Source organism: Candidatus Nitrosopumilus sp., assembly GCF_040878665.1.
Classification (GTDB): Archaea; Thermoproteota; Nitrososphaeria; order Nitrososphaerales; family Nitrosopumilaceae; genus Nitrosopumilus.
This window is the reverse complement of sequence record NZ_JBBDLU010000009.1, coordinates 171,983-214,269: the sequence shown is the minus strand read 5'-3', so window position 1 is coordinate 214,269 and position 42,287 is coordinate 171,983. Positions and strand designations below refer to the sequence as shown.

48 protein-coding genes and 1 rRNA gene are annotated in these 42,287 nt (G+C 33.2%); 29 read left to right on the top strand and 20 right to left on the bottom strand.

From position 1 onward, the window contains the following. A 23S ribosomal RNA gene (locus tag WDZ98_RS10850) occupies nt 1-1,091 on the top strand; the annotation flags it as partial. 260 nt (nt 1,092-1,351) lie between these two features. On the opposite strand, the gene WDZ98_RS10845 is transcribed toward WDZ98_RS10850, so the two are convergent. Both WDZ98_RS10845 and WDZ98_RS10840 read right to left on the bottom strand, forming a co-directional pair. Then, nucleotides 1,352-2,542, bottom strand: coding sequence for a hypothetical protein (locus WDZ98_RS10845; protein ID WP_368057484.1), 1,191 nt, complete (start codon nt 2,540-2,542; stop codon nt 1,352-1,354). Nucleotides 2,543-2,770: 228 nt separating this feature from the next. Then, nucleotides 2,771-3,244: an RDD family protein gene (locus WDZ98_RS10840; protein WP_368057486.1), complete on the bottom strand. Its 474-nt coding sequence runs from the start codon at nt 3,242-3,244 to the stop codon at nt 2,771-2,773. A 261-nt stretch (nt 3,245-3,505) separates the two neighbouring features. Here WDZ98_RS10840 and WDZ98_RS10835 point away from each other — a divergent pair, with 261 nt between their 5' ends. Genes WDZ98_RS10835 through msrA form a run of 4 tightly spaced genes read left to right on the top strand, consistent with a single transcriptional unit; the run spans nt 3,506 to nt 6,361 of the window. Next, nucleotides 3,506-4,339 (top strand): class I SAM-dependent methyltransferase, encoded by an 834-nt coding sequence (locus WDZ98_RS10835; protein ID WP_368057488.1) that lies wholly within the window; start codon nt 3,506-3,508, stop codon nt 4,337-4,339. A 55-nt stretch (nt 4,340-4,394) separates the two neighbouring features. Beyond that, complete coding sequence (locus WDZ98_RS10830; protein ID WP_368057490.1) at nt 4,395-4,778, top strand: DUF6659 family protein; 384 nt, start codon at nt 4,395-4,397, stop codon at nt 4,776-4,778. 57 nt (nt 4,779-4,835) lie between these two features. Then, nucleotides 4,836-5,867 (top strand): hypothetical protein, encoded by a 1,032-nt coding sequence (locus WDZ98_RS10825; RefSeq protein ID WP_368057492.1) that lies wholly within the window; start codon nt 4,836-4,838, stop codon nt 5,865-5,867. Nucleotides 5,868-5,905: 38 nt separating this feature from the next. Then, nucleotides 5,906-6,361 carry a peptide-methionine (S)-S-oxide reductase MsrA gene (gene msrA, locus WDZ98_RS10820; RefSeq protein WP_368057494.1) on the top strand — a complete coding sequence of 152 codons (456 nt, stop codon included), beginning with the start codon at nt 5,906-5,908 and terminating at the stop codon, nt 6,359-6,361. Between the two features lies 1 nt (nt 6,362). Here the strand turns inward: msrA and WDZ98_RS10815 are convergent, their stop codons facing one another. After that, nucleotides 6,363-6,794, bottom strand: coding sequence for a universal stress protein (locus WDZ98_RS10815; protein ID WP_368057496.1), 432 nt, complete (start codon nt 6,792-6,794; stop codon nt 6,363-6,365). A gap of 112 nt (nt 6,795-6,906) precedes the next feature. On the opposite strand from WDZ98_RS10815, the gene WDZ98_RS10810 reads away from it, so the two are divergent. The 3 genes from WDZ98_RS10810 to WDZ98_RS10800 are packed head-to-tail and all read left to right on the top strand — an operon-like array spanning nt 6,907 to nt 8,606. Next, the gene (locus WDZ98_RS10810) at nt 6,907-7,719 is read left to right on the top strand and encodes an alpha/beta fold hydrolase (protein WP_368058408.1); all 813 of its coding nucleotides are present in this window, start codon (nt 6,907-6,909) and stop codon (nt 7,717-7,719) included. A gap of 36 nt (nt 7,720-7,755) precedes the next feature. Then, nucleotides 7,756-8,181: an AbrB/MazE/SpoVT family DNA-binding domain-containing protein gene (locus WDZ98_RS10805; protein WP_368057498.1), complete on the top strand. Its 426-nt coding sequence runs from the start codon at nt 7,756-7,758 to the stop codon at nt 8,179-8,181. Further along, the gene (locus tag WDZ98_RS10800; RefSeq protein ID WP_368057500.1) at nt 8,178-8,606 is read left to right on the top strand and encodes a hypothetical protein; all 429 of its coding nucleotides are present in this window, start codon (nt 8,178-8,180) and stop codon (nt 8,604-8,606) included. The genes WDZ98_RS10805 and WDZ98_RS10800 overlap by 4 nt, the downstream gene beginning before the upstream one ends. Nucleotides 8,607-8,637: 31 nt before the next feature. Here the strand turns inward: WDZ98_RS10800 and phaC are convergent, their stop codons facing one another. After that, on the bottom strand, nt 8,638-9,702 hold the full coding sequence (gene phaC, locus WDZ98_RS10795) for a class III poly(R)-hydroxyalkanoic acid synthase subunit PhaC (protein ID WP_368057502.1): 1,065 nt from the start codon (nt 9,700-9,702) through the stop codon (nt 8,638-8,640). Further along, the gene (locus WDZ98_RS10790) at nt 9,695-10,270 is read right to left on the bottom strand and encodes a poly(R)-hydroxyalkanoic acid synthase subunit PhaE (RefSeq protein ID WP_368057504.1); all 576 of its coding nucleotides are present in this window, start codon (nt 10,268-10,270) and stop codon (nt 9,695-9,697) included. The genes phaC and WDZ98_RS10790 overlap by 8 nt, the downstream gene beginning before the upstream one ends. Before the next feature lie 53 nt (nt 10,271-10,323). Between WDZ98_RS10790 and WDZ98_RS10785 the strand changes: the two genes are divergently transcribed. Continuing rightward, entirely contained in the window at nt 10,324-10,716 is a 393-nt protein-coding gene (locus WDZ98_RS10785; protein WP_368057506.1) for a DUF6659 family protein, read from the top strand. A gap of 36 nt (nt 10,717-10,752) precedes the next feature. Continuing rightward, on the top strand, nt 10,753-11,163 hold the full coding sequence (locus WDZ98_RS10780) for a phosphoribosyltransferase (RefSeq protein ID WP_368057508.1): 411 nt from the start codon (nt 10,753-10,755) through the stop codon (nt 11,161-11,163). 4 nt (nt 11,164-11,167) lie between these two features. Here the strand turns inward: WDZ98_RS10780 and WDZ98_RS10775 are convergent, their stop codons facing one another. The 3 genes from WDZ98_RS10775 to WDZ98_RS10765 form a co-directional block, all read right to left on the bottom strand. Continuing rightward, nucleotides 11,168-11,455, bottom strand: a complete 288-nt coding sequence (locus WDZ98_RS10775; RefSeq protein WP_368057510.1) for a hypothetical protein — start codon at nt 11,453-11,455, stop codon at nt 11,168-11,170. Nucleotides 11,456-11,458: 3 nt separating this feature from the next. Then, the gene (locus WDZ98_RS10770) at nt 11,459-12,370 is read right to left on the bottom strand and encodes a transcription initiation factor IIB family protein (protein ID WP_368057512.1); all 912 of its coding nucleotides are present in this window, start codon (nt 12,368-12,370) and stop codon (nt 11,459-11,461) included. Between the two features lie 121 nt (nt 12,371-12,491). Beyond that, nucleotides 12,492-13,928 carry a M57 family metalloprotease gene (locus WDZ98_RS10765; protein WP_368057514.1) on the bottom strand — a complete coding sequence of 479 codons (1,437 nt, stop codon included), beginning with the start codon at nt 13,926-13,928 and terminating at the stop codon, nt 12,492-12,494. Nucleotides 13,929-14,049: 121 nt separating this feature from the next. Between WDZ98_RS10765 and WDZ98_RS10760 the strand changes: the two genes are divergently transcribed. Continuing rightward, complete coding sequence (locus WDZ98_RS10760) at nt 14,050-14,388, top strand: hypothetical protein (protein ID WP_368057516.1); 339 nt, start codon at nt 14,050-14,052, stop codon at nt 14,386-14,388. Between the two features lie 4 nt (nt 14,389-14,392). On the opposite strand, the gene WDZ98_RS10755 is transcribed toward WDZ98_RS10760, so the two are convergent. Further along, nucleotides 14,393-15,397: a biotin--[acetyl-CoA-carboxylase] ligase gene (locus tag WDZ98_RS10755; RefSeq protein ID WP_368057518.1), complete on the bottom strand. Its 1,005-nt coding sequence runs from the start codon at nt 15,395-15,397 to the stop codon at nt 14,393-14,395. 36 nt (nt 15,398-15,433) lie between these two features. Then, the gene (locus WDZ98_RS10750) at nt 15,434-15,940 is read right to left on the bottom strand and encodes a hypothetical protein (protein ID WP_368057520.1); all 507 of its coding nucleotides are present in this window, start codon (nt 15,938-15,940) and stop codon (nt 15,434-15,436) included. Nucleotides 15,941-16,018: 78 nt separating this feature from the next. On the opposite strand from WDZ98_RS10750, the gene WDZ98_RS10745 reads away from it, so the two are divergent. From WDZ98_RS10745 to WDZ98_RS10735, 3 genes are read left to right on the top strand one after another with little or no spacing between them, the layout of a single operon-like run. Beyond that, a complete protein-coding gene (locus WDZ98_RS10745) occupies nt 16,019-16,432 on the top strand; it encodes a CoA-binding protein (RefSeq protein ID WP_368057522.1) in 414 nt (137 codons plus the stop codon). After that, the gene (locus WDZ98_RS10740) at nt 16,429-16,788 is read left to right on the top strand and encodes a hypothetical protein (RefSeq protein ID WP_368057524.1); all 360 of its coding nucleotides are present in this window, start codon (nt 16,429-16,431) and stop codon (nt 16,786-16,788) included. Before WDZ98_RS10745 ends, WDZ98_RS10740 begins: the two co-directional genes overlap by 4 nt. A gap of 34 nt (nt 16,789-16,822) precedes the next feature. After that, on the top strand, nt 16,823-18,034 hold the full coding sequence (locus WDZ98_RS10735; protein WP_368057526.1) for a redox-regulated ATPase YchF: 1,212 nt from the start codon (nt 16,823-16,825) through the stop codon (nt 18,032-18,034). 171 nt (nt 18,035-18,205) lie between these two features. On the opposite strand, the gene WDZ98_RS10730 is transcribed toward WDZ98_RS10735, so the two are convergent. After that, nucleotides 18,206-19,135 carry a cobalamin-binding protein gene (locus WDZ98_RS10730; RefSeq protein ID WP_368057528.1) on the bottom strand — a complete coding sequence of 310 codons (930 nt, stop codon included), beginning with the start codon at nt 19,133-19,135 and terminating at the stop codon, nt 18,206-18,208. 100 nt (nt 19,136-19,235) lie between these two features. Between WDZ98_RS10730 and WDZ98_RS10725 the strand changes: the two genes are divergently transcribed. Continuing rightward, nucleotides 19,236-20,393 carry a hypothetical protein gene (locus WDZ98_RS10725; RefSeq protein ID WP_368057530.1) on the top strand — a complete coding sequence of 386 codons (1,158 nt, stop codon included), beginning with the start codon at nt 19,236-19,238 and terminating at the stop codon, nt 20,391-20,393. Between the two features lie 74 nt (nt 20,394-20,467). On the opposite strand, the gene WDZ98_RS10720 is transcribed toward WDZ98_RS10725, so the two are convergent. From WDZ98_RS10720 to WDZ98_RS10705, 4 genes are all read right to left on the bottom strand, one after another. Then, complete coding sequence (locus tag WDZ98_RS10720) at nt 20,468-20,755, bottom strand: hypothetical protein (RefSeq protein ID WP_368057532.1); 288 nt, start codon at nt 20,753-20,755, stop codon at nt 20,468-20,470. A 117-nt stretch (nt 20,756-20,872) separates the two neighbouring features. Next, nucleotides 20,873-22,261, bottom strand: a complete 1,389-nt coding sequence (gene cysS, locus WDZ98_RS10715) for a cysteine--tRNA ligase (protein WP_368057534.1) — start codon at nt 22,259-22,261, stop codon at nt 20,873-20,875. A 2-nt stretch (nt 22,262-22,263) separates the two neighbouring features. Next, complete coding sequence (locus WDZ98_RS10710; protein ID WP_368057536.1) at nt 22,264-23,055, bottom strand: NAD+ synthase; 792 nt, start codon at nt 23,053-23,055, stop codon at nt 22,264-22,266. 218 nt (nt 23,056-23,273) lie between these two features. Beyond that, on the bottom strand, nt 23,274-23,576 hold the full coding sequence (locus WDZ98_RS10705; RefSeq protein ID WP_368057538.1) for a Rieske (2Fe-2S) protein: 303 nt from the start codon (nt 23,574-23,576) through the stop codon (nt 23,274-23,276). Nucleotides 23,577-23,651: 75 nt separating this feature from the next. Here WDZ98_RS10705 and WDZ98_RS10700 point away from each other — a divergent pair, with 75 nt between their 5' ends. The 5 genes from WDZ98_RS10700 (at nt 23,652) to ilvC (ending at nt 29,680) form a co-directional block, all read left to right on the top strand. After that, on the top strand, nt 23,652-24,893 hold the full coding sequence (locus WDZ98_RS10700) for an adenosylhomocysteinase (RefSeq protein ID WP_368057540.1): 1,242 nt from the start codon (nt 23,652-23,654) through the stop codon (nt 24,891-24,893). A gap of 37 nt (nt 24,894-24,930) precedes the next feature. Continuing rightward, entirely contained in the window at nt 24,931-26,586 is a 1,656-nt protein-coding gene (gene metG / locus WDZ98_RS10695; RefSeq protein ID WP_368057542.1) for a methionine--tRNA ligase, read from the top strand. 2 nt (nt 26,587-26,588) lie between these two features. Beyond that, nucleotides 26,589-27,341, top strand: coding sequence for a DUF726 domain-containing protein (locus WDZ98_RS10690; RefSeq protein WP_368057544.1), 753 nt, complete (start codon nt 26,589-26,591; stop codon nt 27,339-27,341). Between the two features lie 229 nt (nt 27,342-27,570). After that, on the top strand, nt 27,571-28,491 hold the full coding sequence (locus WDZ98_RS10685; RefSeq protein ID WP_368057546.1) for an EF-Tu/IF-2/RF-3 family GTPase: 921 nt from the start codon (nt 27,571-27,573) through the stop codon (nt 28,489-28,491). Nucleotides 28,492-28,666: 175 nt separating this feature from the next. Beyond that, nucleotides 28,667-29,680, top strand: coding sequence for a ketol-acid reductoisomerase (gene ilvC, locus WDZ98_RS10680; RefSeq protein ID WP_368058410.1), 1,014 nt, complete (start codon nt 28,667-28,669; stop codon nt 29,678-29,680). Nucleotides 29,681-29,690: 10 nt separating this feature from the next. Here ilvC and WDZ98_RS10675 read toward each other — a convergent pair whose 3' ends face one another. Then, entirely contained in the window at nt 29,691-30,113 is a 423-nt protein-coding gene (locus tag WDZ98_RS10675) for a cobalamin B12-binding domain-containing protein (RefSeq protein WP_368057548.1), read from the bottom strand. A 99-nt stretch (nt 30,114-30,212) separates the two neighbouring features. On the opposite strand from WDZ98_RS10675, the gene WDZ98_RS10670 reads away from it, so the two are divergent. After that, nucleotides 30,213-30,473: a hypothetical protein gene (locus WDZ98_RS10670; protein WP_368057550.1), complete on the top strand. Its 261-nt coding sequence runs from the start codon at nt 30,213-30,215 to the stop codon at nt 30,471-30,473. A 147-nt stretch (nt 30,474-30,620) separates the two neighbouring features. Continuing rightward, on the top strand, nt 30,621-31,541 hold the full coding sequence (locus WDZ98_RS10665; protein ID WP_368057552.1) for a transcription initiation factor IIB family protein: 921 nt from the start codon (nt 30,621-30,623) through the stop codon (nt 31,539-31,541). Here the strand turns inward: WDZ98_RS10665 and WDZ98_RS10660 are convergent. Next, entirely contained in the window at nt 31,538-32,122 is a 585-nt protein-coding gene (locus WDZ98_RS10660) for a hypothetical protein (RefSeq protein WP_368060994.1), read from the bottom strand. The genes WDZ98_RS10665 and WDZ98_RS10660 overlap by 4 nt on opposite strands. Before the next feature lie 194 nt (nt 32,123-32,316). Here WDZ98_RS10660 and WDZ98_RS10655 point away from each other — a divergent pair, with 194 nt between their 5' ends. The 7 genes from WDZ98_RS10655 to mce all read left to right on the top strand — a co-directional run bounded on the left by WDZ98_RS10655 (nt 32,317) and on the right by mce (nt 39,609). Then, entirely contained in the window at nt 32,317-32,445 is a 129-nt protein-coding gene (locus WDZ98_RS10655) for a hypothetical protein (protein ID WP_368057556.1), read from the top strand. 47 nt (nt 32,446-32,492) lie between these two features. Then, nucleotides 32,493-34,994, top strand: coding sequence for a M1 family metallopeptidase (locus tag WDZ98_RS10650; protein WP_368057558.1), 2,502 nt, complete (start codon nt 32,493-32,495; stop codon nt 34,992-34,994). After that, complete coding sequence (locus tag WDZ98_RS10645; protein ID WP_368057560.1) at nt 34,987-35,394, top strand: hypothetical protein; 408 nt, start codon at nt 34,987-34,989, stop codon at nt 35,392-35,394. Before WDZ98_RS10650 ends, WDZ98_RS10645 begins: the two co-directional genes overlap by 8 nt. Before the next feature lie 42 nt (nt 35,395-35,436). Continuing rightward, nucleotides 35,437-36,357, top strand: coding sequence for a methylmalonyl Co-A mutase-associated GTPase MeaB (meaB, locus tag WDZ98_RS10640; protein WP_368058412.1), 921 nt, complete (start codon nt 35,437-35,439; stop codon nt 36,355-36,357). Between the two features lie 4 nt (nt 36,358-36,361). Continuing rightward, the gene (locus tag WDZ98_RS10635) at nt 36,362-37,963 is read left to right on the top strand and encodes a methylmalonyl-CoA mutase (RefSeq protein ID WP_368057562.1); all 1,602 of its coding nucleotides are present in this window, start codon (nt 36,362-36,364) and stop codon (nt 37,961-37,963) included. 86 nt (nt 37,964-38,049) lie between these two features. After that, nucleotides 38,050-39,051: a TIGR00341 family protein gene (locus tag WDZ98_RS10630; protein WP_368060992.1), complete on the top strand. Its 1,002-nt coding sequence runs from the start codon at nt 38,050-38,052 to the stop codon at nt 39,049-39,051. 153 nt (nt 39,052-39,204) lie between these two features. Next, on the top strand, nt 39,205-39,609 hold the full coding sequence (mce, locus tag WDZ98_RS10625) for a methylmalonyl-CoA epimerase (RefSeq protein WP_368057566.1): 405 nt from the start codon (nt 39,205-39,207) through the stop codon (nt 39,607-39,609). Here the strand turns inward: mce and WDZ98_RS10620 are convergent. The 3 genes from WDZ98_RS10620 to WDZ98_RS10610 all read right to left on the bottom strand — a co-directional run bounded on the left by WDZ98_RS10620 (nt 39,606) and on the right by WDZ98_RS10610 (nt 42,184). Next, nucleotides 39,606-39,878: a hypothetical protein gene (locus tag WDZ98_RS10620; protein ID WP_368057568.1), complete on the bottom strand. Its 273-nt coding sequence runs from the start codon at nt 39,876-39,878 to the stop codon at nt 39,606-39,608. The two genes, mce and WDZ98_RS10620, sit on opposite strands and share 4 nt — an antisense overlap. A gap of 66 nt (nt 39,879-39,944) precedes the next feature. After that, nucleotides 39,945-40,502: a CBS domain-containing protein gene (locus tag WDZ98_RS10615; protein WP_368057570.1), complete on the bottom strand. Its 558-nt coding sequence runs from the start codon at nt 40,500-40,502 to the stop codon at nt 39,945-39,947. A gap of 68 nt (nt 40,503-40,570) precedes the next feature. Then, complete coding sequence (locus tag WDZ98_RS10610) at nt 40,571-42,184, bottom strand: peptidase (RefSeq protein WP_368057572.1); 1,614 nt, start codon at nt 42,182-42,184, stop codon at nt 40,571-40,573. Nucleotides 42,185-42,287 lie beyond the last annotated feature (103 nt).

The window sequence follows — 42,287 nt, the reverse complement described above, 5'->3', positions numbered from 1 at the left end:
ACAGGCGACTGCTAGTCCGAAAGGATTTGTATAGTCGCTGAATCCTGGCCGGTGCCGGTACCTAAAACTTGGGTTCAACCGAGCTAAGGGCCGGTTAACGCCGGGAGTAACTCTGACTCTCTTAAGGTAGCCAAATGCCTTGTCGGGTAAGTTCCGACGCGCATGAATGGAACAACGAGAGCCCCACTGTCCCCGCCTACAACCCGGTGAAGCCACATAAGGAGGACGAACAGTCCTTCATCTTCCATCGGGGAGAGAAGACCCCGTGGAGTTTTACTGCAGCTTGTGCTTGTGATATAGTAAGAATTGCACAGGGTATCTGGGAGCTATGCTTAACGTTCTCCGGGATGTTAAGAAGCAACGATGTAACACCAGACTCTTTTTGCAGTATCACTTATCCGGTGAAGACCGGAGACACGTGCAGGTGGGCAGTTCGGCTGGGGCGGCACCCCTTTGAAAAGATATCAAAGGGGCCCAAAGTTGAGTTCAAACGGGGCAGAAATCCGTTGAAGAGGGCAAAGCCAAAAACTCGACTGAATGGATTTCCAAACGCACGGAATTCATAGACGAAAGTCTGGCTTAGCGATCCTTCGTGTGCCCACTATTGGGGCCCGGAGGTGACAGAAAAATTACCCCAGGGATAACAGGCTCGTCGCGGGCGAGAGCTCCTATCGACCCCGCGGTTTGGTACCTCGATGTCGGCTTTTCCTATCCTGGTCCTGCAGCAGGGGCCAAGGGTGAGGCTGCTCGCCTATTAAAAGGGAACATGAGCTGGGTTTAGACCGTCGTGAGACAGGTCGGTCTCTGCCTGATGGAAGCGCGAATAACTGAGGGGAAGTTGCTCCGAGTACGAGAGGAACAGAGCAGCGTGGCCACTGGTTTACCGGTTGTCTGATAAGGCAGGCCGGGCAGCTAAGCCGTTTAGGCTAAGTGCTGAAAGCATCTAAGCACGAATCCTATCCCGAGACAAGTTATTCTTTCGTAAGATGAAGGTCGGCAGCAAAATACTGCGTTGATAGGAAGGTGGTGTAGATCACAAGCTTCGGCGAGTGGTGAGCCAGCCTTTACTAATAGACCAACACATCGGTTCAGCCACTTACATAGAGACTATGCGCGATGAATCATTTTCAATTCATCAAGTGAAAATATACACGACTTGTACGATGATTTTATTTTTAATCATACATAGCGTAAGCTATGGACGATTAATTGATAATTACTCCTAGCGTAAGCTATGCTAGATTACTCTATTATTGAAAATAATCTACAATCACTTGCTGCATTGTATCAAACAAGCAATTTATTATGACAATGGGAATATCTGAATCTTTTAAAAAATCTACAACATTTACTATATTATTACCTGTTTGACAATCTTGTCTTCAAAAGTTGTTGGCACACTAAAGGAACTAATAAAATTACAACTGTCCCCTTCTATTGTTGGTTCAGTTAATGGGAACCAAAAGTGCATTGCATAGTCTCCAGGTTCAACATCCAAAGTGAATTTTCCTATCCATCCATTTTGGTTTCCTATTTCGGAAATAGGCTCGAATGTAAAATCAACAGAACCTTCTCTATCTTCAGGGTTTTTCTGAATCAAATCATCTCCGCTGTCTGGAAATGAGAAGTATTCTGAGATGGTGGAAATTATTACCGGATCGATTTTTTCATTAGGATCATTTTCTTTAAACCATTTGTTAGTTGCATGAACTTCTTCATCAAAGAATTCTAATGCGAATTGGCCTGGACCTGGCTTTGGAACGGATATTCCTATTTTCATTCTTGCATCATCATGTATTACTCCATTAACACACTCTCCAGTAATTTTAAACTCGATTTCTTTTGGTTTGTTTTTCTTGTTAGGATCAACTATTTTTAGATACACATCTGGACTTCCATCAAAATTCATATCTAATGTTCCTTCATGTTCAACTATTTTCATTTTTTTAAAGTGTGGATCTTTGAGTGATTTTTTAATTAAATCCAAAGATTTTTTGAAATTTTTAATTGCGTTATCATAATCTCCATCATCTAATGCCTTACTACCTTCTTCAAATTTTTCTATTGCTTTATTCAGTTTATTGAGTCCTTTGTCACTCATAATCATATTTTCAACACTGTCAATTATATTGCCAACAAGTATTTTGTCTACATTTAGAATTTTGATGTTAATTTGTAATATTTTTTCTTTGATTGTCTCTATTTCTTTTTTGTCTTTCAAAACTGCATCTAATTTGTTTATGGCATGACTATCATCATTCAATACATTTTTCCCATGTTTAAAATTTATCGTTGATTCGTCCTTCCAGAATTTATCATCTAAACTCTTTTCTAGTTTTTTGATTGTTGAATTGATAATCTTCTTTGTTTTTTTACTAGTTTCTGAATCTAACTCTAATTCTTTTAACTCCTTTATGATATTTTGTTTTTCTTGTTGAATTGAATCTGCAAAGATTTCAGAATTGGTTGAAAAACTCATTGATAATAGTAAAATTGAAAATAGAATTGTTGGGATTTTTTTTATATTCATACTTTTTTTCATTTTCTATTCCTCTCTAACTCTTGGTTGTAGACTATATTACAATATTTTCTAATCTTCCCATCTTTGGGAATTCTTTACTCTTCTAATTCTATATCTTTTTGAAGTTCTTTTGGCAATCCTACCCACCACTGATTTTGGTTTTCAGACATTACTCGCAAAGATCTAAAGTTGCTAATAGATCTGTTGGTTAATTATTCACAGTAATCATTCAAGAAAATCTGACAAAATTCAATCTTTTATGAATTTAATGTCTGTTTCTTTAATTTTCACAATTAATGTGTCTCCTAGTTTGTTGAAAATTCTTTGACGTTTTTTATTGGTTAAAATCCATCCTAAGATAACGTCTAATGGAAGTAAAAATGACTTTCCAAAACTACTTATCACAATACTTTTCAAATCTGGATTGCCTCCTTTCATATTGGTTATCTTTAGATTGAGAATTTTTTTCCCTATTGTTTGACCTGTTTTGTATTCTAAAATTGTCCAATATCCAAAAAACAACAAGCTAGTTGGAATGTATTGAATACTTTCTATCCAAAATCCCTCTTCTTCAAATTCATAATATATCGACCCAAACAATACAAAAATCATCATTGTAGAAATACTTGAAATTATGATAAAATCAATCAACCATGCAAGAATTCTATCTGTCCATTTAGCGATTATTATTTTTGATGATGTTTCAGAGTCTAAATCATCCATATCTTTCACTTTAAATTAATAAAACATATTGATTACTAAACATTTGATGTATCATCATTGATTTATCTAATACTTATTCATATGAAACCATGAAAACAAAATTTACCACCTCTTGTTCATCTTGTGGTGATAAAATTTAATCTGGAAGCAAGATTATAAAAATAATGATGAGAACTGGGTGCATAAACACTGTGTGGATGATTCAGAAGGTTTGCCTTAGAAATTAATAGTGTAGATATTCAAACCTTTTTAGAATTATTTTTGGTATCGATAAACCCCCTTGATCTATTTTTGTGGACATTTCGCAGAAATGAAACAGATGTTGTAAAACTCTATACTTCTCTTTCTCCAATAATGCAGTTGGCAACTGGTGGGTCTATGCTTAATTTTGGGTTTTGGTCAAAAGATCATCCAGATCCAATTTCTGCTCAAAACAATCTATGTGTGATTTTTGCAGATATGGCTGAATTGTCTTCTGCAACACACGTTGTTGATGTGGGTAGTGGGTTATCTTCTCCATCCAAATTGTGGAGAGACACATATCCAGATCTCAGATTATATGATGTAAATATAAATTTCAAACAATTGACATATACTGGTCAAGAAAAAAATATTGAATTCCTCAACTCCACTTCTACTAAATTACCGTTTGTTAATAATTCCATTGATCGTGTTTTAGCATTAGAATCTGCACAGCATTTCAAACCTCTATCTGATTTTATTTCTGAATCCAAAAGAATTTTAAAAAAATCAGGACTACTTGTGATGGCAGTTCCTGTTGTTATAGAATCTTCATCCATTGGAAAATTAGGACTTTTAAAATTTACTTGGTCATCTGAGCATTATAGTTTTACTTATCTCAAAGAATTAATTATGTCTTTTGGATTTTCAATATCTGAAGAAAAATTCATTGGTTCAAATGTTTATGAACCTCTTGCCGAATATTATTTAAAATACAGATCAAACTTAAAAGAATCTATTTCAAGTAATTATGCTCCATACGTTGAAAAAATTCTATGTAAATCAATTCAAAAAATGAAAAAGGCATCTGAAGAAAAGATAATAGATTACGTGTTATTGAAATGTCATTTGTAATCGATTTGATCTTTTCTAGGCTAGGTTTTTATTTTTGATACTTTGATTATAAGATATGTCTGATCTTAACCCTACTTTGTATTTGTATACCCAAAAATGTACTCAATTATTAGGAGAGCCTGAAATTCGTTTTGCAGGAATTGTTGATAAAGGCGGTCAACTCATTGCAGGGGGATTTAAAGAAGGACTTGTTCCTCATGAAGGTGACGAGACCCGTTTACAGTCTTTTCTGGAATTTGTTTCTAAAGCATCAATACGAAAAGAATATGATGAAAGTTTAGGTCCTATTAACTATCTTGCTGCACGTAGAGACAAAGCAGTCTTGGTAAGTTTTCCGTTTCCAATCACACAAATCTTACTACTAATTTCTGCAGAACCTTCTGCTAATATTGAAAGTTTAGCAAAAAAGGTTGTAGAAATATTCACCGATGTTATTTAACTTCTTATTAATCTAGAGCATTCTTTAATTATACGGGCAAAAAATTAGTGTTTGCACATGAATCCGTGGTTTGTATTTTTTACATCCTTGTTGCTTATTCCATCAGTGTTTGTTACTTCGTTTGCCACTATCACTGATTTTACTACTGATAAAACATTGTATCATACTGATGATTCAATTGTTCTCTCTGGAAACGTTGTATATTCTCCTGATCTTTTTTCTATAATTGTTCAAATAGTTACTCCAAGTGGAAATGGTATGGCACATGTTGATAGTATTATTCCAAAAAATGATGGAACTTTTACAAAAATTATCAATGTGGGTGGACCTACATGGTCTGAAAACGGTCAATACAAAATCAAAGTTTCATATGGTGGAAATCTTGAAAAATTCATCAGTTATGAAAAAACATCCGATTACATTCCACCTAACTCTCAACAAAGTAGCACTCCAATTAATAATGTTCCAAAAAGCAATATTCCGATTAATGACACTCCACAAAACAATGTAATTGATAGTTCTTTTACAGAAAATCCAAAAATGTTAATTTCTGGATTTCCATCTTTAGATCAATCCCCACAATACTATATTGATAGATACAACAATGAACCTGAATTCAAATCTTGGTTTGATTTACAATTTTCACTTTATAGTATTGATGAAGTGGTAGGATATCCTCCAACCATTATTCAAAATTATTTTTCTTTAGATAAATCCCCACAATACTATATTGATAGATACAACAATGAACCTGAATACAAATCTTGGTTTGACTCTCAACTTCCCGGAAAAACAATTTATTTTGCTTTGGGATTTTTTACATATGTTCCTGATTGGATAAAGACATATGCTCAAAATTGGGCTATGGGGGAGATAACTGATGAAGAATTCATTTACGGTTTAAATTTTATGTTACAAAATAAAATAATTGTGCTTTCAGATTTAGATGATTCTTCTCCTATGGTTGATGATCTTCCTTCATGGTTTAGAAATACTGCTTTTTGGTGGTCTAATGATTTAATTTCTCAACAAGAATTCATCAATTCAATAAAATATCTTATTCAAGAAGATATCATTATAATTGAATAATTAGAATCATTTTAATTCTATTCTTTGTATGACTCTTTATGAAAGCAACTTTTGGTGCAGGATGTTTTTGGCATGTTGAAGATTTATTCAGTAAGACAAAAGGAGTAAACTCAACTGCTGTCGGATACATTGGTGGACAGTTACCTAATCCAACATATGAAGAAGTTTGTACAGATAAAACTGGCCATGCAGAAGCTGTAGAAGTTGATTATAATCCTGATGAGATCTCTTTTGAAGAATTATTAAAAATATTTTGGGAAAACCATAATCCCACAACATTGAATCGTCAAGGACCTGATGTTGGAATTCAATATCGTTCTGCAATATTTTATCATGATGAAAAACAAAAAGAAATTGCAGAAAATTCAAAACAAACACTTGAAAAATTAGACAAATATTCTCTTCCAATTGTAACTGAAATTGTTCCTGCTCCAACTTTTTACAAGGCAGAAGAATACCATCAAAAATATTTCAAAAAGCACGGATTTTCTTAGATCATTTCACTATTACTACAGGAATTTTTGCTGTATGTATAACATAGTTGGATACACTTCCAAAAAACATCTCTTTTGCTGAGCTTCTTCCTCGTGATCCCATAACAATCATGTCAAAATGTTCTTTCCCGTGAGCAAATTTGATGATATTGTATCCTATGTCCCCGTTAATGATTTTCTCTTTAAACATAATTCCATTTTTTGCTGCTAGTGTTTTGGCCTCATCCATGAATTCTTCTATTTGCTTGTTAAATGACTCTCTTACTGAGCCTGTTCCTTTAAATTCTGAACGTGATGGTGTGTTTATGGAATATATTCCGGTAATTATCGCCCCGCAATTTCTGGCTAATGTGATTGCCGTTTCTAACCCTCTTATGGAATTTTGAGATCCATCTAATGGAACTAAAATTTTTGAAATTTTCTTTTTTATCACATGTATGACTTATTTATGATCTTAAAAAACATATTTCTAATTATTCATATTCTGGAGATCTTCATGAATCATAAACTCACTGATCGCCAAATTAACTAAAGCTTATCTAGTGATGATAATTGTTGCTAAAATAGTGAATGAGAAATTCCTTCAAATTGATGGACACAAAATTCGATATTTAGAATCAGGTAATTCCAAAAACACCCTTGTATTGATTCATGGATTAGGTGCATCTGCAGAAAGATGGAATAGAGTAATTCCTTTATTTTCAGATTCATTTCATGTTGTTGTTCCTGACTTGATAGGATTTGGATACAGTGACAAACCTACTATTGATTACACTCCTGATTTATTTTCAGAATTTCTTGAAAATTTTTTTATCGCAACTGGAATTGAACGTCCTAATATAGTCGGTTCTTCTTTAGGTGGACAAATCTCTGTAGAATATGCATCAATACATTCTCAAGAAATTGAAAAATTGGTTCTTGTCTCTCCCGCAGGGATGATGAAACAATCTACTCCTGCACTTGATGCATATATAATGGCTGCACTATATCCAAACGAATTAAGTGCAAAAAATGCTTTTGAACTTATGGAGGGATCTGGAAAAAGCGTTGATGCTAATATCGTTAATGGTTTTGTCGAACGAATGCAATTACCAAATGCCAAACTTGCTTTCATGTCGACAGTTCTGGGATTGAAATATTCAAAATCTATTGCTTCTAAACTTAAGTCGATTTCAACCCCCACATTGATCATATGGGGTGGTAATGATCCAGTAATACCAATTAATTATGCTGATGATTTTGTTTCTGCAATACAAGATTGTAGGTTCTATAGAATGGATGGATGTGGTCATACTCCATATGTTGAGGATCCGCAAACTTTTGCCGCAAAGGTTTTGGAGTTTTTGAATGGTATTTAGATCACTTTAAATACCACTTAATTCCTACCACTACCAATGAATGGTAATCAAAACCTTTATGATCCTTCTGAGATGTTCAAATCTTGGATCCAAAAAAGTGGACGTGCTCAAGCAGAATTTATGAAAAATTTTGGTTCTTTGATGATCAATCAAACCAGCCAAACATTCAATCCTTTAGAGACTCTCAAAGGTGTTTCTGACAGTGCTAGACAAACTCAATCTGACATGATGAATAACATGTCCTCGATGCAAAGTAAAAGCATGGATACTATGTTTAACATCGGCCAAATGCTTCCTTCATTCATGAATTGGGGTGCTTACAAAACTACCATTAGTAGTAATGGGAGAATCTCTATTCCTGAAGCTGAACGTAATGCACTTGGTTTAGGCGATGGTGATTTAGTTCAAGTCATTATCCTACCAATCGCAAAAAAATCAAAAAATAAGGAGGTGAAACAATGAGTAAAAACGAAACAACACAAGGAAATTCTAAAGATATATTTTCTGTATATCAAGAAAACGTCGACAAACTCTTCAACGGTATTAGACAATCAGTACCACAATATCATCAATCAATTACTAACGTACAACAGGAATACCTACAAGCATATGAAAACGTAGTAGATTCAGTTATCACACTACAAAAAGATTATGTAAAGAAAGCAGGTATTGCAACAAACATTCCTGAAGCAACACTAAAAGTAATTCATGATACAACTGAAGAATTTGTAAAGGCATCTTCTATACAAAATCAAGTAGCACTTGCAACTATCGATGCAACACAACAAAATATCAAAACATTCAACGATAATGCAAAATCATTCGCTGACTTGAACAGAAACATTCTTCAATCTTGGATTTCTACATTCGCCACAAAGAACAACTAGTGGTAAATCTATTTTTTAATCTTTTTCTTTTTTATGATCTTTCAGCTAGCCATTTTCCTAGCTCTGGTAAGACTTTATTCTGTGATAAAGAACTTGCAATCATTCCCACATGTCCTGTAGGATACATTCTTAATGTTTTGTCTTCGCTTCCGATGGCATAATGCAATGGCATACTGCATTCTGGTGAAACCAAATGATCTCCCACTGCGATCTGTGTAAAAGTTGGCATGTTTATTTTCTTTAAATCCACATGTTCTTTGCCTACATACATCTTATTTTGAATAAGCAAGTTGTCTTGATAGATGTCTTTAATCCATTGTTTGAAGAGCTCGCCTGGGATTGGAGGGGTGTCTCCTAACCATTTTTCTATTCTAAGAAAATTATCTACAAATTTTTTATTATCTATGTTTTTGAAAAATTTAACATATTTCTCAATTCCTTGCTCAAATGGTTTGAGTACTGAAAAACAATAATACATGAATTCAGGAGGCATGTTTCCTATCGTATCTACCATTTTATCTACATCCATATGTTTTGCAAGATTACTAATCACAGTAGTATCTCGCCATCCATCAATTACCGGTGCTGTCGCAATGTAGTTTTTCACACTTTCTGGATGCAGTGATGCATATGCAGTTGAAATAGTTCCGCCTGTACAATATCCTTGTAATGAAATTTTTTCAGTAGATGATTCATTTTTAATATATTCTACGGATGAATCTAAATACCCATTCACATAATCGTCAAAATCCAAATACTTGTCCATGCTAGTTGGCGTCCCCCAATCTAACATGTATATGTCAAAACCTTGCAGCAGTAAATTTCTTACCCAGCTTTTTTCTGGTTGAATATCTAATATGTGGTATCTGTTAATTAACGCATACGATATTAGCAAAGGTGTTTTGTGCTGTTTGTCTGTAAGTGGTCTATAATGTAACAATCTGGTTTTATCGATTTTTTGTACTGTGTCGTGTGGTGTTACTTCTAAACTGATTTCATCTGGTGCTGAAACTAATTTTGGAGCATCAAAAACATTTTTACTGAATTTTAAAATCTCCTCCAAAATTTTTGGGTCTATTTTTGACTCGCTATGCATTCTTTTTTACCTCTTTTTTCTTTACCTCTAATTCTAGTTTAGCAACACGTTTTTTTAGTGAATGGAGTTCCTTGTACACTTCGTCTATTTCTTCTTTACTTGGAAGGTTCGCAGATTGTAAAATCACATTTACAATATTGTTCCAATGTTTTGTAAGTTCTAATTCTTTAGATACAAGTCTTCCATAATTTTCCCCAAATTTTTCAGAATCAAACAATTCTGTAAAATCGTTATCAAAAATATCTATCCAAATTCTTTTGAATGATTCAATTTGTTCTACATCTTGGGGTATATCTGGTGCCTTCACATTGACTTTTTTTTGAGCTACTCCCCACGTGTCTGCAAGTTGCTTGTAGTATTCAGTAAGATATTGATTAAATCCTATTAGATCCTCATTAATTTCAATTAATTCTGTTGTGATTTTTTTTGAATTTGCAGCAAATGCTCTCATTGGCCCTGTTGATGCTAATGCTTGCGGTTTACTTGACATCAAATGTATGATGTCTGTCCAAAATAGTGACAAATGCTTGTAATAATCTACAGTGTTTTTTGATACATCTGGTTGCACAGATATCGATAATTGCAGATCGCAATAAATAGTTCGCTTGTTAAATTATACTAATGGACAGTGTTGAGGATCTAGAAAAATTATGTCAAAAAATCATAAAATTAGATCCAAAAATGCGTTCAGCTAGGCTCATCAATAACAGGGGGCATCTTATTGCTGGAGGGATGAAAGATGGCATCTTGTCCCTAGAAGATCAAAAACAAGATGAAATGATGTTCATGGAACTTGCATTACGGGTAAGAATGAGGCATGAGTTTGATGCTGAATTTGGCGAAGTCCATTTTTCAATGTCTTATAGGGACAAAGTAATCGTTATGAGTTTTCCATTAAGTAATGATGATGTACTGTTATTATCTTGTGAAAAAGATATTGCTTTTGGAAAATTACCTTTCAAAGTTCTAAAACTTATCACATCTTTGAAAAAATCTCCGATTAAGACATTTTAATGCCAACAACTTAATTCTGACTATTAAAAAATAATTATGGCTTTGGAACAGTATGTTGATTGGTCTGAAATAGAATCTTTGATTATGATTCTGTCTGATCTTATCAGAAAATCTCCTAGATCTTTTTCAACTATCACAACTTTAAGTAGAGGGGGATTGATTCCTGCTCGTCTATTGGCCGATCATTTGGGAATCCAAAAAATTCTTGTAGATCCAACAACTATTTCTTCTGATTCTTTAGTTGTTGATGATATTTTTGATTCTGGAAATACATTTAAAAAAATTCAATCTTTAGTTGATGATTCGTCTAGATTGTTTTTTGTTACTTTGTTTGCAAGACATGGAAAACAATATCCAAATCAACTAGTATATGCTAAACAAACTAATGATGATGGCTATGTTGTATTCCCATGGGATAGATTAGAATTCAAAAACTCGCAAAACTAGAATTTTATTTCATACATTCAGGATATTTTCCCTCATGACGTTTTTTGTAATCTATAATTAACTCATTTTTACTCTTCTCATAGTCTATATCTTTTTTATATCTAAATCTTGATGCTTTTGAAATGCATTCTTTTGATTTGTCTACTTCGATCGATTTTTTCATATTTTCAGAACCTCCAATAAATAATATTTTCATATTTTTATGCATCATATACACACCTGGAACTTGTGGGATCCTTGAAATTAACTCTTGATTAAAATCAAACCACTCTGACCATTCGTTCTCTGACATTTTTTAATCATTAAGCATTTTTCGTAATCCTGCACATCTATTTCTGATGGTTACTTCTGTAACTCCTGATGCTGTTGAGATATCTTTTTGTGATTTTACTTCTCCTGTACTAATACATGCAAGATAAAGTGCAGCTGCAGCTATCCCCATTGGATCTTTTCCAGCCACCATGCCTAATTCTTTTGCTTGATTTAAAATAGATACAGCTTTGCGTTTACTTTTCTCACTCAAATCTGCGATACTTGCAATTCTGGAAACTCCTTTCACAGGATCAACTACTGGCATCTTTAATTCAAGCTCTCTGAAAATTAATCTGTAACATCTTGCAACGTCTTTTCTTCTAATGTTGATTCCTTTGGCAATGTCATCCAGCGTTCTTGGTGTTTCTGTATTTCTACAAGACGCGTAAAGACATGCTGCAACTAATCCTTGAATTGAGCGACCTCTTACTAGTTTTTTCTCCATTGCCTTTCTGTAAATGTACGCTGCTTTCTCAATAACTGCATCCGTTAACGCTAATTTGTCTTTCAGTTTGTCCATCTCATTTAACGCTTGTCTCAAATTTCTATCTGCAGAAGAATGAGCTTGACTTCTACTGTCCCATGTTCTTAGTCTTTCAATAGAACTCTTCACACTGGATGATAATGGTTTTCCAGTTGCATCTTTGTTGGCTGCGCCAATCACAGTTGATAATCCCATATCATGCATGGTCAATGACGTTCCTGCTCCTACTCGTGTTCTATTTCCTTCGTCATTGGAAAATGAACGCCATTCCGCACCTGTGTCTGTAATTTTATCTGTGACAACCAATCCGCAATTTCCACAGAATAATTCCCCAGTGTTTTGGTCTGTGACCATTTTTTTATCTCCACAAGATGGACATTTGGGTCCTGAAACTATTGAATTTTTAAGCATAATATTGATGATTTGGCCTTTTTCCTTATTATCCGTTTTACCTAATTTCTGCAGGTTAATTGTGTGTAGGTCAAGCTAACCCTCATTCTAATTTTTTAGAATATGATCTGATTTCTTTGCATTAACTTAGGAGACAATATGCATACGATGGTGTGAATGATGGATACATGATATTGTTTTTGTCATCTATATGCTTCAATCCAATTGAATGACCTAACTCATGAGTCATAATTGTTTCTACACTTTGCACGTCGTATAATTGGAAACTACCGTCACAATTGTAATCTCCTAATGTTACTTCTACAACCCCTTTTCCTATATGTGCATGTCCTAGAACTCCATCCCCGATGTTTCTAACTACCCATGTTACCCAGACATTTGCTTCGTGTTTGAGTTTGGTTACTTCAAATTCCATTCTTGCTTTTTGATTGTCTGTTGATAATTCTTGTTCTTGCCAAAACAAAAAGGAATTCTTCAATGTGCTTACATGATCTAATGGAAGTCCTGATGGTTGTTCATTTATGAATACTTTGTAACGAATAATGTATGTCCCGTTATCTATTCTATATGTAGGATCTGGGAATTTTTCAGATGCTGTTTTTACCTCTTGTTCAAAATTCCATTTTATATAATCTCTGAGAAACTTCTTTATTACATCTTGACTTGGATTTGGATATTCGATATATCGTTTTTCTTTGGAAATATTGTTTGAAATATCTTTTAGATATCTTTCAAATAAATAAAATTCATAATTTAGTTCTTCTTGAGATTTTTGAGTATTTTGAGATTTTATCTTAACCAGTCCATTCTCCATTAAATATTGTATACCTAAAACAAACGCATCATCATCAATTTGTTTATCTGCCCACCACCCTGCATTATTTTTTACCCATTCAGGAATTTTTTCTTCATTTTGATTTTGTTCTTTGACAGTAGGAATTTGAATAATGTTGTGTTCTATCAAGTAAGTCAATGCCGAATTGAATTCTTTATCTTCTATATTGTCTTCTGACCACCATTTTGCAATTGGTCGTATCCATTCTGGTATATTTGTGATAGGATTTTTTTCTAAATCTTTTGGTTTTTCAGTAGAAATGTATGGGTATTTTGCAATTACTTTGTTGATGAAATTTTTGTAATTATTTATGACTATGTTATTTGGGTTTTCATTTGCTGCTCTCTCAAAATATTTTTTTGATTCTTGGTATTCTCCAAGATTTCCAAATCCCACCCCCATACCAGCTAATGATACAACGTCGTTTGGTTTATGTTGTAATACTTTGAAGAACTGTTTAAGTGAATTATCATGTTCTTCAAGATTACTTAAAACTATACCTTTCATCTTAAGTGTTGAAATATTATTTGGTACAATTTCTAAAATTTCATCATAAGTTGTCAGCGCTTCTTTATACTCTCCTTTGACAAAATGTTCTTTTGCTTCATTAAACATAGCTTCTGCATCTTCTTCAGATTGAGCAAAAACTATTCCTACTGTAATAGAAAAGCCACACGTAATTATTATTAGCAAATAACCTAATATCATTGTATTATTTTTCATATTCTTAATTTTGTTTATAGTTTATTTCTAATTTATACTGAATATGTGGGTATTTTTAATTTTAAAAGTATGTTACTCTGTTAGAAAATCTTTAATTCGCCATTGAATAGGTGATTCTGTATTGGCAAATATTGGAGCAGGAGAAATAATATATGATCTACGTAAAAAAATCCAAGAAACTAAATCAGAATTGAATCAATTAGGACTTGTCTCCGATATTCCTGAACTAATCACTTCTGCAAATTTATTACGTTCAAATGAATATTTGTTGAAAGTAAATGATAAAAAAACTACATTAATTTCTGCATATGAGATATATTCTAAATCTTTAGAGGAATTATTGTTATCTGTTTTTGAGATTCAACAAGATCTCAAAGAAGTTCTAAAAGAGCAATCTTTTCTAATTTCTAAACAATCTAAGAAAAAAACTAAATCTAAATCAAAAACCCGAAAAAAATAACACATTATTTTGATAAATGGATTACATCTCCTGCAATTATTCTATGTGTTTTGTCATTTTCTACTATTAGTGCACCTTCATCATCGATCTTGATTGCTTTTCCTTTTATTTTTACATCTCCTGTGTTTATCTCTACTTCTTTGCCTATAGTTGAAGATCTTAATGTCCATTCGTCAATAATATTTTTTGTTTGTTTTGCATTAAGTAATTCATAGACTTTTTCTAACTCCACTAAAAAACTTTGAACCAATGATATTGGTTTTATGTTCTTTTTTTGGTCACTAATAGAGTATGCACCATAAAAATTCTGTGTTCCTTTAAGTGATTTTTCAATTTGTTTTACATTTACATTAAAATTAATCCCTACACCTAAAACTAACTTTTCAATTTTATTTGATTCTAATGATGCATCTACTAACATCCCTGCTATTTTTTTCTCTTTTATCGTTAAGTCATTTGGCCATTTTAATTTTGGTTTTATTGAAAATATTTTTTCTAATGCAATAGATAATGCAAGAGCAGATGCAATTGGGAATAATGTTGCAATGGATATGTCAAATTTTGGCTGTAAGATAACTGATAACCATATTCCACCTTTTGGCGATATCCATTTTCTCCCAGATCTTCCTCTACCGCTTGTTTGTTTTGATGCTGTTATTACAGCTCCATCATTTGTAGAGTCACCTGCCATTTTCAAGGCTTGATTTTGTGTTGAATCAGTCGTGTCAAAATAATATGCTTTTTGTCCAATGATCTTTGTTTTTAGATTTGAGGTGATTTCCCACGGTAATAATAAATCTGAATTTTCTATAAGCTTGTAACCTATTTTTTGTTTTGATTCTACTGTGTATCCTAACTCTTGAATTTTTTTAATGTGTTTCCAAATTGCAACTCTACTGATGTGTAACACATCACTCAAATCTTGACCTGACAGATACTCTGTATTGTGAGTTTTTAAAAATGTGAGTACTTTGACTAGTCCTGTATTGTCAAATGAATTATAATTCAACTACTAGTTGATTTCATTTCAAGTATAAAATACACACTAGAATCCAATGTCAAAATCAAATCCTCCACCATCCGTATCTCCCCCCTCCATACTGCCATCGCCTGTATCTGGAATATTTTCTGGTGCTACATAATCTGACATTGCCATTCCCATCATACTAAACATCATACTAAACATCATCATATCCATTATTCCAAAGAACATCAAAGAGGGAATGATTCCTTTGTTATTTTCCATTTCTTGTTTTAATTTTTCTTTATCTCCTGTTTTATACATCATTGCCATTTGGTTCCATTTTGTTTGTAATTCATGAACTCTTTGGTCTACCTCGTTTACCCCTTTTTCAGTAATTGTAATCTCTGTTTTTACTCCAAACCATCCTTTTTTCTCCTTAGCTTGAATGAATCCTCTATCTTCTAATTGCTCTAAAATTGAATTAAGTTCTTCAGGTTCTATCTGTGTCATTTTTTGGATTTTTTCAAATTTTTTAATTCCTTGTTTTATCGCTCCTAAAACTATGACATCTTTTGGCTCTGAATCCATAACAAATCATTTCTAATGTGACTAAAAAATTCTTTGTTTAGTTACAAAAATTATATTCTGTGTTATTGTCTAGTTGATATGGAACAAGATCTTCAATCTGACGAACAAATTCGTAAAATTTTATCTTTGAATCGAATTGTAGTAGTTGGCATGTCTAAAAACTCTTCCAAGGCCGCCCATTATGTGCCTAAATATCTTTTAGAACATGGGTATGATATTACTCCCGTTAATCCAACAACTGATGAGATTTTGGGGAAAAAATGTTATTCTTCTATTTCTGAAATAACCGAAGATGTAGATGTTATTGATGTGTTTAGACCATCTGATCAGGTTTTATCTATAGTTCAAGAAGCGATAAAGAAAAAACCTAAAGTGATTTGGTTTCAAGAAGGAATTCATAATCTGGAAGCTGAAGAATTGGCAAGACAATCTGGGATTCAAATTGTTTTTAATCGATGTATGCTAGCAGAACACCAAAGACTATTACAATGACCAATTTTGAAAACTTCTATCATGATTTATTAGAATTTACTAAAAAATATGAACAACAAAACATTCCTCTAAAAATAGAAAGAGATCTTGAAAATGATATAATCAAAATATTTGGTGAGAAAATAACTCCTCTCTCTAGAGCCCAAAATGGTCTTAATGATGTAACTGAACTAGCATATACTGCTGCAGAACATCATCCTTTTTGGAATTTAATATACAATTGCTCAGAAATTACAAATAGTGTATTAGAAAAATGGAAAGATTCTCTTTCTGAAGATGACTTGTCTGATATTGAATGGTCCATCAAAGAACTCAATCAAACACTTGAAAAAATAAAAAAGAATTCTAAATCTTAGGCAGAGATAAATATTCTGCAATGTTAATAACTGTGTGCCAATCAAGCTTGGTTTAATTGGAAAAACAAACACTGGAAAAACAACTTTTTTCAATTCAGCTACTCTTTCTTCAGAAGAAATTTCATCCTATCCATTTACTACCAAGTCTCCTGTATCTGGGGTAGCTAATGCAATCACTCTTTGTGTTCATCCTGAATTCAAAATTCAGGATAATCCAAATAATTCTAAATGTCTTGATGGATGGAGGTATATCCCAATTGAGCTAATTGATTTGCCTGGCCTCATTAAAGATGCTTGGAAGGGTAAGGGTCTTGGAAATCAATTTTTGTCTATTGCTGCACAATCTGATGCATTACTTCATGTTGTTGATGCATCAGGTGGAATTGATTCAAGTGGAAGAATATCTGAAGTTGGAACTGGGGATCCAATATCTGATTTTGCAGATATTGAAGAAGAATTAACTATGTGGTATCAGAAAATTCTGGAAGGTAACAGAGATAAAGTTTCAAAATTAATTAAAACTGGTGCTAATATTATAGATGCCATTACTGATCTTTATCGTGGCATTGGCGTGAATAAATCTCATGTCAAAAAAACACTTCAAGCTACTAATCTTGAAGAAAAAGATTTTGACAATTTTGACATGATAGATAGTAAAAAATTTGCATTGTGTTTACGAAAAATATCTAAACCTACATTGATTGTTGCAAATAAAATTGATGTTGAAGGTGCTGACAAAAATTTTGCTAGATTACGAGAGCGATACAATGATTCTATTGTAATCCCTGTAAGCGGAGATAGTGAATTTAGTCTTAGACGTGCAGAACAAAAAGGTCTGATAAAATATTCTCCTGGTTCTGAAACCTTTGAAATTATTAAATCTGATGAACTAAATGAAAAACAAAACAATGCTCTAAATTTTATCAAAAAAGGAATAATGGGTGAATACATGCGGACTGGAGTTCAATTTGCAATTAATGTTGCTGTGTTTAAATTATTAAAAATGAATTCTATCTATCCTGTGGCTGATGAAAAAAATCTTGCTGATAAGAAAGGTAGAGTATTGCCTGATTTACTTTTACTAAAAGATGGGGCAACAATTAACGACCTTGCAAAAGAGATTCATACTGATTTAACAAAGGGTCTTCTTTATGCAAAAGATTTGCGATATAATCTTCGATTACCTGTAGATTACCAATTAAGAGATAGGGATGTCGTGTCTCTGGTTAGTGCTGCCAAAAAGTGATCATATTTACTTAATTTCTTTTAGTTTTATCAAGACATTATTTGTCATTTTTAACAAACTGTCTATTTCTTGGTCTCCTGCAAAAGTTCTTGTCATATACAATAATTTCCAAAATTGGGGATAACCACTAGTATGTTATGCTATATGACAGTCATTTTTCTGAACCTGCTCTCAATCATTTCCAATTTTCACAAATGATTTGTCTGAAACCTTCAAATTCACAAATTTTTCAGGCTGAATGATTTTTGCAAGAATCTCTAATCCTTCTACGGTTCTAATGCTAGGTTTACTGAAAAATGAGTTTGCATCAACTGCAAAAACTCGATCCTTTTTTACTGCATCTAGAAATTCCCACATTTTATTTTTTTTTAGATTTTTTTTGTATTCTGAGATTGTTCTGTTAATGTCAAAACCACATGGCATCAAAATAATTATGTCTGGATTTGATTTTATTATTTCATTAATTTCAAGTCTTCTTGATTGTTCACCTGTTTTGCTTATCAGATTTACTCCTCCTGCAATTTCTATCATTTCTGGAATCCAATGACCTGCAGTGAAAAATGGTTCTAGCCATTCTATTGCAAGTACTTTTGATGTTTCGTTATTGACGTTATTTTTGATGTATTTGATTCTCTTTTCAAGTGATTCAACTATTTCATTTGCCTTTTCATTTTTATTTAGTATTTTGCCTAGTTCTATGACTGATCTTATTATTTCCTTCATATTGCGAGGATTCATGTAATGTATGGTTGGTTTTCCCCCAAGGATTCTAATCGCTTCATTTACTTGACTAGTATATGCTGCACAAACCTCGCATGTTTCTTGTGCTATAATTAGATCCGGATCAGCATTTTTCAAATTATTTTCTTGTATTACAAAAATATTTTTCCCTTCATTTAGTAATTTACATGTCATGACATCGATCTCTTTACTGTCTAATTCATCTGATTTTATTACAGAATTGATTACTTGTGGTTTCAGTGATGCTTCTTCTGGGTATTTACATTCATGTGTAACTCCGTATAGATCATCCTCTACTCCAAATTCATAGAGTAATTCAGTTGCACTTGGCAAAAAAGAAACAATTCTTTTTACTTTCATATTTTCAATATAGTATTTTCCATTAAATATTGTCTGTTCACAAACTATCAATTTTATGAATTGGACAGGTTAATAGACACATTTTTACGCATAAATTACAATGTTCTCTGATTCTCAAAACATACGACGGGCAATTCTTGCTAGATGGCATGAATCCCTTTCAAAACATGGTAACCTATTTTCATCTGATTCTATTAGTGGTACTAGTCCACCGTCTGTTTTTGTTGGTTCGTATAATTATCCTAAAGTCTCAGTGGGTCCAATGGTTCCCCCTGTTCATGGTGATACCAGCTTACTTGATAGTCCTGAACAGTGGTCAGGAAAATCTTTGGAAGATATTGTTAATTTCAGATTAAGTTTAGTTCGTGGAATTCAAAAAATATCTGTTGACAATGTCGATGGAAGATACATTGAAAATCTTCAAGAGGTTGCCATGTCTTCCAAACCTCTTGATTCTGATTTGATTTTCACAAAATCAACTTCTCAAAACATTTCACTTGATGGTGAAAGTGCACCTTTTGGCCCTATCGGTGAAATAAAATCTGCAAAATTTTCTGGAATCACTCCTGTTAAATCAATTGAAAAAATATACTATGACAAAGATTTGAATGCTCAAGATGCTGTGGTGAATTTGTATAACTCAGGAATTGAAATCTCGAAAATTCAAAAATGTTTCAGTATTGGTATGCTGGGTAAAAAAAGAAAACTTGTCCCAACTAGATGGAGTATTACTGCAACTGATGACATAATCTGTAAACATTTGATTGATGATATTTTGAACTATAGTCTAATTGATTCTTGTAGAGTTTTTTCATACACTCATCTGGCAAATATTTTTTCGGTTGTTTTATTTCCACATAGGTGGGTTTACGAAATGATTGAAGCTTGGTATTCCAATGATGTTATGGGATTTGGTTCTGATTATGAGGATGCACGTGGAATTGATCATCCTCCTGCAATTGCAGGTGCTTATTTTGCAGCTAAATTAGGCGTTTTAGAGTACCTTCACAAAAAGAAAATTCAAGCAGGAGTTGTTGTTCTACGTGAAATTAGACCTGAATATGCTATCCCTGTTGGCGTTTGGCAAGTTCGTGAAGGTGTTCGTAAGGCAATGCTTCAAAATCATACAATTGCAGATAATTTTGATCATGCTTTGAATTTGGCATCAAATAAGATGAGTGTTAGTAAATCTGAATGGCTTTCTCATGGACACATTACTGGATTAATAAAACAAAAAACGATGTCTGATTTTTTCTAACTATAATTTTTGTATCAATATTTCTATGTAGACACAGTTGCTGTTTAACACATAATTTTACAAAACAAGGAATTTTATCCTTTAATAGATACCATTTTTTCTTTCTTATCTATCCGTTTTTTCTTAATTAGACTAAACATAATCATTCCAACATTAATAATTGAAATAATTTCAATCAAATCTACTCCGTAAAGTAACCAGTCTAGCACCGGATTTATCCTGGAGACAATCCCTGCTTCTAACATAATGTCTGCATTCCATATCATATGTGGAACTTGGATGAATTGTATAATTGCAATTATAATTACACTTCCAAGTATTTTATTTTCATACCATTGCCAAAATTTATTCCAAGTATTCATACCATATTGTATTTTTTTATTCTATTAAACAATGTGAAAATTAGATTAAACTAATTAGACTTCCCTAATTTCTTCAAGCATAAAAATGATTAGTCTAAACTAATTCTTAATTTAATTTTAATCATCTGCTTTGATTTTTTCTTTACGTATCCATATTGTTTTTCCTTTATGATCAATTAGTTCTACATTCATTTCGTTTAGTCTATCCCGTATCTTATCTGCATTCTCAAATTGTTTTTCTTTTCTATATTGTTCTCTATCTATGATCAATCTATCAATTTCTTGTTTTTCATTTTCAGTAATTTCTGGTATGGATAATCCTAGAATATTTTGCATTCTCTTTAACTCTGTTTTGATATTTTCTACATCATTTCTGCCTAGTTTTTCATCTGCTGCCAATCTATTGGTTTCTTTAATTAATTGAAAAAATGATGACAATGCAAGATGTGTGTTTAAATCATCTTCTAATGCATTGTCAAACTCTATTCTTATTTTTTCAACAATTGATTCATTTTCCAAATTATTTTCTTTATTTGTATGAATTAATTCATAATGACAAATCTCTGCCTGTCTCCATTTAGTTAAATTTTCTTTTAGCAGTTCTTCAGAATAATCAATGGGTTTTGAATAATGTCCTGATAGACAAAATAATCTTATGACATTGGCTCCCCAGTTATCTAAAACATGATTGATTGATTTTACATTTCCAATTGATTTTGACATTTTTTCACCATTAATCGTTACCATTCCCACATGCATCCAAATCTTAGCAAATTGAACTCCTGTACATGATTCAGATTGGGCAATCTCATTTTCGTGATGTGGAAAAATAAGATCTCGTCCTCCTCCATGAATGTCAAAATTCTCTCCAAGATACTTTATGCTCATTGCAGAGCATTCGATATGCCATCCGGGTCTGCCTTTTCCCCACGGACTGTCCCATACTGGTTCGTTATCTGATAATTTCCATACTGCAAAATCCAATGGATCTTTTTTTTGCTCATCGATCTCTATTCTTGCTCCTGACTGAAGTTCATCAATTTTCTTTTTAGATAGTTTCCCATATTCGGGGAATTTTGACACTGAAAAATACACTCCATTTTTTGTTGTGTATGCAATATCTTTTTTAATTAATTTTTCAATGAATTTTATGATCTCATCAATATGTTCTGTTGCTTTTGGGTAATTTGTTGCACGTTTAACGTTTAATCCGTCAAAATCTTTAAAATAATTTTCAATGTATTTGCTGCTAATTTTATCTGCTGTTGTATTTTCTGCATTAGCTCGATTTATGATCTTATCATCTACATCTGTGAAATTTTGGATAAATTCTATCTTACTGCCTTTACTTTCCAAATATTTTCGAAGAACATCAAAAACTATTATGGTTCTGGCATGACCTATATGTGATTCATCATAAACAGTCACTCCACACAAATAGATTTTCAAGTTTTTTGAAACATCTATGTTTTTTTCAGATTTTGATAATGTGTCTTGTAATTTCATACTTATTCTGTCTCAAGTTTTGCTGGCAACATTCTTTTGTGTTCACTGTCTTTGTTTAACTGATTTATCTTTTCTATGGTTGTTCTGTCTATTTGCGTTACTTTTTCTGTTTCATCAATAGTTAATTTTTTGTCAAACATGCAATACAAAATGGAATCTATTTCCTCGTATTGTATTCCTAACTCCTTTTCTGCTTCATGTTCTTTCCATAAATGAGGACTGCTCTTTTTTGAAACAATCTTTTCTGAAATTCCAAGATGCCTTGCAATTTCCCTAACTTGAAGTTTGTATAGTGAAATAATAGGCGTAATGTCTGATGCTCCGTCTCCATATTTAGTAAAATATCCAATCAGATATTCACTTTTATCACTTGATCCTAATACTAGGTAGTTTCTAATATTTGCATAATAATACAAAATATTTGTTCTAATTCTTGCACGTAGGTTTCCTCTAGACTTTTCATTTGGTTCAAGATACATTGAATATTCGTTTATTATTGGATGTATGTCAATCAGCTTGTATTCTATTCCTGTAAGTGAGATAATTTTTAATGCATCTTCAGTTTCTATTTTGGGAGTAATTGATGTATCTGGCATTATCAATGCAAGGGTTTTCTCTTTTAATTTTCCTCTACAAACGTATGCCAAAACTGCTGAATCAATTCCTCCACTTAATCCTAAGATGACTCCCTTTGCATGATTTTTTTCTATTTGTTCTGAAACAAATTTTTCTATTTTATTAGTAATTGAGGAATAATCTTGATTTGTAATTTCATCTATAATCTCTTGATTCAACAACTATTTTTCAGAATAAATGAGAATAAAACTTATGCCTAATTTTGAATCTGAATTCGTTCATTTTGAACACACATTATTCCTTATACTAATTTGATATAGTATTATTACAGAATAATCTGTGCCCAACAATCCATACCTAGCAAAAGAGAGTGCTTCTCTCTTTTGCATTCATACTAAACTTTACTGTATATGCTGTATCTTTTTTAAATTCACAATTAAATATCTACATAAATTCCGTCGTCTCTTGCTTCCACAGGATACGTTGCAAGTTTTACTTCTTTGAGATAATCTACAAGTTCGCCTGTTTTGATGTTATAATGCCAAAAATGTAATGGGCATTCTACAATATCCCCTTCTAATTTCCCTGGTGCAATTGACCCATCTTGATGAACACAAAGATCATCCATTGCATGATATCCATCTTGATTGAAAATAGCAATCTGTTTTCCGTCTATTTTGAATGCTTTACCTTTTCCAGACACGACAGATCCTTTGTCAGCAATTTTCTTCCAAGTCAATATTTTTGTGATATATTTGTCATTTATTTACATTCGCATGATAGAATTTTATAGTCTGATTTTTGAATTCATTTATTGAGTAAAGTTAAGACTAGTCCAAAATTAATCAAAGATGGCAAACTATCGTATGAATGGGCTAGATCTCATATGCAAATTCTAGATAATACTATTAATCGTTATAAAAAATCAAAACCTCTCAAGGGAATCACTCTTGGATTCTGTTTGCATATTACTAAAGAAACATCTGTACTGTTAATGGGTGCTAAAGAATTAGGTGCAACCGTTGCATGTTGTGGTGGCAATCCTCTTACTACTCAAGATGACATTGCTGCATTTTTGGCATCACAAGGAATTCATGTGTATTCTTGGCATGGACAATCTGTAAAAGAATATGACTGGTGTATTGATCAAGTGCTAAAACACAAACCAACAATTTTAACTGATGATGGAGCTGACATGAACATTAAAGCTCATTTTGATAAGCGATTTAACATGATGAAAATTTTAGGCGCGACTGAAGAAACCACTGCTGGTGTTACTAGAATTAGAGCTGTGGAAAATCAAGGCAAACTTCGTTACCCTGTAATCTTAGTTAATGAAGCTTACACCAAACACATGTTTGATAATAGATATGGAACTGGGCAAAGTACTATTGATGGTTATCTTCGTGGAATGAATCTACTCATGGCATCAAAACGTGTTGTAGTAGTTGGATATGGTTGGGTTGGACGTGGTGTTGCATCTAGATTTCATGGAATGGGTTCTAAAGTTATTGTTACTGAAGTAGATCCAATCAAAGCTTTAGAAGCTCACATGGATGGATTTGAAGTAATGCAAATGTCTCAAGCTGCAAAGATTGGTGACATGTTTGTTACATGTACTGGAATGACTAGCGTCATTAGAAAAGAACACATCTTACAAATGAAAAATGGTGCAATTATGGGCAACGTTGGTCATTTTGATGTGGAGATTGATAGTAAATTCTTACTAAAATCATCAAAATCTGTGAAAGAGGTAAGACCAAATCTAGATGAATGTACCTTGAAAAATGGAAAAGTGGTTTACCTTATTGGGCAGGGAAGACTTGCAAATTTGGTTGCAGCAGAAGGCCATCCACCAGAAGTTATGGCTCAATCTTTTTCAAATCAAATTTTATCGGTTTTGTATATTCTTAAAAATCACAAGAAAATGGAAAATAAAATTATCAATGTTCCTGAAGAAATTGACAAGCAAGTTGCAGTTGATGCGCTAAATGCAATGAATGTTAAAATTGACAGACTTACTCCTGAACAAGTAAAGTATTCTAACAGCTGGTAAACTTCTTAACCTCAATTACGCCTTTAACTAATATCTAATGAACAAAAAAGCTATCATTACAAGTGCCTTACCTTATGCAAATGGTGAAATTCATTTGGGACATGTTGCATCAACTTATCTTCCTGCAGATGTAACTACAAGATTCTTGAAACTAAATGGCGTTGAGGCATACTATATTTGCGCGTCTGATGATTTTGGCACTCCTATTCTAATTCAATCTGAAAAAGAAGGTAAAACTCCCTCTGAATATGTTGCTCATTGGAATAAACGTGATTATGAAGATTTCTCGGCATTTGGTATTGAATTTGATTATTTTTACAAGACTAGTTCTTCTGAAAATATTGCGTTTGTTCAAGATGTGTTCAAAAAACTAAATGATTCTGGGCATATCTATGAAAAAGAGATTATTCAATTTTATTGTAATAATGATAAGAAATTCTTACCTGATAGGTATGTAAAAGGTATATGTCCATACTGCAAAGCTGAAGATCAATACTCTGATTTATGTGAAAGCTGTGGTCGTGTTCCTGATGAAATAACTGATCCAAAATGCTCATTATGTGGTCAGCCACCAACCAAAGAAAAAACAAAACATTACTTTTTTAGACTCTCTAATTTTGGCGACTCTTTATCAAAATGGTTAGATGAAAGCGAATATCTCCAAAAAGATGTCAAAAAATATGTTCAAAACTGGATTAAATCTGGTTTAATTGATTGGGATATCACTCGAGATATTCCATGGGGTGTTCCTGTGCCGTTAGATGACGCAAAAGACAAAGTTTTCTATGGTTGGTTTGATAATCATCTGGCATACATTTCAACTGCTCTAAAATTTCTAAACGACAAAGGAATCAACGGCAAAGAATTTTGGAATTCTGCTGACATTTACCACTTTATTGGGAAAGATATTGTGTATCATCATTATCTCTTCTTACCTGCAATGCGATTGGGCATAAACAGTGAATACAAATTGCCAGATTACATCCCAACTAGAGGTCATCTAACACTACAAGGAAAAAAAATATCTAAAAGTAGAAATTGGTATATTGGATTAAAACAATTCTTAGAATATTATACATCAGATTACCTTCGTTTTTATCTTATTTCTATAAATCCATATTCTCAAGACGATTTGAATTTTGATTGGGATGATTTTACTTTGAGAATCAATTCTGAACTAATTGGAAATCTTGGAAATTTTATTAATCGTGCACTTGGATTTACTAAAAAATCATTTGATGGTAAAGTTCCAGAAATTGAATCATTTGATGAGAAAGATCATGAAGCAGAACAGAAAATTAAAACACTCTCCACTGAAATTGGCTCTCTTTTAGAGCAGAATCATCTTGACAGGGCATTGAAGAAAATTATGGAATTCTCATCTTTCTTTAATCAATATTTTCAGCATAAGGAACCGTGGAAATTAGGACCTGGAACAACAAACTGTGTGTTTCTATCAGTAAATGCTGCAAAAAGCATGGCTATTGCACTATCTCCGTTTCTTCCTGAATCCTCTCAAAAAATCTGGACTCAACTAGGGTTAAGCGGAAATGCTAAAGATTCTTCATGGAATGATATTTCTAAACTGAGTATTTCCTCAGGACACATGTTGGGTGATTCATCCCCATTGTTTACAAAAGTTGAATTATCTGATATTGAAAAACACAAAAAGAATCTGGGACCTTCTAAATAACAATGAAACCCGTCCCACGAATTTCAACACGTGGATATTATGATCTTACTACTGGAAAAACTCTCAAAACTAATTCATACTATCTGTACCCAAAAAAAGATTTCAAAAATTTGATCGATTCAAATGATCTCACAATAATGATTCATGGATTGAGAAATGATAATGCAGGAGCTATTGCTAAAGTCTTACTTGCAAAAAAGCAATTACATAAACTAGGATATCGTCATCCTGTAATTGGATTCAGCTATGATTCTAACACTACTGGTGCTCATCTAATAAAACATGCAAAGCGGGCACTTGCTGTAGGCCAAACTATTGCAAAGAAAAATGGGCGCAATCTGGGAAAATTCATTGAAGATTTCAAATTATCAAGTCCTAATACAAAGATTCGATTAATGGGACATTCTTTGGGGTCTCAAGTTATCTTGAGTACTATGGAATATCTCTCAAAAAAGAAACAAAATTTCGGTGTTGTTGACAGTGTGTATCTTTTTGGCGCATCTATAACTGAAGATGTACCATCCTCTAAAAAATATGGAAAAATTATCAATAGTATTATTGATAAAAAAATTCTAAACTATTATGCTCCAACTGATGAAGTTCTATCTTGGGCTGATAATGAAAAATATGTTCGAAAACCGATTGGTCTCAAAGGAGCAGTTGGAAAGCCAGTTTCAAAATATTCTCAAAAAATGGTAAAGCCAAAAAATCATCGATTTGCAAGCTATATAGCTGTTCTACATTCGTTTTCGTAGATTCTTAGATGCCTTTGAGTGTAGTATGATTCATACATTATTCTTTAATATCAAATCAAGTTCACGTAGTATCATGACTCTTCGAATGTCTAATAATTCACATGGGAATGCAATATTATATCATCTACACATTCTAGATGAATCTGTTGAAATTCCTGAAGATCTTTCTGAATATCCTTGTTAGCATTTACTAGTATAGTTTTTAGAGCCAACTTCCATCTAGTCAATATTGGTAAAATCTGTAAACTTTGTAGTCTTGGGTAAACAAGACATTGCGTCTGAATTTGGAAAAAAAGGAACTGTTACTGATCTTTCTCTTTATGATCGAAAAGAATCTGATATTATCAAAACATGGGTAATTCCTAGTGGGTTCCCAGATAAAATTCAACCATTATTCCAGGCAATTAATTTGGCTGAATATGTCATATTTTATGTCGAAAAATTAGATAAATTTACTGGCGAACAAATCATAGCACTTGATTCTCTAAAAAAAGATAAAGGAATATTGTCCCACACGTTTGATGTTGACGAATCAAAATTAGATACCATGATCAAAGGAACTGTGGTTGAAAAATATCTCAAAGTTGAACCCGAAAAAATTAAAGAAGAGATGGATAAACTAAAACCATTAACAAACAATGATCCTCCTGCGATGGTAGTTGATCACTGTTTTGATGTTAAAGGTGTTGGAACTGTTATTTTAGGCAAGGTAACAAACGGCACAGTAAAACAATATGATAATTTGAAATTGTATCCATTGGGTATTGATGTTTTAATTAAATCCATCCAAATGCATGATGATCCAGTGAGTGAATCTGTTTGTCCTGCTAGAGTTGGGTTAGCAGTAAAGGGAGCAAAACCTGATGAAGTGAGTCGTGGAGATATAATTTCTACAGAAGGTGCAGTTGATGTTAAAACTGAAATTGAACTTGATTTTCAAAAAAGCCCTTTTTACAAAAATGATATTGCAGAAAATCAAGGATGTTTGGTTAGTGTCGGTTTGCAAATCAAAGCTGCCAAATTTTCATCAATATCACCTCTAAAACTGACATTTGAAAAACCAATTGTATGTAAGAAAGGACAAATTGCTGTAATTTTAAAACCCGAATCTCCTATAATCAGAATACTTGGCAGCGGTTCAATACAATAAACTAAATTAAATCTAAATCTCCACTTATTTATTCATGGAACCTGTAAGATCCTGCCCCATTTGTCCCAAATGCGGTTCAAAGAGATTTATCCGATTGTCTGGTGATAAAGTCACTGTAAAGTGTCGTGCATGTGATAATATTATTGAAATCTAAATCATAGTTAATATTTGCAGTATCACTGCAAAAATCATGGCAAAAACATGGAAAGATAACGAAATCAGTCTTGATCCAATCAAGGATCAAACAATTGCTGTAATTGGTTATGGAATTCAAGGTGATGCACAAGCAAACAACATGAAAGACTCTGGTCTAAATGTGATTATTGGTCTTAAGCAAGGCGGTAACAGCTGGAAAAAGGCAGAATCTGATGGTCACAAAGTAATGTCTGTTGCAGATGCTACAAAACAAGGTGACATTGTTCACATATTGATTCCTGACATGATTCAAGGTCAAGTATACAAAGATGAAATCGGACCAAATCTTTCAGAAGGAAAGGCATTGTCATTTTCTCATGCAGCTGCAATCTATTGGAAATGGATTGAAGCACCAAGCAACGTTGATTTAATCATGGTTGCACCAAAGGGACCGGGTTCCAAAGTTCGCGAAACTTATCTTGATAATTTTGGTACTCCTGCAATTGTTGCAGTTGAACAAGATTTTACAGGAAAAGCTTGGGATAGAACATTAGGAATTGCAAAAGCTATAGGTAGTGCAAGAGCTGGATTAATCAAAACTGCTTTCAAAGAAGAAGTAGAAACTGATTGGTTTGGTGAACAAGCTGACCTTTGTGGTGGAGCAGCTTCTATGGTTACAAATGCATTTGAAACTCTTGTCGAAGCAGGGTACCAACCAGAAATTGCATACTTTGAAGTTTTACATGAGCTCAAACTCATCGTAGATATGATTCAGAGATATGGAATAAATGGAATGTGGAGACGTGTTAGTGAAACTGCAAGATATGGTGGGTTAACACGTGGACCAATGGTTATGGATTCTGCAAACAAAGCGAACATGAAAAAAGTTCTCACCATGATTCAAGACGGTACCTTCAACAGTGAGTGGATATCTGAATATCAGAAAAATGGTAAAGATGCATTTGATAAACACATGAAAGTATATGACGAACACCAAATTGAAAAAGTTGGTAAAGAAATGCGTAAAATGATGTGGCCTGATTCCACAGAATAATCTTTTTTTCTTAAATTTTTCTTAATTTGGATACGCCAGTTGTGATATGATCAATAATTGTAGATAGTGGTGTACCTGGACCAAACACATGATCTACTCCCGCTTTAACCAAATCTTTGTGATCTATTTCTGGAATCACGCCTCCTCCTACTATTAGAACGTCATTGATTCCTTTCTTTTTTAGTGTCTTGACTACTCTTGGAAAAAGTGTTCCATGTGCCCCATTTAGTAAACTCATTGCAATTGCATCTACATCTTCATCTTCTGCAATTTGTGCAACTCTATCTGGAGTAGCAAAAAGACCCGAATAGATTACTTCCATTCCTGCATCTCTGAATGCCCTACAAAGTACAAGGGCTCCTCTGTCGTGGCCATCAAGACCTAACTTGGCTACCAAAATTTTGATGTTTCTTGATGCTGCTTTCTGCTTCATGATTATAGTTGTATTTGTGGATATTTTAAAAGGTTTATTGATTTTCTTATCTTCAATATCTTCAAATATATTGATTCCACTATTAAGAGTCGTAAAGATATGACTGATGATGTATGTGATTTTTGTAAAGGCGTTAGTTCTTCTTCATATGTCTGTGTGTATTGTAATGGGACTGGTGAATGGAATCAAGCTGCACAAGCTTATGTTAAAAATCACATCTGTCAATGTATTGTGCTTGATAGAAAATTCTGTCCTGTATGCAACAAAGCATGTCATCATGATACAACGTTAAATCCTAAACAAACAATTGATCCTGGGTATGGAGGCATGTCCACCCCCGAAATTACTGTTATTGCATAGTTTGTAAAATTGGCTTTTTCTATTGAGAAATACTCACCCTTCTTATACCTGAGAAACGTTTCAAAATTATGTTTGAAAGTAATACAATTAACTATACTTTGATGATAAAAAATTCAATAAACAGGATACGTCTGTAAGGAAACTACCATGGATAATTTCAATAAAAATTCTAAACCAACATGTGCACGTTGTGGCAAAAATTCTTTACTAGTTGACGAAGTTACCGGAGAGCAATTTTGCGGAAAATGCGGATATGTAATTTCTGAAAAAACACAAGAATCTGGTCCTGAATGGAGATCATTTCAAAAAGATGGTGGTGCAGATCCTGCTAGAACTGGTGCTCCTTCATCATTAATGATTCATGATATGGGATTGTCCACTGTAATCAACCCATTAAACAAAGATGCTTCTGGTAAACCTCTTTCAACTTCTATGAAAAGCACTATTGAGAGACTGAGAACTTGGGATAGTAGAAGTCAAGTTCATGCCCCTGTTGATAGAAATTTGAGACAGGCTCTTAGTGATCTAAACAAACTAAAAGACAAGGTTTCGATTCCTGCCAACGTTCTTGAAAAAGCAGCATACATTTACAGAAAAGCATTGGAAAAGAAATTGGTTCGTGGAAGATCTATTTCTGCAATGATTGCTGCATCATTATATGCTGCATGCAGAGATACTGAAACTCCAAGAACTCTGAAAGATGTAGCAGATGCTGCAAATGTTAAACGAAAAGATATTGCAAGATGTTATAGATTATTACATCATGAATTGGAATTAAAAATGCCTGTTGTTGATTCAATTCAATGTATTGCAAGAATTTCAAGTAAACTTGAGATATCTGAGAAGACAAAACGTTATGCAGTCAAAGTACTCAAAGAAGCACAAGAACGTAAAGAATCTGCAGGAAAAGATCCAATGGGGCTTGCTGCAACGGCACTTTATTTATCGTGTGTGAAAAATGGTGTATCTATAACACAACGAGATCTTGCAGAGGCAGCTGGAGTTACTGAAGTTACTATAAGAAATCGTTACAAGGGACTTAAAGCAGAAACAACTCTCAAATCTTAATAATTGTGTTCACTAAAATCTGTCCCTAATGCAATTGTCGCAATGACTGTTGTTTCTGTTGTCTGACACTTCATTTCTGAATTCGGTAAAAATTCTCTGAATATTTCTTGTAATAGTTGTTCTGTAAATATTGACCAGTTGCCCCCCAATTCATGTTGAATAATAAAATGATGTAATTCTCCTTCAATTCTATGATCTGACTTCATTCCGGATGCTCGCATATAGTCTTCTAATGTTTCAATACACCTTTTCAAATCATATTTGCCTTTGATAAATAACACTGCATCTTTGATTACGGGTTTTATCATGTTGACTATCTCGTTGATCTCTGCCGAACTCATCTCTATTCCCAACGTGTCTAGAATTTTTTTTGGGACTGGAATCATTCCAATCTTATCTGCAAATCTATCCCACTGAATGTACTTTTCTAAAATTTGTCTTGCCATTACATTGTGAGATATGTTGTTATTCATAGCTTCAGTCTCAATCTCTTCGACTAATTTTACAGGTAATCGATATGTTACACTACGGGTTTTTTCTTTTTTAGGCGAATGTTGTTGACGTTTTATGATTGAATCCAATTATATCATTTTCCGGATCAAATTCAATATAAAGATGATTCAATCTCTGTGCTGATTTCATTCTCAAATTTGATAATCATAACTCATTCTAAAATAAATAAAGTCATGTGGATATTTTGAGGGAATTTTGATGCAAATATTCGCATTAATTCATTTGAGATATGGGAAAGTATTGTAAAAACTGTGGAGTTTTTATGAAAAATTCAGAAATGACTCATTGCTCTGATGAGTGTTTATTGTCATCTATTCGAAACAGTGACTCATTAACTGCAGATGGTGTAGATGCAATTACTTGGGATGATAGATCTGATCCATGGATTTAAAACCTGAATAGAAAATCTACTTAAAGTGTACACAAAATACTTCAAATGTGGACACAATTCCAATTAACTATCAACTAACATTTGAACCTGACCTTAAAAAATTCACATTCTCTGGAACTGAAACAATTTCTGTAGATTGTAAAAAGCCCACTACAGTCATAACAATGCATTGTGCAGAATTGAAGATTACTTCATGTCAAGTAAAATCTAATGGAAAAATAATTAAATCTGTACCTAAAACAAATGAGAAAAAAGAAGAGCTAGAAATCAAACTAGGCGAGAAAATACGAGGCAAGGCTAGCATTGATTTGCAATTTCAAGGAATTCTAAATGATCGACTGCTAGGATTTTATCGTAGTAAATACATTCAAAATGGCAAAACCAAATATCTCGCAACTACACAATTTGAAGCAGCTGATGCAAGACGTGCCTTTCCTTGTTGGGATGAGCCTCAAGCAAAGGCAACATTTGATATTTCAATCATTGCAGATAACAAATTCACTGCAATTTCTAATATGCCAATTAAATCAAAGAAAAAAATTGGCAATAAAACAATATATCATTTTGTAAACACTCCTGTGGTTTCTACATATTTGATCTATCTTGGTGTGGGAGAATTTGAATATCTTACAGGCAAAACTGGTAACATCCAGATTCGTGTAATTACTACAAAAGGAAATAAATCAAAAGGAAAGTTTTCTCTAGAATTAGGAAAAAAGCTTCTCACTTCTTATGAAAAATATTTTGGGATAGCATATCCGTTACCAAAACTTGACTTGATTGCAATTCCTGACTTTGCAGCTGGCGCAATGGAAAATTGGGGAGCAATAACCTTTAGAGAAACTATCTTGCTTTATGATCCTAAAACATCTTCTACTAGAACTAAACAATTCATTGCAGAAGTAATCTCACATGAGATTGCACATCAGTGGTTTGGAAATCTTGTTACTATGAAATGGTGGAATGATTTGTGGTTAAACGAAAGTTTCGCGACATTTATGGCTACAAAATTTGTTGACAAGTATTACCCTGAGTGGGATTTATGGGATCAGTTTGTTGAGGATGCAATGAATGTGGCAATGGGACTTGATTCACTTAAAACAACACATCCAATCGATGTTAAAGTAAATACTCCTTCTGAGATTAGGGAAATCTTCGATGCAATATCTTATGATAAGGGTGGGTGTGTGCTGCGGATGCTTGAGCATTATGTTGGTGAGCCAAATTTTCAAAAAGGTTTGAAAAAATATTTGTCTGATTTCAAATATCAAAATGCAAAGGGTCAAAATTTGTGGGATGCAATTGGAAAAGCATCCAACATGCCTGTTTCATCAATGGTCAACACTTGGCTAAAACAATCTGGATTTCCACTCGTTGAGATTAATCAAGAAGGAAACACTCTGAAATTAAAACAAAAAAGATACTTGGCAGAATACGATAATAAATTTAGTAAGGGATTGTGGGCAATTCCTTTATCTTTAGGATTAGAATCTGAGATTTCTAAAAAACTATTCACTACAAAATCCATGTCCATGAAACTCCCTCCTAACACATTAGGTTTTGTTGCAAATTATGGACGAAAAGGATTCTATCGTGTAAAGTATGATGAAGGAATTTTACTTGATTTAAAAATGCTAGTGGATGAAAAACGTATCTCTGCAATTGATAGGTGGGCTATCCAAAATGATCTGTTTTCTCTTTGTGTTTCAGGCTATGAACAAGTGCGCAATTATCTTGATTTTTCAGATGCTTACTTTGATGAAGATAGTTATCTTGCATCAGTCAACGTTGCCCATAATTTAGCTGCTTTGTATTTCCGTGCATTTGATGAGCCCTTTGCAGAGGAAATTCGCGGTTATGCTGTAAATTATTTTAGAAAACTTTTATCTAATTTGGGATGGGAGTCTCAAAAATCTGATAAACACACTGATGCATTATTACGGGGATTTGTAATATCCGTGTTAGGTAAAATGAATGATGAAGAAGTTACAACTGAAGCTATTCAAAGATACAAAAAATTCCTAAAATCCCCTAATTCTGTTTCTCCGGATTTAGTAGAACCAATATGTTCTATTGCTGCATGGAATGGAAATTTAAAAACTCATGCCGAACTTACAAAATTATACACAAATGCAAAAACAATGGAAGAAAAACTTCGATTTCTAGGAGCACTGTGCGGATTCAAGAATAAGAAATTACTTCTCAAATCATTAGATTTCTCTCAAACTCCTCATGTTCGTTCTCAAAATATGCAGTTACCAATAATGAAAGTAGCTGCAAATCCTTACGGTGATACAGTTTTGTGGCCATGGTTGAAGAAAAATTGGAAAAAAATAAACAATAAGGTAGGTCATGGCAATCCACTCTTTAACAGAATTGTTGCTAGTATCTCATCTGTAGTTGATGATTCTAAAGAAAAAGAAATCAAGGCATTCTTCAAAAAGAATCCTACACCTGGTACAGAACGTACTCAATCTCAAACTCTAGAACGAATCCGAATCAATTCAAAATTTATTCGAAACATGCAAAAAGAGTTCAAAGATGGCTAAAAAACTAGGAGCTCCAATATTTCTTGGTGTGTTTACTGTTCTTGCAATTATCTTTTTGACAGGAGGTGCAACAGACGATAAAGACATTCTTCGTCAAACCTTTCAGATAGAAGCAATATACTATGATTCTGGCTATGTTGAAGTTTCTTTTTTTGACACTTCTGATAAAACCAATTCTGTTGTACTGGAAATTCTAGGAATGGAAGAGTCTTTTCAAAAAACATTTTCTGGTTCAGAGTTTATCGAAATTGTTCAATTTCCATATCAACCAAAATACGGTTGGGCGACACATCCTGTTGTATTGGAAGTTGATCATGATGAATTCGGATATGTTCAGATAAAAACTGAGATTCATCCACTTGGAGATCCAGTACCACCTGTAATCTATGCGAGACAGTAGATCTAACACAAGATTTTATTGCACCTCTAACTCATTCACTATATCTTGGATATGTTCAATGATTTAAAAAAAGGAAAACGTGGGGCAATTGCAAAAGCAATCACTATTGTTGAAAATGATCAAAAAGAGAGCAAAAAACTATTGCAGGAGATTTTCAAAGACAGTGGGCATTCAATCATTATTGGAATAACTGGACCTGCTGGTGCAGGAAAAAGTTCATTGATAAATAAAACTGCAATGGAGATGAAAAAATTAGGCACAAAACCTGCTGTCTTGGCAATTGATCCTACAAGTCATGTGACAGGTGGTGCAATATTGGGTGACAGAGTAAGAATGAGTGAATCTACTGACTCTGGAACATATATTCGAAGTATTGCCTCAAGAGGAGCTACAGGTGCAGTATCTAGATCATTGCGAAACAGCATACGTGTTTTAGAGTATGCTGGATTTAATCCAATAATTATTGAAAGTGTTGGTGCTGGACAAACTGAAGTTGAAATTTCAAACATTGCAGATATTATTGTTGTAGTTTTTAATCCAAACACTGGTGATAGTATTCAAACACTTAAAGCTGGTTTAACTGAAATTGGTGATATCTATCTTGTTAACAAAAGTGATCTTAGCGGAACAAATCAACTCTTTGACGCTGTACGTGATTTCATTGGAGATTCTGAGAAAAATCCCACAATTCTCAAAACCTCTGTAAAAAACAACTCTGGAATTACGGTCTTTGCAAAGACACTGAAAGATATGATGATTTCAAAAAAGAAATTCAAGAATGATAAAAATCATGAACGTTTAGAGGCTGAACTCAAAGATATTGTTTTAAATAACATCAAAGAAAAGATTGATGATATGTTGGTTTCTGATAAAACATTTTCAAAATATCTTAAAAAATTGCAATCAAAAGACATTGATCCATTTCAAGCTGCAGAAAAAATTGTAAAATCTCTGATCAAGTGATATCATGGCTGTAAAAAAATCTACAAAATCCAAGACTGCTGAAAAGACAATTTTAACTGATTCTTCTTTTCCAGTAAAGCGAATATACCAACAATCTTCTAAAAAAAGACCCGTTGAAGATGCAGGAAAATTCCCCTTTACTAGAGGAATTCATCCTGAAATGTTCCGTGAGCGATTTTGGACTATGAGACAATATTCTGGATTCGGTGATGCAAAACTAACAAATGAGCGATTCAAATTCATGCTTGAAAAAGGTCAGACTGGCCTAAGTATGGCATTTGATTTACCTACTCAAATAGGATATGATTCTGATTCCACACAAGCTGAAGGCGAAGTAGGAAAAGTTGGTGTATCTATTACATCTATCAAAGACATGATGATTGCTTTTGATGGAATTCCTCTTGGTAAAGTCAGTTCTTCAATGACGATTAATTCTACTGCATCTACATTACTTGCATATTATATTGCAGTTGGAGAGTCCCAAGGATTCAAAAGTCATGAACTTCGTGGAACTACTCAAAATGATATTTTAAAAGAATACATTGCAAGAAATACTTACATCTATCCTCCTCAACCCTCAATGCGATTAATTGGCGATATGATAGAATATTGTGCAGAAAAAGTGCCATCTTGGTATCCAGTATCTATATCTGGATATCACATGCGCGAAGCTGGTTGTACTGCTACACAAGAAGTTGCGTTTACATTAGCAAATGCAATTGCATACATTCAAACTTGTTTAGACAAGGGATTGAAAATTGATGACTTTGCACCACGTTTATCCTTTTTCTTTTGTTGTACTATAGAATTCTTTGAAGAGGTAGCAAAGTTTAGAGTTGCAAGAAAAGTTTATGCAAAAATACTAAAAGAAATGTTTCATGCAAAAAACCCTCGTTCATTACAACTAAAATTCCACACGCAGACAAGCGGTGAGTCATTAACTGCACAACAACCAAATAACAATATTGTTCGTGTTGCAATTCAGACAATGGCTGCAGTTGCGGGTGGCACTCAATCACTTCACACCAATTCTAGAGATGAGGCATTAGCATTACCAACTCAAGAATCTGCAAAAATTGCTCTGAGAACTCAACAAATTGTGGCACATGAAAGCGGTATCACAAAAACTGCTGATCCTCTTGCAGGCTCGTATTATCTTGAGGAACTATGTGATCAAATCGAGGAGGGTGTGTGGAAATACCTTAAACAAATTCAGAAAATGGGTGGCTCTGTTAAAGCCATTGAAAAAGGATTTTTCCAATCTGAAATAAGAGCTAATGCATACCGCCTTAAAAAAGAGACTGATGAAGGTGAACGAGTGATTGTAGGTGTAAACAAATATTCTGAAGATGAAGAACAACCTGAATTACTACGAATTGATGGGAGGATTGAAATTCAACAAAAAAAGGCACTCAAAGAATTACGCTCATCACGTGATACAAAAAAATGGGAAAAAGCACTCTCTGCCATAAAAAGTGCTGCAGATACTGAGCAAAATCTTATGCCATACATTGTCACAGCTGCTAAAGCGTTTGCTACTACTGGTGAAATCAGCAATACCTTCCGAGAAGTGTTTGGTGAGTATCGTCCAAAAGAAGTCTTTTAATTAAATTCATGATTTGATGTCTTTGTTGTTAAATCCTCACGAAATGATTAATACATCTAAAGGGATACATCGCTAAGTGTGTAGATTTGAGAAAAATTGAAATTGTTTGCTATGATCAACAAAGCCAAAGTGTAGTGTTTATTTTTAAAAAATATAAAATTCCATTTCATGCTGAATTAACCATGGCAGAAGATGAAAAACTTCTTCGTTACATTGGTATATGTCCTGATTCGTTAGCTAACGGATTAACAAATGAATTAAACAAAATTATTGATACTAGAAGAAAAGAATTGTATGTGACGAGTTTAGCTATTGAAGCCACATTATCGGACTATCTTTCAAACTATGCAAAAGAACTTGAAACAAAACAAGTCAAAGTCAAAAAGAAAAAATTAATCGAAGAATATGAGTCGCTGATAGAACCAAATGTAAAATTCAACAAAAACCTTCTTTTTATGATAGTTATAGCTGCTGGCGTTGCAGTAGCTGGACTTTTTGCAAATAATGCTTCTTTGGTTATTGGCGCAATGTTGATATCTCCTTTACTTGGACCTATCTCTGCTTTTTCATTTAACACTGCAGTAGGTAAGACTGACAAAATGCTCAAGGCCCTGTTCTCTGGATTAATTTTACTTGTTTCAGTTATTGCAACTGGTGCTATTTTGACTGGAATTGCTGTACAATTCGTAGATTTACCCTTGACTGATGAAATATTGTCTAGAACTATCGTTTCTCCCGTATTTTTAGCAGTAGCAATAGCGCTTGGTCTGGCAGGTGGAATTGCACTGTCTACAAACATTCCTGGAATTTTGGTTGGTGTCGCAATAGCTGCAGCTTTAGTACCTCCTGCTACAGTTGCAGGAATTGGGATTGCATTATGGAATTTTGAAGTTTTTTCAAACGCATTAACTCTTACTGGAGCAAATATTATTGGATTGGTGTTGGGAATGATGATTGTATTCTTCATCGGCGGTGTCACTCCAAGAAAGTTTTACGAAAAAGAAAAAGCTCAACAACACATGATAATAACAATCACGATTTTCATCGGATTGAGTATATTTTTGGGATTTTTGTCCTTCAAGATGTAATTCGTTTATCTGATTGAAACTCATTTTTAGTTTTTCATGTTACTATATTCCAAAATAATCTCTTAGTTGCCTTCTTGATTGGATATTACTTTACGCAATATCTACACACAAATTAAAATAGTCAAGAAAATCATCTACAAAGAGGTATTTTAAATGAAAATTGATCATATTGCAATTGCAGTAAATGATGTTGAAGAATCTGCTAAAATATACCAACAAGCGTTGGGGGTAGATAGTGTAGAATTTGAAACAGTAGAATCTGAAGGCGTTAAGGTTGCAATAATTCATTTGGAAAATGGGCGAGTAGAATTAATGCAACCTACAAACGATGAAAGTCCTATCAAAAAATTCCTTGATAAAAAAGGACCTGGATTACATCATATGGCATTGGAAACTGATGACATTGAAGGTGATGTAACACGTATGGAAGGATGTGGAATCCAATTCTTAGGTAAAATAAGACCTGGTTCTGCAGGAACCAAGGTTACTTTTATTCATCCAAAATCCCTTCATGGTGTTCTAGCAGAACTTTGCTCTCATCCAAAAGAACAGTCTTAGAATTTATCTTTGGATTCTATAGTTTTCTTTATTCCGTTTCTTTTTTCATATTCTATTTCTAAATTACGCTCTATTCGCTTCACAGTTTCTTTGGATGTTGGATTTTTTATCTCCATTTTCATATGCTCTTCAAGTTTTTTGATTCTTTGCTCGTTAACTTTTTCTTCATCATCTAACAAGTCTAATTGAATATCACATTCTTTGCAGATTGATTTTCTATTTGTTTCAGTATGAAATTCACCATTACATCTTTTACAGATTAAACTCAATTACAAATTTTATGTAGACATTCTAAACTTAAGCATTTAGTTACGAAATATGTTGAGATTTGATGACTATTCCATCATTTTCAAAGTATCGGAAGCTGTAATGATTCCTACAATTTTTGATTTTTTTGAAACTAGGATACATTTTGAGTATCTAATTAAAGGCACAAGAACATTTGCTGGTGTATCAAAATCTACTATTGGTGGAACAGGATCCATAGTATCTGCAAGTTTTGCTTTTTTTAATTCTGCTTCACCCAAATCTACCAAGTGTTTTACAATTCCATCTTCGGATATCACTCCCACTACATCTGAATTATTAAATACTGGAATTTGACTAATTGATAATTGATGCATTTTTTTAATTGCGTCATGAAGCGTATTTGTTGGTTTTAGTTTTACAATATCTTTACTACAAAAATCCCCCGCTGTATGCGATGATGATTCTCCTTCTAATTTTGCTAGACTCTCAAAAATTTTTTTTGCTGTGTCATAACTTGGCTGGCTTCTTCCAGACTCTATTTGATTTATCATTGATGTGCTAACTCCTGTCATAGTGGCAAGTTTTTTTTGTGTAATGCCAATTTTCTGTCTGATTTGTTTTATCGAATCAATTCTTGGTAACAATCTAGTTTGAATTGAGAGTGATTGGCTTTAAACCTAATTTTACTGATTCCTAATGAATGGATATTTTTCTAATCTACTCTGATGATGCCTTGACTAGCTAGAAATTCAATTCCTTTGATAAAGTCACTCTCAGAAATCAATCCTTTTGCCCACCATCCTGCATTATTTTTTACCCATGACGGAATCTCTTGAGGTCCTACCTGTTTAGCTTCTGTTATTGGGATGCTGATTATCTTTTCTTTAATTAAAAACTGAATTGACTGGACAAATTCATTATCGCCTGTTATATCTTCTGCCCACCATCCTGCATTATTTTTTACCCATGACGGAACGCTTGTGACTTTTTTGGTTGGTGTGTTTGTTTGAGAAATACTGAAATCTGATTTTGACGTAAAGAATGTTTCAAAGTTTTTAGAGTTTTGTCCCGTTAAAATTAATTTTAATTGATATTGTCCGTTTTCTGGAATCAAGATTGATTCTTGTGTCACTCCATGTGGAGATGAGATGCCCAGAAGTGTTTTTCCAGTACCTATATTTGACCAAATTTCCTTTCCAGAAGAGTCTGTAACACTATATGCAAACAAAATATCTTTTGCTGGATTGTTATTTTTATCAAAGAATAAAAATGTCATTGGTATTTTGCCTGCATTTAATTTAGAGTCCCATGATACATTTGCATTTAAACCATTTTCAAATACAAAATTGAGTTGGTTGAGATTTGTTTGTCCTCCTGATATGATTTCCATTTTTATTGTGTCTTTCTTATTTGTGGATTCAAGTTTCTTTTCAATTAACAACATTTCTTCATGTGAAATGTTCACTCTTATTATATTTTCATTAGGTGATGACACATCAAACTCATAAGAACTAGGTTGTAATTTTACATCTTCTGCAAATATTTCTACATCATATCCTTGTTTAAAAGATGGAAAGTCTTTTTTCAGTGATATGATTTGTTTATTGTCGTAACCGTGTAATTGATCATGATCTTTACTATGGGCTATTTCGTAGGATATTTTTTGTGTAATGTCCTCATACTTCAAATTAGAAATTGTACTGTCATATGATTTGATGTCTATTGGAAATTCCTGTGCATTTGCTGTTTTGATCATAAATGTTTCTTTTTGTGGAATGTGTAAAAAAGTCTCAAAAAGAAAGTCTTTTGTAGTAAGTGTTTTTGGGTTTGTTGCACCTACGATGGAGACTTTGATCTCATACTGTCCACTCTTATCAAATACTGGTCCTTGGATTATTGGTAAAGATTCCCCTCTTGCATAATATGCTCCAGCTATGGCATGCTTTTCACCATAATATTTTGTACACTTCCAAAGATTTTGTTCTAAGCATCCTTTTGTGGGTCTAATCTCTACTTCTAAATTTCCATCTTCATCAAAAAAATATTCATTAGCAAGTAGATTCTCATCTTGAAATATCTGTATTCTATATGTTACACTTTTTACATTTACATTGGTATCGCTGTCAAAGAACCTAATTGATAGATTGGCATTTTTTGCATCCTCAATGGTAAAGTCTTCTGGTGTGAGAATTGTTATTAATGCCACTCTTAATCCATCAAAATCGATTGGTGGTGCAAGAGCACCTGAATGATGTTGTGCATATGCTGGAGTAAATGAAATGACAAATAATACTGTAAATACTATCAAAATTATCTTTGGAATCATATTTTAGATATTTTGAAGAGATTAAAATACAATTGGAATTGTGATTTTATCTTTATCTCTTATGTTGAGTTTGATTGTGATTAAAACAGTATTATCTTCGCCT

What these genes read in the sequence shown, in the direction of transcription:
- WDZ98_RS10845 (WP_368057484.1), bottom strand. Translation starts at nt 2,542, where the DNA reads ATGAAAAAAAGTATGAATATAAAAAAAATCCCAACAATTCTATTTTCA.
- WDZ98_RS10840 (WP_368057486.1), bottom strand. Translation starts at nt 3,244, where the DNA reads ATGGATGATTTAGACTCTGAAACATCATCAAAAATAATAATCGCTAAA.
- WDZ98_RS10830 (WP_368057490.1), top strand. Translation starts at nt 4,395, where the DNA reads ATGTCTGATCTTAACCCTACTTTGTATTTGTATACCCAAAAATGTACT.
- WDZ98_RS10825 (WP_368057492.1), top strand. Translation starts at nt 4,836, where the DNA reads ATGAATCCGTGGTTTGTATTTTTTACATCCTTGTTGCTTATTCCATCA.
- msrA (WP_368057494.1), top strand. Translation starts at nt 5,906, where the DNA reads ATGAAAGCAACTTTTGGTGCAGGATGTTTTTGGCATGTTGAAGATTTA.
- WDZ98_RS10810 (WP_368058408.1), top strand. Translation starts at nt 6,907, where the DNA reads ATGATAATTGTTGCTAAAATAGTGAATGAGAAATTCCTTCAAATTGAT.
- WDZ98_RS10805 (WP_368057498.1), top strand. Translation starts at nt 7,756, where the DNA reads ATGAATGGTAATCAAAACCTTTATGATCCTTCTGAGATGTTCAAATCT.
- WDZ98_RS10800 (WP_368057500.1), top strand. Translation starts at nt 8,178, where the DNA reads ATGAGTAAAAACGAAACAACACAAGGAAATTCTAAAGATATATTTTCT.
- phaC (WP_368057502.1), bottom strand. Translation starts at nt 9,702, where the DNA reads ATGCATAGCGAGTCAAAAATAGACCCAAAAATTTTGGAGGAGATTTTA.
- WDZ98_RS10785 (WP_368057506.1), top strand. Translation starts at nt 10,324, where the DNA reads ATGGACAGTGTTGAGGATCTAGAAAAATTATGTCAAAAAATCATAAAA.
- WDZ98_RS10780 (WP_368057508.1), top strand. Translation starts at nt 10,753, where the DNA reads ATGGCTTTGGAACAGTATGTTGATTGGTCTGAAATAGAATCTTTGATT.
- WDZ98_RS10775 (WP_368057510.1), bottom strand. Translation starts at nt 11,455, where the DNA reads ATGTCAGAGAACGAATGGTCAGAGTGGTTTGATTTTAATCAAGAGTTA.
- WDZ98_RS10770 (WP_368057512.1), bottom strand. Translation starts at nt 12,370, where the DNA reads ATGCTTAAAAATTCAATAGTTTCAGGACCCAAATGTCCATCTTGTGGA.
- WDZ98_RS10765 (WP_368057514.1), bottom strand. Translation starts at nt 13,928, where the DNA reads ATGAAAAATAATACAATGATATTAGGTTATTTGCTAATAATAATTACG.
- WDZ98_RS10750 (WP_368057520.1), bottom strand. Translation starts at nt 15,940, where the DNA reads ATGGATTCAGAGCCAAAAGATGTCATAGTTTTAGGAGCGATAAAACAA.
- WDZ98_RS10745 (WP_368057522.1), top strand. Translation starts at nt 16,019, where the DNA reads ATGGAACAAGATCTTCAATCTGACGAACAAATTCGTAAAATTTTATCT.
- WDZ98_RS10740 (WP_368057524.1), top strand. Translation starts at nt 16,429, where the DNA reads ATGACCAATTTTGAAAACTTCTATCATGATTTATTAGAATTTACTAAA.
- WDZ98_RS10730 (WP_368057528.1), bottom strand. Translation starts at nt 19,135, where the DNA reads ATGAAAGTAAAAAGAATTGTTTCTTTTTTGCCAAGTGCAACTGAATTA.
- WDZ98_RS10725 (WP_368057530.1), top strand. Translation starts at nt 19,236, where the DNA reads ATGTTCTCTGATTCTCAAAACATACGACGGGCAATTCTTGCTAGATGG.
- WDZ98_RS10720 (WP_368057532.1), bottom strand. Translation starts at nt 20,755, where the DNA reads ATGAATACTTGGAATAAATTTTGGCAATGGTATGAAAATAAAATACTT.
- cysS (WP_368057534.1), bottom strand. Translation starts at nt 22,261, where the DNA reads ATGAAATTACAAGACACATTATCAAAATCTGAAAAAAACATAGATGTT.
- metG (WP_368057542.1), top strand. Translation starts at nt 24,931, where the DNA reads ATGAACAAAAAAGCTATCATTACAAGTGCCTTACCTTATGCAAATGGT.
- WDZ98_RS10690 (WP_368057544.1), top strand. Translation starts at nt 26,589, where the DNA reads ATGAAACCCGTCCCACGAATTTCAACACGTGGATATTATGATCTTACT.
- WDZ98_RS10675 (WP_368057548.1), bottom strand. Translation starts at nt 30,113, where the DNA reads ATGAAGCAGAAAGCAGCATCAAGAAACATCAAAATTTTGGTAGCCAAG.
- WDZ98_RS10670 (WP_368057550.1), top strand. Translation starts at nt 30,213, where the DNA reads ATGACTGATGATGTATGTGATTTTTGTAAAGGCGTTAGTTCTTCTTCA.
- WDZ98_RS10665 (WP_368057552.1), top strand. Translation starts at nt 30,621, where the DNA reads ATGGATAATTTCAATAAAAATTCTAAACCAACATGTGCACGTTGTGGC.
- WDZ98_RS10655 (WP_368057556.1), top strand. Translation starts at nt 32,317, where the DNA reads ATGAAAAATTCAGAAATGACTCATTGCTCTGATGAGTGTTTATTGTCA.
- WDZ98_RS10645 (WP_368057560.1), top strand. Translation starts at nt 34,987, where the DNA reads ATGGCTAAAAAACTAGGAGCTCCAATATTTCTTGGTGTGTTTACTGTT.
- WDZ98_RS10635 (WP_368057562.1), top strand. Translation starts at nt 36,362, where the DNA reads ATGGCTGTAAAAAAATCTACAAAATCCAAGACTGCTGAAAAGACAATT.
- mce (WP_368057566.1), top strand. Translation starts at nt 39,205, where the DNA reads ATGAAAATTGATCATATTGCAATTGCAGTAAATGATGTTGAAGAATCT.
- WDZ98_RS10610 (WP_368057572.1), bottom strand. Translation starts at nt 42,184, where the DNA reads ATGATTCCAAAGATAATTTTGATAGTATTTACAGTATTATTTGTCATT.